This window comes from Streptomyces sp. NPDC091280 (genome assembly GCF_044768565.1).
Taxonomy (GTDB): Bacteria; Actinomycetota; Actinomycetes; order Streptomycetales; family Streptomycetaceae; genus Streptomyces.
Genome location: NZ_JBIVUZ010000009.1, coordinates 1 through 56,676 on the forward strand (window position 1 = coordinate 1; position 56,676 = coordinate 56,676).

General features: G+C 72.1%; 49 protein-coding genes (1 of these 49 only partly in view). 24 read left to right on the top strand and 25 right to left on the bottom strand.

The features are described 5' to 3' along the window. From ACIQPR_RS26160 to ptsP, 3 genes are all read left to right on the top strand, one after another. Positions 1–180: hypothetical protein (locus ACIQPR_RS26160; RefSeq protein ID WP_403652711.1), on the top strand; the 180-nt coding region annotated here is incomplete at its 5' end. Between the two features lie 247 nt (positions 181–427). Continuing rightward, positions 428–877 (top strand): PTS glucose transporter subunit IIA, encoded by a 450-nt coding sequence (locus tag ACIQPR_RS26165; protein ID WP_403652714.1) that lies wholly within the window; start codon positions 428–430, stop codon positions 875–877. A gap of 78 nt (positions 878–955) precedes the next feature. Further along, complete coding sequence (gene ptsP / locus ACIQPR_RS26170) at positions 956–2,626, top strand: phosphoenolpyruvate--protein phosphotransferase (protein ID WP_403652717.1); 1,671 nt, start codon at positions 956–958, stop codon at positions 2,624–2,626. Between the two features lie 103 nt (positions 2,627–2,729). On the opposite strand, the gene ACIQPR_RS26175 is transcribed toward ptsP, so the two are convergent. Next, positions 2,730–3,626, bottom strand: coding sequence for a hypothetical protein (locus ACIQPR_RS26175; protein ID WP_403652720.1), 897 nt, complete (start codon positions 3,624–3,626; stop codon positions 2,730–2,732). 22 nt (positions 3,627–3,648) lie between these two features. Beyond that, the gene (locus tag ACIQPR_RS26180; RefSeq protein WP_403652723.1) at positions 3,649–4,857 is read right to left on the bottom strand and encodes an MFS transporter; all 1,209 of its coding nucleotides are present in this window, start codon (positions 4,855–4,857) and stop codon (positions 3,649–3,651) included. 111 nt (positions 4,858–4,968) lie between these two features. On the opposite strand from ACIQPR_RS26180, the gene ACIQPR_RS26185 reads away from it, so the two are divergent. Further along, positions 4,969–6,294, top strand: coding sequence for an aminotransferase class I/II-fold pyridoxal phosphate-dependent enzyme (locus ACIQPR_RS26185; protein ID WP_403652726.1), 1,326 nt, complete (start codon positions 4,969–4,971; stop codon positions 6,292–6,294). Positions 6,295–6,325: 31 nt separating this feature from the next. On the opposite strand, the gene ACIQPR_RS26190 is transcribed toward ACIQPR_RS26185, so the two are convergent. After that, positions 6,326–8,293 carry an acetoacetate--CoA ligase gene (locus ACIQPR_RS26190; RefSeq protein WP_403652729.1) on the bottom strand — a complete coding sequence of 656 codons (1,968 nt, stop codon included), beginning with the start codon at positions 8,291–8,293 and terminating at the stop codon, positions 6,326–6,328. Between the two features lie 214 nt (positions 8,294–8,507). Here ACIQPR_RS26190 and ACIQPR_RS26195 point away from each other — a divergent pair, with 214 nt between their 5' ends. Then, on the top strand, positions 8,508–10,874 hold the full coding sequence (locus tag ACIQPR_RS26195) for a TIM-barrel domain-containing protein (protein ID WP_403652732.1): 2,367 nt from the start codon (positions 8,508–8,510) through the stop codon (positions 10,872–10,874). A gap of 2 nt (positions 10,875–10,876) precedes the next feature. On the opposite strand, the gene ACIQPR_RS26200 is transcribed toward ACIQPR_RS26195, so the two are convergent. Next, the gene (locus ACIQPR_RS26200; protein ID WP_403652735.1) at positions 10,877–11,413 is read right to left on the bottom strand and encodes an NUDIX domain-containing protein; all 537 of its coding nucleotides are present in this window, start codon (positions 11,411–11,413) and stop codon (positions 10,877–10,879) included. 239 nt (positions 11,414–11,652) lie between these two features. Here ACIQPR_RS26200 and ACIQPR_RS26205 point away from each other — a divergent pair, with 239 nt between their 5' ends. The 5 genes from ACIQPR_RS26205 (at position 11,653) to glpK (ending at position 17,685) form a co-directional block, all read left to right on the top strand. Continuing rightward, a complete protein-coding gene (locus ACIQPR_RS26205) occupies positions 11,653–12,078 on the top strand; it encodes a Zn-ribbon domain-containing OB-fold protein (protein WP_403652738.1) in 426 nt (141 codons plus the stop codon). Then, entirely contained in the window at positions 12,075–13,265 is a 1,191-nt protein-coding gene (locus ACIQPR_RS26210) for a lipid-transfer protein (RefSeq protein WP_403652741.1), read from the top strand. Before ACIQPR_RS26205 ends, ACIQPR_RS26210 begins: the two co-directional genes overlap by 4 nt. Before the next feature lie 99 nt (positions 13,266–13,364). After that, positions 13,365–15,017 (top strand): EAL domain-containing protein, encoded by a 1,653-nt coding sequence (locus ACIQPR_RS26215; protein ID WP_403652744.1) that lies wholly within the window; start codon positions 13,365–13,367, stop codon positions 15,015–15,017. A gap of 336 nt (positions 15,018–15,353) precedes the next feature. Beyond that, a complete protein-coding gene (locus ACIQPR_RS26220; RefSeq protein WP_403652747.1) occupies positions 15,354–16,079 on the top strand; it encodes an MIP/aquaporin family protein in 726 nt (241 codons plus the stop codon). Positions 16,080–16,173: 94 nt separating this feature from the next. After that, a complete protein-coding gene (gene glpK, locus ACIQPR_RS26225; RefSeq protein ID WP_403652750.1) occupies positions 16,174–17,685 on the top strand; it encodes a glycerol kinase GlpK in 1,512 nt (503 codons plus the stop codon). A 76-nt stretch (positions 17,686–17,761) separates the two neighbouring features. Here glpK and ACIQPR_RS26230 read toward each other — a convergent pair whose 3' ends face one another. The 4 genes from ACIQPR_RS26230 to ACIQPR_RS26245 are packed head-to-tail and all read right to left on the bottom strand — an operon-like array spanning position 17,762 to position 22,081. Then, the gene (locus ACIQPR_RS26230) at positions 17,762–18,367 is read right to left on the bottom strand and encodes a GTP-binding protein (protein ID WP_403652754.1); all 606 of its coding nucleotides are present in this window, start codon (positions 18,365–18,367) and stop codon (positions 17,762–17,764) included. A gap of 49 nt (positions 18,368–18,416) precedes the next feature. After that, the gene (locus ACIQPR_RS26235; RefSeq protein ID WP_403652757.1) at positions 18,417–18,812 is read right to left on the bottom strand and encodes a DUF742 domain-containing protein; all 396 of its coding nucleotides are present in this window, start codon (positions 18,810–18,812) and stop codon (positions 18,417–18,419) included. 9 nt (positions 18,813–18,821) lie between these two features. Further along, a complete protein-coding gene (locus ACIQPR_RS26240; protein ID WP_403652760.1) occupies positions 18,822–19,256 on the bottom strand; it encodes a roadblock/LC7 domain-containing protein in 435 nt (144 codons plus the stop codon). Then, a complete protein-coding gene (locus tag ACIQPR_RS26245; RefSeq protein ID WP_403652763.1) occupies positions 19,253–22,081 on the bottom strand; it encodes a nitrate- and nitrite sensing domain-containing protein in 2,829 nt (942 codons plus the stop codon). The genes ACIQPR_RS26240 and ACIQPR_RS26245 overlap by 4 nt, the downstream gene beginning before the upstream one ends. A gap of 418 nt (positions 22,082–22,499) precedes the next feature. Between ACIQPR_RS26245 and ACIQPR_RS26250 the strand changes: the two genes are divergently transcribed. After that, complete coding sequence (locus ACIQPR_RS26250) at positions 22,500–23,042, top strand: hypothetical protein (RefSeq protein ID WP_403652766.1); 543 nt, start codon at positions 22,500–22,502, stop codon at positions 23,040–23,042. Positions 23,043–23,105: 63 nt separating this feature from the next. Here ACIQPR_RS26250 and ACIQPR_RS26255 read toward each other — a convergent pair whose 3' ends face one another. The 4 genes from ACIQPR_RS26255 to ACIQPR_RS26270 all read right to left on the bottom strand — a co-directional run bounded on the left by ACIQPR_RS26255 (position 23,106) and on the right by ACIQPR_RS26270 (position 31,293). Beyond that, on the bottom strand, positions 23,106–27,842 hold the full coding sequence (locus ACIQPR_RS26255; protein ID WP_403652769.1) for a hypothetical protein: 4,737 nt from the start codon (positions 27,840–27,842) through the stop codon (positions 23,106–23,108). A gap of 67 nt (positions 27,843–27,909) precedes the next feature. Then, on the bottom strand, positions 27,910–28,788 hold the full coding sequence (locus ACIQPR_RS26260; protein ID WP_403652772.1) for a hypothetical protein: 879 nt from the start codon (positions 28,786–28,788) through the stop codon (positions 27,910–27,912). A gap of 137 nt (positions 28,789–28,925) precedes the next feature. Next, positions 28,926–30,452 (bottom strand): hypothetical protein, encoded by a 1,527-nt coding sequence (locus ACIQPR_RS26265; protein WP_403652775.1) that lies wholly within the window; start codon positions 30,450–30,452, stop codon positions 28,926–28,928. 133 nt (positions 30,453–30,585) lie between these two features. Next, entirely contained in the window at positions 30,586–31,293 is a 708-nt protein-coding gene (locus ACIQPR_RS26270) for a GntR family transcriptional regulator (RefSeq protein ID WP_403652778.1), read from the bottom strand. Positions 31,294–31,463: 170 nt separating this feature from the next. Here ACIQPR_RS26270 and ACIQPR_RS26275 point away from each other — a divergent pair, with 170 nt between their 5' ends. Genes ACIQPR_RS26275 through ACIQPR_RS26295 form a run of 5 tightly spaced genes read left to right on the top strand, consistent with a single transcriptional unit; the run spans position 31,464 to position 35,882 of the window. Next, positions 31,464–32,783, top strand: a complete 1,320-nt coding sequence (locus ACIQPR_RS26275; RefSeq protein WP_403652781.1) for an MFS transporter — start codon at positions 31,464–31,466, stop codon at positions 32,781–32,783. Then, positions 32,780–33,601, top strand: coding sequence for a putative hydro-lyase (locus ACIQPR_RS26280; RefSeq protein ID WP_403652783.1), 822 nt, complete (start codon positions 32,780–32,782; stop codon positions 33,599–33,601). Before ACIQPR_RS26275 ends, ACIQPR_RS26280 begins: the two co-directional genes overlap by 4 nt. Before the next feature lie 48 nt (positions 33,602–33,649). After that, a complete protein-coding gene (locus ACIQPR_RS26285) occupies positions 33,650–34,402 on the top strand; it encodes a LamB/YcsF family protein (RefSeq protein ID WP_403652785.1) in 753 nt (250 codons plus the stop codon). Further along, complete coding sequence (locus tag ACIQPR_RS26290) at positions 34,399–35,016, top strand: allophanate hydrolase subunit 1 (protein WP_403652788.1); 618 nt, start codon at positions 34,399–34,401, stop codon at positions 35,014–35,016. The genes ACIQPR_RS26285 and ACIQPR_RS26290 overlap by 4 nt, the downstream gene beginning before the upstream one ends. Continuing rightward, positions 35,013–35,882, top strand: a complete 870-nt coding sequence (locus tag ACIQPR_RS26295; RefSeq protein ID WP_403652791.1) for a biotin-dependent carboxyltransferase family protein — start codon at positions 35,013–35,015, stop codon at positions 35,880–35,882. The genes ACIQPR_RS26290 and ACIQPR_RS26295 overlap by 4 nt, the downstream gene beginning before the upstream one ends. Positions 35,883–35,896: 14 nt before the next feature. On the opposite strand, the gene ACIQPR_RS26300 is transcribed toward ACIQPR_RS26295, so the two are convergent. From ACIQPR_RS26300 to ACIQPR_RS26320, 5 genes are all read right to left on the bottom strand, one after another. Further along, positions 35,897–36,757 carry an SGNH/GDSL hydrolase family protein gene (locus tag ACIQPR_RS26300; protein WP_403652794.1) on the bottom strand — a complete coding sequence of 287 codons (861 nt, stop codon included), beginning with the start codon at positions 36,755–36,757 and terminating at the stop codon, positions 35,897–35,899. After that, positions 36,754–37,917 carry a glycosyltransferase gene (locus ACIQPR_RS26305; protein WP_403652797.1) on the bottom strand — a complete coding sequence of 388 codons (1,164 nt, stop codon included), beginning with the start codon at positions 37,915–37,917 and terminating at the stop codon, positions 36,754–36,756. The genes ACIQPR_RS26300 and ACIQPR_RS26305 overlap by 4 nt, the downstream gene beginning before the upstream one ends. Continuing rightward, a complete protein-coding gene (locus ACIQPR_RS26310) occupies positions 37,914–39,041 on the bottom strand; it encodes a glycosyltransferase family 4 protein (RefSeq protein ID WP_403652800.1) in 1,128 nt (375 codons plus the stop codon). The genes ACIQPR_RS26305 and ACIQPR_RS26310 overlap by 4 nt, the downstream gene beginning before the upstream one ends. Positions 39,042–39,180: 139 nt before the next feature. After that, positions 39,181–40,599 (bottom strand): HEAT repeat domain-containing protein, encoded by a 1,419-nt coding sequence (locus tag ACIQPR_RS26315; RefSeq protein WP_403652803.1) that lies wholly within the window; start codon positions 40,597–40,599, stop codon positions 39,181–39,183. Between the two features lie 335 nt (positions 40,600–40,934). Further along, entirely contained in the window at positions 40,935–41,327 is a 393-nt protein-coding gene (locus ACIQPR_RS26320) for an ankyrin repeat domain-containing protein (RefSeq protein WP_019066472.1), read from the bottom strand. A 256-nt stretch (positions 41,328–41,583) separates the two neighbouring features. Here ACIQPR_RS26320 and ACIQPR_RS26325 point away from each other — a divergent pair, with 256 nt between their 5' ends. Next, positions 41,584–41,778, top strand: a complete 195-nt coding sequence (locus tag ACIQPR_RS26325; protein WP_019059657.1) for a hypothetical protein — start codon at positions 41,584–41,586, stop codon at positions 41,776–41,778. Between the two features lie 34 nt (positions 41,779–41,812). After that, entirely contained in the window at positions 41,813–43,405 is a 1,593-nt protein-coding gene (locus tag ACIQPR_RS26330; RefSeq protein WP_403652806.1) for a hypothetical protein, read from the top strand. A gap of 132 nt (positions 43,406–43,537) precedes the next feature. Here ACIQPR_RS26330 and ACIQPR_RS26335 read toward each other — a convergent pair whose 3' ends face one another. Continuing rightward, positions 43,538–45,040: a PLP-dependent aminotransferase family protein gene (locus ACIQPR_RS26335; protein ID WP_403652809.1), complete on the bottom strand. Its 1,503-nt coding sequence runs from the start codon at positions 45,038–45,040 to the stop codon at positions 43,538–43,540. 64 nt (positions 45,041–45,104) lie between these two features. On the opposite strand from ACIQPR_RS26335, the gene ACIQPR_RS26340 reads away from it, so the two are divergent. From ACIQPR_RS26340 to ACIQPR_RS26355, 4 genes are all read left to right on the top strand, one after another. Further along, positions 45,105–45,794, top strand: coding sequence for a YitT family protein (locus ACIQPR_RS26340; RefSeq protein ID WP_403652812.1), 690 nt, complete (start codon positions 45,105–45,107; stop codon positions 45,792–45,794). Continuing rightward, complete coding sequence (locus ACIQPR_RS26345; RefSeq protein ID WP_403652814.1) at positions 45,791–46,558, top strand: glycerophosphodiester phosphodiesterase; 768 nt, start codon at positions 45,791–45,793, stop codon at positions 46,556–46,558. Before ACIQPR_RS26340 ends, ACIQPR_RS26345 begins: the two co-directional genes overlap by 4 nt. A 40-nt stretch (positions 46,559–46,598) precedes the next feature. Continuing rightward, positions 46,599–47,948 (top strand): MFS transporter, encoded by a 1,350-nt coding sequence (locus tag ACIQPR_RS26350; RefSeq protein WP_403652817.1) that lies wholly within the window; start codon positions 46,599–46,601, stop codon positions 47,946–47,948. 255 nt (positions 47,949–48,203) lie between these two features. Continuing rightward, positions 48,204–48,578, top strand: a complete 375-nt coding sequence (locus ACIQPR_RS26355) for an RNA polymerase-binding protein RbpA (RefSeq protein WP_003977404.1) — start codon at positions 48,204–48,206, stop codon at positions 48,576–48,578. 106 nt (positions 48,579–48,684) lie between these two features. Here the strand turns inward: ACIQPR_RS26355 and fxsA are convergent, their stop codons facing one another. The 4 genes from fxsA to ACIQPR_RS26375 all read right to left on the bottom strand — a co-directional run bounded on the left by fxsA (position 48,685) and on the right by ACIQPR_RS26375 (position 52,753). Continuing rightward, positions 48,685–49,245 carry an FxsA family membrane protein gene (gene fxsA / locus ACIQPR_RS26360; RefSeq protein WP_403652820.1) on the bottom strand — a complete coding sequence of 187 codons (561 nt, stop codon included), beginning with the start codon at positions 49,243–49,245 and terminating at the stop codon, positions 48,685–48,687. Between the two features lie 72 nt (positions 49,246–49,317). Next, entirely contained in the window at positions 49,318–50,130 is an 813-nt protein-coding gene (locus ACIQPR_RS26365) for a polyprenol monophosphomannose synthase (protein WP_403652823.1), read from the bottom strand. Between the two features lie 533 nt (positions 50,131–50,663). Next, positions 50,664–52,265 carry an amidohydrolase gene (locus tag ACIQPR_RS26370; RefSeq protein ID WP_403652826.1) on the bottom strand — a complete coding sequence of 534 codons (1,602 nt, stop codon included), beginning with the start codon at positions 52,263–52,265 and terminating at the stop codon, positions 50,664–50,666. A 47-nt stretch (positions 52,266–52,312) separates the two neighbouring features. Beyond that, positions 52,313–52,753, bottom strand: a complete 441-nt coding sequence (locus ACIQPR_RS26375) for an Lrp/AsnC family transcriptional regulator (RefSeq protein ID WP_043683290.1) — start codon at positions 52,751–52,753, stop codon at positions 52,313–52,315. A gap of 269 nt (positions 52,754–53,022) precedes the next feature. Between ACIQPR_RS26375 and ACIQPR_RS26380 the strand changes: the two genes are divergently transcribed. Then, positions 53,023–53,457: a hypothetical protein gene (locus ACIQPR_RS26380; protein ID WP_403652830.1), complete on the top strand. Its 435-nt coding sequence runs from the start codon at positions 53,023–53,025 to the stop codon at positions 53,455–53,457. A gap of 10 nt (positions 53,458–53,467) precedes the next feature. Here the strand turns inward: ACIQPR_RS26380 and ACIQPR_RS26385 are convergent, their stop codons facing one another. Next, complete coding sequence (locus ACIQPR_RS26385; protein ID WP_403652832.1) at positions 53,468–54,562, bottom strand: phosphotransferase family protein; 1,095 nt, start codon at positions 54,560–54,562, stop codon at positions 53,468–53,470. A gap of 12 nt (positions 54,563–54,574) precedes the next feature. Further along, a complete protein-coding gene (locus ACIQPR_RS26390) occupies positions 54,575–55,675 on the bottom strand; it encodes a hypothetical protein (protein WP_403652835.1) in 1,101 nt (366 codons plus the stop codon). Between the two features lie 141 nt (positions 55,676–55,816). Between ACIQPR_RS26390 and ACIQPR_RS26395 the strand changes: the two genes are divergently transcribed. Beyond that, the gene (locus ACIQPR_RS26395) at positions 55,817–56,056 is read left to right on the top strand and encodes a hypothetical protein (protein ID WP_403652838.1); all 240 of its coding nucleotides are present in this window, start codon (positions 55,817–55,819) and stop codon (positions 56,054–56,056) included. Here the strand turns inward: ACIQPR_RS26395 and ACIQPR_RS26400 are convergent. Then, positions 56,010–56,676: the 3' portion of an acyl-CoA dehydrogenase family protein gene (locus ACIQPR_RS26400; RefSeq protein ID WP_403652841.1), read on the bottom strand. The gene runs 515 nt beyond the window's last position; 667 of the gene's 1,182 nt are visible here — the last part of the coding sequence; its start codon lies off the right edge, out of view; it ends in the stop codon at positions 56,010–56,012. The two genes, ACIQPR_RS26395 and ACIQPR_RS26400, sit on opposite strands and share 47 nt — an antisense overlap.

The window sequence follows — 56,676 nt, forward strand, 5'->3', positions numbered from 1 at the left end:
TCAACATATCTGGCGTTGATTTTTGGCACGCTGTTGAGTTCTCAAGGAACGGACGCTTCCTTCGTACTCACCCTCTCGGGCTTTCCTCCGGGCTTCCCTTCGGTGTTCCAAACTCTATCAGTGTTTTTCCGGCCCCCTGACCACCGTCCTGCGGGCATGCAGAAGGTGACCCCGAGATAGGATCTGACAAGTTGGGTGCTGCCAGGCCAAGCAAAGACGCTTGGTCGCGTCGCTCAGCCTCAAGCAGGAGTACGACTGTACATGCGGCCGTAGAGCAGGTGCAAATCGATTAGAGGTGTGGTCTAGACCACTAATCCCGACCTCTCGGGCGGAACCGGTACTACATATGACATACCCTGCTGCTCAGTGTGCCGTCCGGGACAGGTAGTGACGGCCCCATCACATATCCACCCCTGGGAGGCTTCCCATGACCAGCGTGACGTCCCCGCTCGCAGGACGCGCCATCGGACTGACCGAGGTGCCCGATCCGGTCTTCTCCGGGGCGATGGTCGGCCCCGGCACCGCCATCGACCCCGTACGTGAGCCTTCCGAGGCTGTCTCTCCCGTGGACGGGGTCATCGTTTCCCTCCACCCTCACGCCTTCGTTGTCGTGGACGGAGAGGGGCACGGTGTTCTGACCCATCTCGGCATCGACACCGTGCAGCTCAACGGCGAGGGTTTCGAACTGCTCGTCAACAAGGGCGACACCGTGACCCGGGGGCAGAGCGTCGTGCGCTGGAACCCGGCCGCCGTGGAGGCCGCCGGCAAGTCGCCGGTGTGCCCGATCGTGGCCCTTGAGGCCACTGCCGAGTCGCTCTCCGAGCTTCGCGAAGAGGGCGATGTGAAGGTCGGCGAGCAGCTCTTCTCCTGGGAGTGACGTCAGAGCCGTCGTATGACGGTGTGCAGGACAACCACCGCGGCGGCGGGACCCGCCGCACTATCGGAGACGGGTGAGATGGAGACAACGCTGCGAGGCGTCGGTGTGAGCCACGGTGTGGCGATCGGCGAGGTTCGGCACATGGGGACGGCGGTTCTGGAACCGCCTGCCAAGCAGATTGCGGTGGAGGACGCGGAGCGTGAGCAGGGTCGCGCCCGCCAGGCCGTGGACGCTGTGGCGGCCGACCTGATGGCGCGCGGCAATCTGGCGGGGGGCGAAGCCCAGGCGGTGCTTGAAGCACAGGCCCTGATGGCCCAGGACCCCGAGTTGATGACGGATGTGGAGCGCCGTGTCTCGGTCGGCAGCACGGCCGAGCGGGCGGTGTACGACGCCTTCGCCGCCTACCGCGCGCTGCTCGCGGGTGCCGGTGAGTATCTGGCCGGTCGGGTGGCCGACCTCGATGACGTGCGGAATCGTATCGTCGCCCGGTTGCTCGGGGTGCCGATGCCGGGTGTTCCGGACAGCGACGAGCCGTACGTCCTGATCGCCCGTGATCTCGCGCCGGCCGATACGGCGCTCTTGGACCCGGCGCTCGTGCTCGGTTTCGTCACCGAGGAGGGCGGGCCGACCAGTCACAGCGCGATCCTTGCGCGGGCGCTGGGTGTGCCCGCCGTGGTGGCGCTGCCGGGGGCCGGTGAGCTGGCGGAGGGGACGGTTGTCGCCGTGGACGGCAGCACCGGTGAGATCTTCGTGAACCCGAGTGATGAGAAGAAGGCCGAGTTGGAGGCCGCGGCTGCCGCGCGCAAGGCCGCTCTCTCCTCTTCCACGGGTCCGGGTGCCACCTCCGACGGTCACAAGGTGCCGTTGCTCGCCAACGTCGGGGGTCCCGCTGATGTGCCGGCCGCGCTGGAGGCGGGGGCCGAGGGTGTGGGGCTCTTCCGTACCGAGTTCCTTTTCCTGGACGACAGCAAGAACGCGCCGTCCGAGGAGAAGCAGGTCGAGGCCTACCGGCAGGTGCTTGAGGCGTTCCCCGAGGGGCGTGTGGTCGTGCGGGTGCTGGACGCCGGCGCGGACAAGCCGCTGGACTTCCTGACGCCCGCCGACGAGCCGAACCCGGCCCTGGGCGTGCGTGGGCTGCGTTCGCTGCTTGACCATCCCGACGTGCTGCGGACGCAGCTGACCGCGCTCGCGAAGGCCGCCGAGGGGCTGCCTGTCTACCTTGAGGTCATGGCCCCGATGGTCGCGGACCGTACGGACGCCAAGGCGTTCGCGGACGCGTGCCGCGAGGCGGGTCTGCGGGCGAAGTTCGGCGCGATGGTGGAGATTCCGTCGGCCGCGCTGCGGGCGCGCTCGATTCTGCAGGAGGTCGAGTTCCTGTCACTGGGGACCAACGATCTCGCGCAGTACACGTTCGCCGCGGACCGTCAGGTGGGTGCGGTGTCCCGTCTGCAGGATCCGTGGCAGCCCGCGCTGCTCGACCTGGTGGCGATGTCCGCCGAGGGGGCGAAGGCCGAGGGCAAGAGCTGTGGTGTCTGCGGCGAGGCGGCGTCCGACCCGCTGCTGGCTTGTGTGTTGACGGGTCTGGGGGTCACCTCCCTCTCCATGGGTGCGGCTTCGATTCCCTATGTGCGGTCGACGCTCGCGAAGTACACGCTGGCCCAGTGCGAGCGGGCCGCGTTGGCGGCGCGGGCCGCGGACAGTGCCGAGGAGGCGCGTCAGGCGGCTCAGGCGGTGCTGTCCGGCGAGTAGTCGGGCGGGCGAAGCCGTCCGTCGACCCTCATCGGCTCATGTCGGCACTTGTCGGCTCTCGTTCAGGGGCGCCTCACCACCGGGTGGGGCGCCCCTGGTGTGTTCAGTGGGGGTGGCCTCCCGGGGGCTGGTCCAGGTCGCCGAGGTCGGGCGGCACGCAGTAGTCGACGCCTGATTCCGGCGAGATGAGATCCCCGGACTCGGCGTCGGTGCAGTAGGCGTCGAATACCTCGCCCGCGGTCAGGGGTTCCAGACCGTCGCCGCGCAGGCGCCAGCCGTAGACGCAGTCGGTGCTGCCGGGGCTGGTGGTGCGCATGACGAGGCCGCCGGGGTTTCGGGTGGCGATGCCAAGGGCGAGGACGCTGGTGAATTCGAGGGCTTCGACGTCGTCCAGGTGCGTGGCTCCGTCCTCGTCCTGGTCGGCGTGGAGGACGGAGACGATGGTCTCCGGGGTTCCCGAGACGCTGCAGACCAGGTGTCGGTTGCCGGGGCGGGCCGTGTCGAGGATGCGGACGAGGAGGCCGGAGGCCCGGGTGAAGGCCGCGCGGCCGATGTCCTCGCCGCAGGTGGCGCAGGTGCCGAGGCGGGCCAGGAGTGTGGTCACGTACTCCCAGGTCGCCTGGCGGACGGCCTCGTCGACGAGGGCCGGAAGGAGGTCGGCGAGGGCTTGGCCCTCGTAGGGCAGGGTGGGGCCGGTGGTGGCGAGTTCGGCGGTGAAGCGGGCGCGGCTCGACGGGTGGTCGGGGTCCAGGCCGCTGTCGTCACAGAACTCGGCGTATTCCTGGGGGTCGAAGAGGGCCACGCTGGTGTGGCTGCCTTGGGCGGCTCGGCTCCTGAGGAGCGCTTCGACCTGTTGGAGGTAGGTGGTGTGGTCGTCGAAGGTGAAGCTGCGGTAGCGCCGCATGGCGCGGAAGTCCTGCTCGTCGGTCAACAGGCCGATGGTGCCCGCGATTTCGCGGCGCAGAACGCGTCGCATGGTCTGGTGGTCGGTGTGCGCCATGTTTCCCCCTGTGCGCGATGGATCAATGCTCACTCACAGTAACCGGCGGCACTGACAACGACGTCCGAGCGAGCGGTCGGCGGACCAGTCGGTGCTGAATCATGCAGGTCAGAGCGATGGCGGTGCCGAAGGCGGTCCAGCCGAGGGGGCCGGTGGCGATGGCCGCGGTGACCGCCAGTGGGCCGATGCTGCGCTGGGTCGACTGGGCGAGTCCGTGGACGCCGAGGTAGGCGCCTTGCGCGGTGCCGGGTGCCAGGGCGACGGAGAGTTCCCAGGAGACGGTGGCGTGCAGCATTTCCGCCACGGTGAAGGCGACGGCCGAGACGGTGAGGAGTGCCGTCGCGGTGACGGCTCCGCCGCCGGCCGAGAGGGCCAGGGTGGTCCCGCCGAGGGCGAAGGCGGCAGACAGCGGTACCAGCAGTCTGCGGGCTGCCGCCGTCGTGGTGCCGAAGCGGGCCAGGGGGACCTGGAGGGCCACGACCATCACGTTGTTGAGGACCATGAGCAGCGGTGCCAGGCCGTGCGGCGCCTGGCCGGCGTGGGCGATCCAGAGCGGCAGGCCGACCTTGAAGACGGCGTCGTCGAGGAACAGGACGGTTTCGGTCGCGACGTAGGCGAGGTAGGTGCGGTCGCGCCAGGGGTTCGGGGGCTTGGTCGCGGGTGGTGTGTCCTTCGAGGTCGCGATGACGCGCTGGGGCGACGGGGGTTCGCCGCAGCGCAGGGTGAGTGTCGCGACGGCGACGAAGGAGAGGGCGTCCCCGAGGAGGAGCCAGTGGTAGGCGGCGGTCGTGCCGAGGGCGAGCGCGCCCGCCGCGGCGAGTCCTCCCAGGGCCCAGCCCGCGTTGGCGACGGTACGGCTGATGGCCTGGTAGCGGATGCGGTCTGGTCCGGCCACGCGGGTGGCGTAGAGCTTGGTGAGCACGTTGGCGGCGCGGTCGCCGAAGCCGCCTGCGGCCGAGAAGGCGATCAGGAGGACGTAGTTGTCCGTGGTGAGGAGGGCGAAGGAGGCGAGGGCGCGCAGGAGTTGGAGGGCGGTGAGGACCCTGGTGAGCGGGAAGCGGTCGGCGAGGCGACCGCCCAGGGGTGCGCCGGCGATGCCGATGGCTCCCGCGACGGCGGCGAGGGTGCCGACCTGGGCGACGGAGAGGTGCGAGACGTAGGTGAAGTACAGGACGGACACGGAGGCCCACAGGCCGCTGCCGGTGCGGTCGACGAGGGCGATCGCGAGCATTCTGCGGCCGTCGCGTCCTCCGGGTATGCGTTTCGGCCGTGCGGCTGTGCTGCGGGTCGTCTTCACTGCTCCCCCTTGCGTCGCATTATGTATTGATACATAGTTGATGACGTGGCAATACAATATGGGATCAGTGGTACGACGGCCAAGGGGATTGCGGCGTCCGTCGAACGGTCCGTGGCCGAGGGCGTGTTGGGGCCCGATGCCGCGCTGCCTCCGGTACGGCGGCTCGCGGACGAGCTCGGGGTGAGTCCGGGCACGGTCGCCACCGCGTACAAGGAGTTGCGGCGCCGGGGCATCGTCGTCACGCGCGGACGAGGCGGGACCGTGGTGGCGCAGGCTCCCTCAGTGGCGTCCCGACGGCCGCCCCGGGTCCCGGAGGGGCTGCGGGATCTGGCCGGCGGCCACCCCGACCCGCTCTTCCTGCCCGCCCTGGTGCCGCCGTCGAGGCTGTCCCCGGGTGCCCGGTCGCACCGGTCGACGCCTCGGCTGGGACGGCTGGAGGAGGTCGTACGCGACTGGCTTCGGCCTGATGGTGTGCCCGTCGACCAGGTGACCTTCGCGCACGGTGCGCTGGATCTGATCGGGCGGTCGCTGTCGGTGGAGTTGCGCCCCGGGGACGCAGTGGCCATGGAGGACCCCGGGTATCACCATCTGCTGGATCTGGTCACGGCGTTGGGGCTGCGGAGCGTTCCGGTCGCCGTGGACGACGAGGGGCTGCGTCCCGACGCGTTGCGGGTGGCGCTGCGGGCGGGTGTGCGTGCCGTGGTGTGCAGTCCTCGGGCGCAGAACCCGTACGGCGGCAGCTTCTCCGCCGCGCGCCGTGACGCCCTTGTCGAGGTGCTCCGGGACGGGCCCGAGGTGCTTGTCGTGGAGAACGACCACGCGTCCGCCGTGGCGGGCGTTCCCCTGTGGTCGCTGGCTTCCGGCGGGTTGCCGCGGTGGGTGCATGTGCGGACGGTGAGCAAGTTCCTCGGCACCGATCTGCGATGGGCGGCTGCGGCCTGCGATCGGACCACGCTGGCGCGGCACGACGGGCGGTTGCTGCTGACGTCCGGTTGGGTGAGTCATCTCCTCCAGGAGACCGCCCATGGGCTGATGACGGACGACGGCACGCGCGCGTTGGTCACGCGTGCCCAAGAGACGTACGGACTGCGGCGTCGGGCCCTCCGAGACGAGCTGAGTCGGCGGGGGATCACGTCGCACGGGGTGAGCGGGATGAATCTCTGGGTGCCGGTGCGGGACGAGTCCGCCGTGGTCAACGGGCTGCGGTCGTACGGCTGGTGGGTCGCCGCGGGGGCGCGGTTCCGGCTGTCGTCCGAGCCGGGGGTGCGGATCTCCGTCGCCGAACTCGAACCGGCCGACGCGGTCAGGCTGGCCTCGGACTTCGCCGCCGTGCTGGGCGAAGGCGAGTCCGAGGCCACCTATGGAGGGTGATCGGTCGTGATCGGTCTCTACGGGAGGCCGATCAGGCGCGCTTGCGGGCGAGTTCCTCGTAGAAGCTGAGCAGGCCGAGGTTGTCGATGGAGCCCGGGTTGACCGCCTTCTCCAACGGGGTGCCCTGGAGGAGGCGTTTGACGGGTACCTCAATGCGTTTTCCGGTGAGGGTGTGCGGGACTCCGGGGACCTCGATGACCTCGTCGGGGACGTGGCGCGGGGAGAGTTGTTCGCGGATCGTCTGCTTGATGCGGCCCAGGAGGGCGTCGTCCAGGACGGCTCCGGGGGCGAGATGCACGAACAGGGGCATCCAGTAGCCGCCGTCCGGCTGTTCGATGCCGATGACGAGGGACTCCTTGATCTCCGGGAGCCGTTCGACCGCTTCGTAGATGTCGGCCGAACCCATGCGCACGCCTTGGCGGTTGAGCGTGGAGTCGGAGCGGCCGTGGATGACGACGGAGCCCCGGGAGGTGACGGTGATCCAGTCGCCGTGGCGCCACACTCCGGGGTAGGTGTCGAAGTAGCTGTCGTGGTAGCGGGTGCCGTCGGGGTCGTTCCAGAAGTAGATCGGCATGGACGGCATGGGGTTGGTGACGACGAGTTCGCCGACCTCGTCGACCAGGGGGGCGCCGTTCGGGTCCCAGGACTGGAGGTCGGTGCCGAGCCCGGGCGCCTGGAGTTCGCCTATGTGCACCGGGAGGGTCGGTACGGCTCCGGCGAAGCAGGAGCAGACGTCGGTGCCGCCGCTGACCGAGGCGATCCAGAGGTCGTCGCGGACCTCGTCGTGCAGCCAGCGGAACCCGTCCGGGGGCAGCGGTGATCCGGTGGTGGCGACGCAGCCCACCTTGGAGAGGTCGAAGTCCCGGGAGGGATGCACACCGGCCTTGCGGCAGGCCATGACGTACGCGGCCGAAGTCCCGTACAGAGTCGCTCCGGTGCGTTCGGCGATACGCCACTGGGCGGCCGTGTCGGGGTACCCGGGGCTGCCGTCGTAGAGGACGATCGTGGTACCGGTCAGGAGGCCGGAGACGAGGAAGTTCCACATCATCCAGCCGGTGGACGTGTACCAGAAGAAGCGGTCCTCGGGGCCCAGGTCGCAATGCAGGCCGAGCTGTTTGAGGTGTTCTACGAGGATGCCGCCCTGGGACTGGACGATGGCCTTGGGGAGGCCGGTCGTGCCCGAGGAGTAGAGCACCCACAAGGGGTGCTCGAAAGGGACCTCTTCGAAGACGGGTTCCACGTCGGCGGAGGTCAGGGACGACCAGTCCAGGGCGCCTTCGGGGGCGTCGGTGCCCAGGAGGGGGATGTGGACGACCGCGCGCAGGGTGGGCAGTTCGCGGCGGAGTTCGGCGACGGTGTCGCGGCGGTCGTGCTCCTTGCCGCCGTAGCGGTAGCCGTCGACGGTGAACAGGACGACCGGTTCGACCTGTTGGAAGCGGTCCAGGACGCTGCGGGCGCCGAAGTCGGGGGCGCAGGAGGTCCAGACGGCTCCTACGGCGGCTGTGGCGAGGAGGGCGACGACGGCCTGCGGGATGTTCGGGAGGTAGCCGCTGACGCGGTCTCCGGGGCGTACGCCGAGGGTGCGCAGTTCGGCGGCCAGGGAGCCGACCTGGCGGCGCAGTTCGGCCCAGGTGACCGGGCGCGGCTCGTGGGTCTCGTCGACGTACAGGAGGGCCGGTTCGTGCGCACGGGTCGCCGCCGCGCGCAGGGCGTGCTCGGCGTAGTTGACGGTCGCTCCGGGGAACCAGTGGGCGCCGGGCATCGAGCGGTCGCCGAGCACGCGCGCGTAGGGGGTCGAGAAGCGGACGTCGAACCACTCGGTGACGGCCTGCCAGAACGTGTCCAGTTCGTCGACGGACCATCGGTGCAGTGCCGCGTAGCCGCCGTCGGCGGGGGCTCCGTGGTGTTCGGCCGCCCAGGACTGGAACCTGGTGACCTGTGCCTGGGCGATGCGTTCCGGATCTGGCCGCCACAGCGGCAGGGGGTTCGCGGTCGACATGGGGCGGCTCCCGGGGCTGTACGCGTCGTGTGCGTCGGTCGCGCACGAGCGGGGGTGTGCGCATGACGCGGCTGACACGGACGATGCCATGTGATCGACTTCTGCACCAGGGCACGTTCCACATGGTCGGTGCCGTGAAGAAGTGGTCCCACCACGGGTGAACGGAAGTTGAACGAAGCGGTTATCCGGGGCCCGTAATGGCAGGGTGAGCAGCATGGACGGTCGTGACCTGGTGCGTTCGGTGAAGGTGGTCGGTTCGACGGGGGCGGCGCAGGGGTGGCGTACCGTACGGGCGGCGTGGCGCAGGAGGCGTGCCGACGCCACCGGGCTGCCCGCGCGCGGGACCGAGCGGGCGCGGGTGCCCGGGCCGGTGCGGGACGCGCAGCCGGGGCCCGGTGGCGGGGTCGTCCGGTTCAGCCGGTCCGAGCTGCGCATCACCGTCGCCGTGAACGGGGCGGTCTTCTGGGGCTGGGACGGGGCCGCTCCGGAGCCCTCGTACGCGCTCGGCGGGCGGTGCCCCGAGCCGGACCCCCGGGCCGTCCTGGAGCCGGACAAGGACGGCGGCTGGCGGGTCGTGGCGGAGCGGGTGACGGTCGCCGTGTCGCGGCACGGCGCGGTGGAGGTGCGTACGCCCGGTGGTGTGACGCTGCGCCGGGATCTGCCGCCGCGCTGGTGGGAGCCGGTGGACGGGGGCACGGCGCGCTGGATGCAGCGGTCGGAGGTGGCCGCGGACGCCCGGTTCTTCGGGCTCGGCGGGCGCGCGTCGGGTCCCCGGCTGCGCGACGGGACGTACCGGCTGTGGAACACCGACCCGGGGCGTGCGTTCGGGCCGGGCGACGATCCGCTGTACATCACGATGCCGGTGCAGCTGGTGGTGGCCGACGCGGCCACGCATCTGGTGTTCCACGACACCTCCTGGGACGGCACGGTGATGCTGCGGGAGGGCGAGGAGGGCGCCGGTTCCGGGCACGACCGGGCCGGGGCGTCCGAGCTGCGGGTGGACGGTGGTCCGCTGCGCTGCTGGGTGATCGTGGGCACCCCCGCGCGCGTGCTGCACACCTGGGTGTCGCTGACCGGTGCTCCCGCGCTGCCGCCGGCCTGGGCGCTGGGGCATCACCACGCGCGGTGGGGCTTCGGCGGCGAGCAGGAGGTGCGGCGGATCGTGGCCGGCTACCAGGAGCGCGGTCTGCCGCTGGACGCCGTCCACTTGGACATCGACCACTACGACGAGCACCAGGTGTTCACCGTCGACCACGAGCGGTTCCCGAAACTGCCGTTCCTCGCCGAGGAGTTGAGACGGGACGGGATCCGCCTGGTGTCGATCGTGGACCCGGCGGTGAAGGCCGAGCCCGGGAACGCGGTCTACGACAGCGGGACGGCCGAGGACGCCTTCGTGCGGGACGCCTCGGGGCGGCTGGTGCGGGGTGTCGTGTGGCCCGGGGAGGCGGTTTTCCCGGACTTCACGCACGCGCGTGTGCGGGAGTGGTGGGGCGGGCTCTACGGGGAGCGGCTCGGGCAGGGGTTCGCGGGTTTCTGGCACGACATGAACGAACCCACGTCGTTCGCCGCCTTCGGTGAGTCGACGCTGCCGCGTTCGGCCCGGCACGACCTGGAGGGGCGCGGCGGGGACCATCGCGAGGCGCACAACGTGTACGCGCTGTGCATGGCCAGGGCGGCCTACGAGGCGTTGCGCGAACTGGCCCCCCAGGAGCGGCCGTTCCTCTTCTCGCGCTCCGGGTGGGCCGGGATGCAGGTCTACGGGGGCACCTGGTCCGGCGATGTGGCCACCGGGTGGCCCGGGCTGCGGGCCTCGCTGTCGCTGGTGATGGGGCTGGGGCTGTGCGGGGTGCCCTACTCGGGTCCTGATGTGGGCGGTTTCGACGGGAGTCCGTCGCCGGAGCTGTATCTGCGGTGGTTCCAACTGGGCGCGTATCTGCCGCTGTTCCGTACCCACGCGAGTCTGCGGGCGGGGCGTCGCGAGCCCTGGGAGTTCGGCGACGACGTGCTGGAGCACGCGCGCGTGGCGCTCGTCGAGAGACAGAGGCTGCTGCCGTACTTCATGACGCTGGCACATCTGGCGCGGCGAACGGGAGCGCCCTACGTGCGGCCCCTGTGGTGGGGTGCGCCGGAGGATCGTGCGCTACGGGACTGCGAGGACGCCTTCCTGCTGGGCGACTGCCTCCTGGTGGCGCCGGTGCTCACCCCGGGGTCGGACCGGCGTGCGGTGCAGTTGCCGAGGGGACGCTGGTACGACACGGAGACGGAGCGGGCGTACGAGGGGCCGGCCCAGGTTCTGGTCGACGCCCCGTTGTCGCGGATTCCGGTGTTCGCGCGCGCGGGTGCCGTGCTGCCGGTGCGCGGTGCGGACGGCGGACTTGAGCTGGAGGTGTGGGCGCCCGCCCGGGGACGGACCGGGGGCGGGCTGGTGGTGCCGGACGCGGGCGACGGCTGGGACGAACCGGAGATCGAGCGCTACGTCGCCCGCTGGAAGGGCCGGCGGGTGGTCGTGGAGCGGGAGTCGGAGGACGGCCTGAGCACGCCGTCCTGGCCGGTGCGGGTGCGCGGGCTGGGCCAGGGCTGACCTCAGATGTAGCGGCCCTCGAACCAGGCCCTGACGGCCACGGAGTGGAGCGGGAAGGCGAGTTCCTCCGGCCTGCGCAGCAGGTGCCAGCCCTCCGTCTCGTCGGTGGCGGTGGACGCGGGGAGGGTTTCGACCGGGCGTTCCGGGAGGACTCCGAAGAGCAGGAGATGGCCGTCGGGCGAGCTGATGGCGTCGACGAGTCGTACGTCGCGGCTCGCGGCCTCGATGCCGGTCTCCTCCCTGAGTTCGCGGACGAGGGCCTGCCGCCAGTCCTCGCGGTGGTCGACGTAGCCGCCCGGCAGGGCGACGCCTCCGCGCGCGGGGGCGACGGTTCGGGTGATGACGACCAGGGCGGTGCCCTTCGTGTCGTACACGGGCTGGAGTGCGACGGCGACGGGCAGCGGGTTGCGGTAGGCGACCGTGCCGCAGGCCGGGCAGGTGCGGGGCCAGCCGGAGACGCCCTCTCCGTAGGGCGATCCGCAGCTCGAACAGTGGGAGTCCGGCGCGGAGTTGGGGACGGAGCCTTGAGTTTCGGACACCCGGCGGACTGTATCCGATCAAGCGGAGGACATCTTTCCGGGGGCCGCGCGCGTGATGCCGGGAGGGACGGCCGGAACCACCCCCGTGGGCCCCGGCCGTCCCTCCCGGTATCACGACGCCGTAGGGGGCTCGTTGGTTCGCCGAAACGCCCTGCTCATTTTCGGTTGCCCGTGGCACACTTCTGACGTTCCGTCAGATCCAGTGTTGTGGAGGGACGTTGTCGCGGACACGCACACCTGTGGTCACCGATTGGTTCACCGGGGACGGGGACGACTTCCGGCTGCTCGGCACGCGTTGTGCCGCGTGTGCCTCGGTCTTCTTCCCCCGTGAGGACGGTCATTGCCGCAATCCGGGCTGTCCCGGCGGCGACCTGGAGGAGGTCCCGCTGTCGCGGCGCGGCCGGGTCTGGTCCTACACGGACAGCCGGTACCGGCCGCCGTCACCCTATGTGAGCGATCCGGAACTTCCGTGGGAACCGTACGCGTTGATCGCTGTGGAGCTGGAGTCCGAGCGGATCGTGGTGCTGGGGCAGGCGGTTCCCGGCATCACCGTCGCCGATCTGGCGGTGGGCATGGAGATGGAGGTCGTCCCCGGTGTGCTCGACGAGGACACGGACACGACCTGGACGACCTGGCACTGGCGGCCCGCGGGGGTGACGGCATGACGGAGGACGTGGCGGTGCTCGGCGCGGGCATGCACCCCTGGGGCAAGTGGGGGCGGAGCTTCGTCGAGTACGGGACGGCAGCGGCCCGGGCGGCGCTGTCCGACGCCGGGCTGGAGTGGCGGGACGTCGGCTCGATCGTCGGCGCCGACACGGTGCGCGGCGGGTACCCGGGGTACGTGGCGGGCGCGACCTTCGCCAAGGCGCTGGGCTGGCAGGGTGCCCGGGTGGCGAGCGTGTACGCGGCGTGCGCGTCCGGGGCACAGGCCGTCAACACCGCGCGGGCGCAGATCCTTTCGGGCCTCGCGGACGTGGTGCTGGTCGTGGGCGCGGACGCCGCGCCCAAGGGGTTCTTCCGGCCGGCCGGCGGGGACCGGCACGACGATCCGGACTGGCTCCGCTTCCGGGTCCTGGGAGCGACGAACCCGACGTACTTCGGGCTGTACGCGCGCCGCCGGATGGCCCTCTACGGGGACACCCCGGAGGACTTCGCCCAGGTGAAGGCGAAGAACTCCGCCCTGGGGGCGCTGAATCCGTACGCGCGCTACCGCAAGCGGGTCTCCGTCGAGGAGGTCGCCGCGTCGGCGGTGGTCGCCGATCCGCTGCGGCTGCTCGACATCTGCGCCACCTCGGACGGCGGGGCCGCCCTGGTGCTGTCGAGCCTGGAGTTCGCGCGTGGGCACGGGGCGGCCGACCCGGTGCGCATCCGCGCGGTGTCCACGGTGACACCGCGCTACCCGAACACGGTGCTCGACCTCCCGGACATCGCCACCGACTCCGCGGCGGGCGCACCGCCGCCGGAGGAGACCTTCCGGGCGTCGATAGCCCGCGCGGCCTACGAGGAGGCCGGCATCGGCCCCGAGGACCTCTCCCTGGCCGAGGTCTACGACCTGTCCACCGCCCTGGAGTTGCAGTGGTACGAGGACCTGGGGCTGTGCGCCGAGGGCGGGGGCGCCAAGCTGCTCCGGGAGGGCTCGACGGCCCTGGGCGGGCGCATACCGGTGAACGCGAGCGGAGGGCTGGCCTCCTTCGGGGAGGCGGTTCCGGCGCAGGCCATCGCCCAGGTCTGCGAGTTGACCTGGCAGTTGAGAGGCGACGCGGGCGACCGGCAGGTGGCCGGGGCGCGGGTGGGGATCACCGCCAACCAGGGGCTGTTCGGGCACGGATCGGCGGTGCTGGCGGTGCGGTGAGCGGCGGAGTGCCGCCCCTCAGGTTCGAGCGGCCGGCAAGGTGCGTGAACGTCTTATGAACTGGGCCTGGGTGTACGCCGGTGGCGTCATCATGCTGCCGTGCGCTCCAGGACGGACACTCTCCGCTTCGCCTTCCAGCCGGTGGTCAATCTGACCACCGGTGGAATCGCGGGCCTGGAGGTGCTCGTCCGCCCGGAGACCGGCGACATCCTGGCCGAGGCCCGCCGCGATCCCGAACTCGACGGCAAGCTGGCCGTGTTGGCGGTGCGCGCGGCTGCCCGCAAGGAGACGCTGCTGCCGCTGCACATCAATGTGTTCGCCGGCACCCTCGCCGACCTCGGCGGGCTTCCCGCGCTGCACAGCGCCGTCCGTGAGGCGGGACGGCTGCCCTGGGAGGTGACGGTCGACATCGTGCCGCCGTTCACCCACGTGCCGCGACGGGCGCTCCTAGAGGCGGTGAGCGCGCTGCGCGGGCTGGGATTCCGGATCAGTGCCGACGGCGTCGGCGACGGCGACGTACCCCTGACGCTGCTCACGGACCTCGCGCCCGACCTGGTGAAGCTCGACGCGTCGCTGCTGGAGCGGCCGGCCGCGGTGCGCGCGATGCGGACCCTGTGCGAGGAGTTGGGGGCGCTGCTGTCCGTGGAGGGCGTGGAGACCGAGGCGCAGTGCGCCCAGGCCCGGGCGGCCGGGGCCCAGTTGGCGCAGGGCGAGTTGTTCGCGCCGCCGACGCGGATCCCGGCGGCGGACGTATACGTTCCGCCGCGCGCCCCCGGTCTCGCCATGACTCCGCCCTCGGGGCCGTGGGTGCGGGAGTTCGTACGGCCCGCCGCGCTGCTGCCCGACACCGCGTCCGCCGGTCAGGTGCGGGCGCTGCTGACCGGCTCGCCCGATGTCTCCGGAGTGGTGCTCGTGGACCGGGACGGGGTGCCGGTGCGGTCGGTGCACCGGTCCCGCTTCCTGCTGTCGATGTCGGGGCGCTACGGGCACGCCCTGTACGCCGACCGGCCCGCGGCCAGACTCGGCGACGTGCCGCGGACGGTCGGCGTGGACGCGACCGCCTGGGAGGTCCTGGACGTCGTCGCGGTCGGCGACGCGGACCGCACCTCGGACGACGTCGCGGTCGTCGACCGGTACGGGCGGTGCGTGGGCGTCGTACGACTGGCGGATCTGGTGCGGGCGTTGGCGGAGACGCGGGTGGAGGAGGCGGCGGGGCTCAATCCGCTGACCAGGCTGCCCGGTTCGGACGCGATCACCGGTGAGGTGGACCGGCGGATCGCGGACGGGCGGACGTTCGCGCTGAGCTGGCTGGACGTCGACCACTTCAAACAGGTCAACGACGGGGCCGGTTTCGCGGCGGGCGACGAGTTGATCCGCGCGGTCGGGCGGGCGCTGCAACTGTCGGCGGCCGGGCACACGCGCGTGGGGCACATCGGCGGGGACGACTTCCTGGTGCTCACCGATCCGGAGGGGCTCGAACCGCTGGCCGCCGCCGTGCTGGAGGTGCCCTGGACGGCCGGCGGCAGGGCCGTGACGCTGTCCCTGGCGACCGTGCTGTGCGTGCCGGGCAGTGTGACCGACCACCGGCAGGCGGCGGCGTCGCTGGCGCCGCTGAAGAAGGCGGCGAAGGCGCTGGACGGGACGAGTTGGGTGTTGGGCCGGGCGGGGCTGGGCGGGTACGAGATCCTGCGTGGCGCCCCCACCGCGCCCGTAGAGGCCTCCCGCACGGGCGCGGGTCCGCACGGGCACTGAGCGGGATCCGGCGGCCTCCTGAGGGGCTCCAGGGGCCGTCAGGACGGGTGTCACCGTTGCCGTCCGCGACCTTGACGCTCCTTCGGCGCCGGTGAACACTTCCCGGTGTCGGTCGACATCGCCGTACATTCTCGGCGTACCAGGCACTCCGCCGCGCGGGCTGCCCCGCGCTCAGGCCCACTCCCCCACGGGCGATCTCGGCTGCGACGGCACGCTCGTCACGGACGCCGGGCGGGGCTCGGGACCCTCCCTGCCTTCGGCTGAAGTCGCCAAGGGAACCGCACCCTGAAAGCAGGACCGGGACCGACCGTCCCGGGCCCGGGCCCAGGAGCCGCCATGAGCAATGGAGACATATTCGTCGGTGAGGTCATCGGCACCGCGATCCTGATCCTCTTCGGCGCCGGCGTGGTCGCCGCCGTCGTCCTGAACTACTCCAAGGCACAGAACTCCGGCTGGATCGTCATCGCCTTCGGATGGGGCTTCGGCGTGATGGCCGGGGCGTACACGGCCGCCCCGCTGTCCGGTGGGCAGCTCAATCCGGCGGTCACGATCGGCATCGCCATCGACACCGGGAAGTGGGACAAGGTCCCGCTCTACATCGCCGGCCAGATGGTCGGCGCCATGCTCGGCGCGGTGCTGTGCTGGCTGGTCTACTTCGCGCAGTTCCAGGCCAACGCCGAGGAGGAGATGGCCCAGCCCACGCTCGGGATCTTCTCCACCTCGCCCACGATCCGCAATGTCGTGGCGAACCTGATGACGGAGATCATCGCGACGATCGCGCTGGTCCTGCCGATCCTGGCCTTCGGGCTCACCAAGGGACTGGGCGAGTCCGGCACGGCGGTGCTGGTCGTCTCCTTCCTGGTGGTCGGCATCGGTCTGTCGCTCGGCGGGCCCACCGGGTACGCCATCAACCCGGCCCGCGACCTCGGCCCCCGCATCGTCCACTCACTGCTGCCGATCCCCAACAAGGGGACCTCGGACTGGAGTTACGCGTGGATCCCGGTGGTGGGGCCGCTGATCGGCGGGGCACTCGCCGGAGTCATCTTCAACGCGGCCTTCTGACAACAGTCTTCGAGCAGTCTTCCCGAGAGCAGCCCTCTGAAGGATCCGAAGGAAGAGATCCGAGGGATCCGAAGGACACGACAAAGGGGTCGTCATGACGGACAGGTTCGTCGCCGCAATCGACCAGGGCACCACCTCCAGCCGCTGCATCGTCTTCAACCAGGACGGCGCGATCGTCGCCGTGGACCAGCGTGAGCACCGCCAGATCTTCCCCAAGCCGGGCTGGGTGGAGCACGACGCCACCGAGATCTGGTCCAAGGTGCAGGCGGTGGTCGCCGGAGCGATCGCCAAGGCCGGACTCCGCGCCGACCAGCTCAACGCGCTCGGCATCACCAACCAGCGCGAGACAACGGTCCTTTGGGACCGCGCCACCGGCAAACCCGTGCACAACGCCATCGTGTGGCAGGACACCCGCACCGCGGCCCTGTGCAAGCAGCTGGGCGGCACGGACGGGCCCGACCGGTTCCGCGAGCAGACCGGGCTGCCGCTCGCCAGCTACTTCTCCGGGCCCAAGGCGGCCTGGCTGCTCGACAACGTGCCCGGCCTCAGGGACCGCGCCGAACGCGGCGAGATCGCCTTCGGGACGATCGACTCCTGGCTGATCTGGAACCTCACCGGCGGTACCGACGGCGGCCGGCACGTCACCGATGTGACGAACGCCGGGCGCACCATGCTGATGAACCTGGAGACCCTCCAGTGGGACCCGTCCATCCTCGCCGCGATGAACGTGCCCGAGGCGATCCTCCCCGAGATCAGGTCCTCGGCCGAGGTCTACGGCACCGCCGTGGGCCAACTCGCGGGCGTGCCCGTGGCGTCGGCCCTGGGCGACCAGCAGGCCGCCGTGTTCGGGCAGGCCTGCTACGACGTCGGCACGGCGAAGAACACCTACGGCACGGGCAGCTTCCTGCTGCTCAACACCGGGAACCGGCCGGTGCCTTCGAAGAACGGCCTCCTCACCACGATGGGCTACAAGATCGGCGACGAGGCACCGGTCTACTGCCTGGAGGGATCGATAGCCATAACGGGCGCGCTCGTTCAGTGGTTCCGGGACCAGCTCGGCATCATCCGCAGCGCGGACGAGATCGAGAGCCTCGCGGAGAGCGTGGACGACAACGGCGGCGCGTACATCGTGCCCGCGTTCTCCGGCCTGTTCGCCCCCTACTGGCGCGCGGACGCGCGCGGTGTCGTCACCGGGCTGACGCGGTACGTCACGAAGGCGCACCTCGCGCGGGCGGTGCTGGAGGCGACGAGCTGGCAGACGCGTGAGGTCGTGGACGCCATGTTCCAGGACTCCGGGGTGCAGATCACCACCCTGAAGGTGGACGGCGGCATGACCAAGAACAACCTGCTGATGCAGCACCAGGCGGACGTGCTCGACGTTCCGGTGATCCGCCCGAAGGTCTCCGAGACGACGTGTCTGGGCGCCGCCTACGCGGCCGGGCTCGCCACCGGTGTGTGGAACGGCCTGGACGAGCTGAAGTCGCACTGGCAGAAGGACGTCGAGTGGACGCCCTCCATGGAGTCGTCGGTGCGGGACCGCGAGTACCACAACTGGCGCAAGGCCGTGGAGAAGAGCTTCGGTTGGCTGGAGGACGGCGACAACTAGGCACGCGCGCGCGTGCGTGCTTCGACGAGCTGCGGCCCGTACCCCGGTCGGCGGCGGTACGGGCCGCTCCCGCGGCTCAGCTGGTGACGCTCTGGCGGCGCTTCGCGCCGTAGGCCATCGCGTGCTGGACGACCTCTATGAGGACCTCCTTGACCGACGACCGGTCGCGCGCGTCGCACAGCATGAGCGGTACGTCCTGGTCGAGGTCCAGGGCCCGCCGTACCGTCTCCACCGGGTAACGGGCGGCGCCCTCGAAGCAGTTGACGCCGACGACGAAGGGTATGGAGCGCCGCTCGAAGTAGTCGAGGGCGGCGAAACAGTCCTCCAGGCGGCGCGTGTCGGCGAGGACGACGGCACCGAGCGAGCCCTCGGAGAGCTCGTCCCACATGAACCAGAACCGCTCCTGCCCCGGGGTGCCGAACAGGTAGAGCACCAGGTCCTCGCGCAGGGTGATGCGCCCGAAGTCCATGGCCACGGTGGTGGTGTGCTTGCCCTCCACACCGCTGGTGTCGTCGACCGGACGCCCCGCCTCGGTGAGCAGTTCCTCGGTGCGCAGCGGCCTGATCTCGCTGACCGCGCCGACGAGGGTGGTCTTGCCCACGCCGAAGCCGCCGGCCACCAGGATCTTGAGCGTGACGGGCTCGACCGGAGGCTTGCCTCGCTCAGAACGCCCGAAGATCATCGATCTCTACTCCTGCTTGATGGGTGGTGCGGGTCGGATCCCGCGCCGCTCACAGGGCCCGGAGGCCGCTGATGACGTCGCGGAGAATACTCTCGTCGACCAGTTCGGCAGGGGGTACGGGCCGTGAGACATGGACCAGTTCCTCGTCCACGAGGTCTCCGATGAGGACCCGTATCACGCCGATGGGCAGGTCGAGTTCGGCGGCGAGTTCGGCGACCGACTGCGGGGCGTCACGGCACAGCCCGATGATGTCCACGTGCTCCGGGGACAGCGCCTGGTCCGCCTCGAAGTCGTCCGCGCGGGACTCCGCGACCACCACCGCGATCAGGTCGAGACGGTGCTGTCCCGCACTGGTGGTACGGCCGCGCGTCATGGCGTACGGACGGACGACCGGTCCGGCCTCGTCGTCGAACCAGTGGCCTCTTCCCTGACCGTCTCTGCTCATGTCACTTCACTACCCGCCGGAGGACAGATCGGTGCGCGGAGCGGCACCGAGATGCGCGCCGACCCGCTTCACGAGCAGTGTCATCTCGTAGGCGACCTGTCCGACGTCCGAGTCCGCGTCGGCGAGGACGGCGAGGCAGCTGCCGTCACCGGCGGCCGTCACGAACAGGAAGGCCTCGTCGAGTTCTACGACGGTCTGCCGGACGCTGCCCGCCTCGAAGTGGCGGCCGACGCCCTTGGCGAGGCTGTGGAAGCCGGAGGCGACGGCGGCCAGGTGTTCGCTGTCCTCACGGGTCAGGTCCTGGGACACGCCGGTGGGCAGGCCGTCGCCGGAGAGGACGATCGCCTTGCGGATGCTGGCGACGCGCTCGACGAGGTCGTCGAGGAGCCAGTTCAGCCCGCGCTGGTCGGTCGTCCCGTGGCCGGTCGCCTCTGGTGCGGTCATCGACCGTCCCCCTTAGTTCCTTGTGCTGTGCCGCCTCGGACGTCGTCGCCCTCGGCGTTCTCCTCGCGGCCACGCTGCCAGCCGCGCTGGAGCGATGCCATGCGGCTGCGTACCTCGTCGGCGTCGCGCTCCACGACCTCCGCCGGGCTGGTGGTGCGCCGTTCGGGGTCCTTCTTCAACTGCGGGGCCAGATTGGCCTGGCGCACCCGTCTGGGCAACGCCTCCAGGTCGGGCCCGGCCTCGCCGGAGGAGGTGCCGGAGTCCGGAATGCTGGACGCGATCTCGGCCCGCCGGGTGCGCCGGGGCAGCGCGGGGGTCTCGGGCGGCTCGCCCGATCCACGCCCCGGGGAGGCCGAAGAAGTCGCGGGTACGTCGGTACGACGCCGTAGCGGCGTGTCTCCGCGCCGCCGGGCCGGCAGCGGGGCCGGGCCCTCCGGGTCGGTTCCGCTCGGGCCCGCGGTGAGGCCGTCGTAGCCGCCGTCCCCGGGATCCCCCGGTTCCCGTCGCGAGCGCTGTTCGACGACCGGGCGTCCGTGCGAGCTGACCAGCTTGGGCGTCCGGCGCCGGGGCAGCGGAAGCGGATCGTTCCGGCGGATGTCGGCATCCCCGCGCGGTCCGTCATCGGCCTCGGAGAGCTGCTGTCGCGGTTCTACGGGGCGTACGGGGGCGAGGTCGTCCCGCAGGCCCGGACGGCGGGGACGGAACATCTCGCCGCGTTCGCCGTCCTCGTCGTCGAGGGCGTCCGGGAAGCCGGTGAGGGTGTCCAGGTCGACCGGGGCCTCCAGCTCGACCGGCCCGTCCAGGAGAGCGGGCGAGAGGCCGGGCATCTTCGTGGGCACCTGGGAGAGCGCGGAGCGGTGGCTCTCCTCGAACTCGGCCTCCTTGGTCGGCCGGGGGCGGTCGAGGCGGAAGCCGATGCCGTTGGTGTCCGGGATCTCGTCACTCAGGAGGGCGTCGGGGATGAACACGACAGCGGTGGTGCCGCCGTAGGGGGAGGGCTGGAGGGAGACGCGGACGTTCTGCCGCTGGGCGAGCCGGCTGACCACGAACAGGCCGAGCCGGTCGGTGTCGGAGAGTTCGAACTCTGGTGTCTCGGCGAGCCGGAGGTTGGCGTCCAGGAGCGCGTCGGCCGCCATGCCGAGGCCTCGGTCGTGGATCTCCAGGGTGAAGCCGTTGGCGACCCGCTCCCCCACGACCTGGACGGCGGTGTGCGGCGGGGAGAACACCGTGGCGTTCTCCAAGAGTTCGGCGACCAGGTGGGTGAGGTCCGCGACGGCGGGGCCGGTGACGGCGATCCTCGGCAGCCGGCGGACCTCGATGCGCTCGTAGTCCTCGACCTCGGCGACGGCCGCGCGGACGATGTCCATGAGCTGGACCGGCTTGCGCCACTGCCGGGAGGGGGCCGCACCCGAGAGGATCACCAGGCCCTCGGCGTGCCGGCGCATACGGGTCGTCAGGTGGTCGAGGCGGAACAGGTCGGCGAGTTCGTCGGTGTCCTCGGTCCTGCGCTCCATGGTGTCCAGCAGGGTGAGCTGCTTGTGCAGGAGGACCTGGCTGCGCCGGGCGAGGTTGACGAAGACCTCGGAGACGCCGGAGCGCAACTCGGCCTGTTTGACGGCGGCTTCGACGGCGGCGCGTTGCAGGGTGTTGAGTGCCTGGCCGACCTCGCCGATCTCGTTCCGGTCGTACTCCAGCCGCGGGACCTCGGTCTCGACGTCGACCACCTCGCCGACCGACAGACGGCGCATCACGCTGGGCAGCCGGACGCCGGACGCCTCGTGGGCGTCCAGGCGGAGCTGGCGCAGGTCCCGGATGAGGCCGCGGCCGATGCGCACCGACAGGAACAGCGAGAGGAGCAGGGCGATCAGGCCGAGGACGCCGGCGACGGCCGCCTTCAGGATGACGTTTATCGCGACGGGGCGGACGCGGTCCTGATAACGGTCGTTGGCCTGGTCGTCGAGGGTGCCGAGCCGGTCCAGCGCGGCACCGGCCGCCGTGTTCCAGGTCTGCGCGGTGACATCGCGGGGCGAGCCGGACTCCGAGGAGGCGGCGGCCTGTTCGGCCACGCGCAACGGGGCGCTGGCCGCGTTCTTCCAGAAGCGATCGAAGTGGCCGCGCTCGGAGGCGGGCAGCAGCGGCAGGTTGACGTCGTACAGCAGGGTCCGCTCGGCCACGAGGTCGGAGACTGCACGGGTCTCCGCGCGGGTGAGTTCGCCGACGATCAGCGAGGAGCCGAGCAACGCGTCCTCGCGGGAGAGGAGTTCGCGGGCGCGGGCGAGGTTGACGAGGGCGCGGTACTGCTTGTCCATCTCGACGTTGTCGACGACGTGGAGGTTGGTCAGCAGCACGTAGCAGGGGTCGACCAGGCGGTTGTAGAGGTCGAGGGCCTGGGCGCGGCTCACGGTGCCGTCCTCGACGCCGCGCCGCAGGGATCCCAGGCCGTCGAAGGCGTCGAGCACGGCGGCGACACGGCTGTCGGTGGCCTGGCCCATCGCGTCCCGGACGTCGGGATTCCGGGCGTTCTTGCGGATCTTGGCGACGGCCTCGTCGGTCGCGGTGCGGCTGCGCTTGAGGTCGGCGAGGCCGTCGGCGGCGCGCGGGTCGGCGAGGTAGACGAGCGACTGGCGCCGTTCCTGCTGGATGACGCGGACGGTGTCCTCGGTGGGGTAGCCGATCTTCTCGACGACCGACGACACGTTGAACAGGTCTCCGGCCGCACGGCCGGTGAGGACCGTGGCGAACGCCCAGATCGCGGTCAGGGACACGAGGGGCACGAGAAGGAGCGCCACGATCTTCCGGCGGATGGACTTCCCGCGAAAGCGCATGGTCTCCCCCAGCTGGACCCCCGCCGGCCGGGGGTACACATGTGCGTCAACAAACGGCGCGAGCCTACTACTGACACACAGGTAACTCGAAGAGCTGTCCGGAGCGTGAACTTCCGCACCAGGGACCGGACATGGGGAGGTGTCAGGGCATTACGGGAGATTGCCGTCACGATTCCACGAGGTTCGCCGGACCTGACCTGATCGACCCGCACGGCCAGTTGGCCGGAATTTTTCCTTCGGTGGGAATCTTCGCGGGATGTTGTTCGTCTTTCTCTACGGGACATGGGTGCGGAACCGGCCACACGAGCCGCATCCGCCCCCGGGCGGCGTAAAACAGGGCAGGCCGGGCACCCACTGGGGAGCCGGATTCTTCGGAGTCCGGGACGAGTGGTGCAGCGGCGGTGGGGAGGACACGTTGATGGGCACGGCGGAGCGGCAAGAGGCGCTTGAGGACGGCGTGACGGCGCGGTCGACGGGGGAAGGCGAGGCTCCGGCGCGCTCAAGCGCACCGAAGGCGGCGGGGTTCGAGGGGCCGCGCGCGGCCCGCGCGACGGCCGAACAGCGGGAGTACGCAAGGCCGTTGTGGATCGAGGAGCCCGCGCGTCGTCGGCGGCTGCCCGATCCGGTGCGTACGGCGGCGGTGCGGGCGGTGCTCATCATCGCCGTGACGCTGATCCAGGGCACGGTGGCCTTCCTGTGCACGATGGCCGGGTCCTGGCTGGCCTTCCCGATGGTGATCAGCAGCGTGGTCAGCACGGTGGTGGCCACCTGGGGCGTCCTCGACGTATGGGTGACCCGCCAGATGTGGAACCAGCGCAACGGCGTCGTCTCGGAGCCCAGCAGCACGGCACGGGCGCTGCGCCGTGAGCGGCGGCGGGCCCAGCGTCAGGCGAAGGCCACCCGGCGGGCGCAGGAGCGCATAGCCCGCAAGAGCGGCACCGGGCAGCTGTCGCACTCCTGAGTCCCGCCCACCGCTGACGTCCGTCCTCCCGCGACGGACCTCTCCCACAGGGCGGCCGGCTTCCTACGGGGCGGTCGGCGCCGGTCGTTTGAACATGCGGGTCGCCGTGATCTCGCTGTGCACCGACTCCCCCTCTCCGGCGGGGGCCTGCTGCGGCAGTCCCGGCCGGAGGTGCTCCTCCACGCTGATGTACTTCAGGCCGGCCCTGAGGTCGGCGTCGTTGCGCAGCCGGATGACCAGCGGGAACTCGGCGAGTGCGGTGGTGTCGAACAGGCCGGTGGTGTACAGGAGTTGGACACCGAGCGCGTCGGACACGGCGCGCTGGAGTTCCAGCAGATAGGTGGCGTTGGCCCGTCCGATGGGGTTGTCGAGGAAGAGCGTGCCGGCGTGCCGGTGCTTGTCCCGGCCCCGGTCGTTCGAGCGCAGCGCGGCCATCGTGCAGTACAGGGCGATGGCCGCGGTGAGCAGCTGGCCGCCGGAGAAGACGTCGCCCATCTGTCCGACAGGGACGCGCTCGGCCCGCAGCACGGCGTCCGGCTTGAGGATCTCGACGGCGACGCCCTTGGGCTCAAGGGCCGCCCCGACTCCCCGCAGCAGCAAGGACATTCCGTCGCGGCGCATGTCGGAGTTCTTCTTCACGGCGGCCCGGGTGGCCTCGTCGACGACCTCGCCGAGCCGCTCGGTCAGCGTGGCCTGGTCGGGCTCGTCGAAGCGGATGCGCACGAACTCCTGCCCGGACCACTCGCCGAGCCCCTCCGGCAGCTGGGACAGCCGCTGCGCGGACCGCAGGGTGGCGAGTGCCGACTCGACGAGCCCGCGGAGGCGGTCCACGATCGAGTCGCGGTTGCGTTCCAATTGCGCCAACTCGTCGGTGAGGACCCGGAGTCGGGGCGCGAAGGCGTCGGCCCACTTCTGCGCGTGCTCGGGCAGGGAGGACGCCGGCAGCTCACGGATCTGCTGCCGCGCGGGCGTCCGCACCTGCTCGTACCGCGTCGCGTTGGCGTGCCGCACCAGCACATCACTCGCCTCCCGTACGGCGCCCTCGGCGGCGGACAGGTCGGCGGCGCAGCCGCGCAGCGAGCGACGGGCCTCGGCGGCGGAGTGCCGGGCCTCCTCCAGGCCGCCCGGGTAGGGCTCGGGCTCCTCCTGGTCCTCGTCGGAGGCGTGTTCGCGCAGCAGGTCCCGCAGCAGCGCGGCGGTCTCGTCGAAGCCGCCGGCCCCGTCCTCGGCGGCGCGGTGGGCGTCGAGGAGTTCGGCGTGCGCCTCGCGGGACTGGGCCAACGCCTCGGTGCGGGAGGCGAGTTCGGCCGTGGCGGTGCGCAGCAGGGCCTGGGCGTGCTCTGCGTCGCGCGGGATCAGCTCCTCGGCCAGCTCGGTGTGTGCCTCGCCGTCCTCGGGCGCGTGCCGTTCGGCCTCGCCGCGCAGCCGCCCGAGTTGCTCGCTCGCGTTCGACACCCGGGTCTCCAGCAGCTGCACCAGTTCCTCGGCACGCGCCGCGGCGGCCTGCCGGGACGGCCCGTCGGAGCCGTCGGGCGACTCCAGCAACTGCGCCGCGCGGGTGCGGACCTTGTTGCTGAGCCGGTCCAACTCGGCGCTGGCCGCGCTTTCGTCGCTCTCCGCCCGCGCCTGCTCGGCCCGCAGGTCGGCGCCGACACCGACCTTCTCGTAGAGCTGCGACGCGGCGCGATAGGCCTCGCGCAGGGCGGGCAGCGAGGGCTTGGGCGCGTCGGGGCCGTCCGCCGGTACGTCGTCGGGGGCGCCCGCGATCTCGGAGCGCTCGGCGCGCAGCGCCCGGGCCGTACGGCGGGCGTCGTCGGCGGCGCGCTGGGCGGCGCGGCGGTCCTCGTCGGCGGCGCGGGCCCGCTCCAGGCAGGACTGGGCGCGGGCCTCCGACTCGGTCGCCTCGTCGGCGAGTTCGCGGAGTTTGACCTGCCAGCCGGCGCGTTCCCGCAGCCGGAAGGCGAGTCCGGCGAGGGCGTCGGCGGCGCGCCGGGCCTTCTGCGCGGTCTCCTGCCGTTCGTCGCGGACCTGGGCGGCCTCGGCGGCGGCTTCGTCGGCCTCGGCCCGCAGGGTCCGCGCCTCGGCGAGCTCGGCCTCGGCCTCCTCGGCGAACGCTCGGGTGTCCTGCGCGGACCGGGCCAGTTCGACCAGCCGCCCGCTCGGACAGCCGGTGCGCCAGGAGGCGAGCCGTGCCGCCAGTTCACGGTCCTTGCCGAGCCGGGCGGCGAGCGTGCGGATCTCCTCGTCCCGCTCGGTGGCCCGCGCGCGCAGCGCCTGCCGCTCCTCGTCGGCGGCGTGCTCGTCGTGCATGGCCGGGTTCGGCGGGACGAGGAACACATCGGAGGCGGCGCCGTCGCGCGCGTCGGCCGCCGGGGTCGGGGCGAGCAGAGCGGCGGCCGTACCTACGGCCACGGCGGAGCGGGGCAGCAGGGCCGCGTCGCTGAGCGCCTCGCGGGCACGCGCGTGCGTGTCCGGGTCGGTGATGATCACGCCGTCGACCAGCTCGGGCCGGGCGGCCAGCACGCGCGCGTGGTCGACGGGGTCGACGGCCTGCGCGAGGTAGCGCCAGCCGGGCAGGGCGGGGATGCCGTGCTCGCCGAGGTACTCGACGGTGGCCAGCACGTCCGGGCCGGGCGGCAGCAGTCCACCGTCACCGAGCGCGCCGAGGATCCGGGAGTCGTCGGCCGCGGCGGTACGCAGGTCGAAGAGCTGTCGCTCGCTTGAGGCGACGCCGTCGTCGAGCAGTTCGCGCAACTCGTCGGCGAAGCGGTCGAGTTCCTCGGAAGTGAGCGGGCCCTCGACGAGGGGGCGGGAGGACTTGGAGTTGCCGGAGGGGGTGAGGGAGACGGGGTCGGCGGCGGAACCGCCGTTCGCCGCACCCTCGTTGGCACCGCGCGGCACCGGCACGCCACCGGCACCACTCGCACCCGCACCCGCACCCGCACCCGCACCCGCACCCGGCAGGCTCAGCAGTTCGGCGAGCCGCTCCTCCTCCGCCAGCCCTTCCGCGAGGCGCCGTTCCGCGTCGTAGGTGCGCTCGGCGGCGGTCGCCGCGTCGGACGCGCGGGCCGCCGTCAACTCCGCGCGGGACTCGGCGGAAGCCGCTTCGCGGGCGTGCTCGGACGCGCGGCGCGAGGCCTCGCGCGCGGTGTCCCAGGCGGCGACGGCCGTCTTCTCGGCGTCGCTCGCGGCGAGGGCCGCGCGGGCGGGGTCCGCGTCGGGGGCGGTGTCGTCGAGCCAGCCCGCGCGTACCGCCTCGGCGGTCTCCTGCTCGACCTCGGACAGGCGCTGGCGCAGATGTCCGATCTCGCTGCGGGCGCGCTGTGCCTCGGTGGCGGCGGAGGTCGCGTCCCGGTGGGAGGTCTCGCCGACCTCCTGGAGCGCGGCGGAACGCTCCTCGCCCTCGTTGGCGAGGTTCTCGGCGCTCTCCGCCGCGTCGTGCAGGGCCCGTACGAGATCGACGGCGGCCTTGGCGCGGGCGGCGAGCGCGGGGGCGGCGTCCCGCTCGGCCTCGCGGATGGCGACGGCCACGCGCGCGGAGCGGTCTGCGGCGGCACGGTGGCGCAGCACGGCCTCGGCGGCCTGCCAGGCGGAGTGCAGGGTGCGCGCGTCGGCGAGTTCGCGCTTCTGCGCGGCGGCGGACTTCTCCGTGGTGGCGAGCGCCAACGAGGCGTGCCGGTAGGCGAGTTCGGCGGCGATCAGCGCGCTGCGCTCCCGGGCCGCCTCGGAGTGCGTGACGGCGTACGCGGCGGCGGTGACCCGCTGGGCGAGATCGGCGGCCCGCACTCGCTCCCGCGCGCCCCGCGCGGACAGCCGGCGCGCCAGGGTGCGGGTACGGCGCTCGGCGCCGGCGTGGATGTCACGCGCGCGTGCCCGTGCTTCGGCGGCCTCGACGATCCGGCCGAGCAGGTCCACGGACCCGGCCGTGAAGTCCCGCTCCGCGATCAGCTCGGCCCGGCGCCCCAGCTTGTTGCCGAAGCCGCCGACCAGGTCGGCGAGCCCGTCGGTGTCCCGGGTGTCGGTGACCGCGCGCAGCAGCAGGTCGGTGAAGTCGGAGTCCTTCTTGACGGCGAAGAGGCCGGCGGCCTCGCCCTCGTCGGCGTTCATCTCCCGCTGGTAGCGGAAGAGTTCGGGGTCGAGTCCGAGGTCTCCGAGGTGCTCGATCCAGCGGTCGTGGATCTCCTCCCAGTGGACTTCGAGGTGCGGATACGCCTTGCCCGCCTCGGTGATGGCGTCCCGGAACCCCTTCATGGTGCGGCGTCGGCCCTGCGCGCCGGAGGCACCCTCGACGGGCGGCCGTACGGAGGTCGCCTCGGCGACGGGGAGGTTGTCGAGGCTCAGCCCCGGACCGGGCCGGAACGAGTACCAGGCCTCGGCGAACTTCCGCGGGTCGTTGGAGACCTGGCGCCCGCGCCACTCGCTGACCTTGCCGACGACCACGCACTCACCGGTCAGTGTGTGCTGCCACTCCAGGGCGACATGCCCGCAGTCGTCCGCGAGGAGGAACTTGCGCAGCACACCGGAGCTGGCGCCGCCCAGCGTGTTGCGGTGGCCCGGCAGCATCACCGAGAAGATCAGCTTCAGCAGGACGGACTTGCCGCCGCCGTTCTCCAGGAAGAGCACACCGGCGGGCGCGGGGCGGCGCGGCGGTCCGACGGGCTCGTCCTCGAAGAACTCCGCCTGGGTGGGGGCGGGGTCGGGCACGGGCTTGCCCACGCCTCGCAGGTCAAGCACGGTGTCGGCGTAGCGCGCACCGGCGGGCCCGATGGAGTAGAGGCGGACCCGGGACAGCTCGTACATGGCGGACTCTCGTCGTAAGTCTTCGGCAGGTGTGGGGGGTTCGTGGGTCTTGCTGGCGGGGCTGGGGTCAGGAGTGGAACGGCAGTCCGGCGTCGGCCACCAGCTCCAGGTCCTCGGTGTCCTCGGCGGGCAGCAGGCTCGCGGTGCCGTCGGTGACCGGGACGACGCCCAGCTCCAGCAGTTCGGCCATGGCGGCGCTGCCGGCCATGTCACGCACCTGGAGCTGGTAGCGGGCGGTCGTGCGGTACGTCCCGCCGTTGTCGTCGCCCGTGCGCTGGAGGAAGCCGGAGTCGGTGAGGAACGCGGCGGCCTTGCCGACGATGCCGGTGGTCGAACCGGCCAGTCTGCGGGCGTCCTTGGTGGCTCCGGTCGCGCTGCGTCTGACCCAGATCCGCCAGGCGGCCTCCAGGCCGGGGGCGTCGGTGGCCGGGTCGGTGTTCATGCCCTGCTCGTCGGCCCGCTCCTCCAGCCGGCGGCAGGCCTGGCGCACGAAGGCGTCGACGCCATTGACCGTGACGCGCCCGATGTAGCCGTCGTCGGCGAGGTCCTCGGGGCGTGGGAACGCCATCGCGGCGACGGACAGATGCGCGAGCCCGTGCAGGAAGCGGTCCCCGGAGTCGGCGGCGGTACGGCGCGCGTAGTCGCCCATGCGGACGGCGAACACCGAGTCCTCGGCGGCGGTCACGGCCATCCCCGCGCGCGGGGACACCTCCAGGACGACCAGTCCGAGCCCGGCGGCCACGGCGTCGGCGAGCCGCGCGAACGGCGGGTCCTCCCGGTACCGGCGCAGCAGCTCCGTGTATTCCTGGTCCCGCGCGGGCTGCAACTTGGGCTGTAGTCCGAAGGCGACGAGCCGGGCCGCGTCGGCGGCGTCGGCGGGCGTGATGACGGCGGTGACCGGCACGGCGGCGGCCTCCGGCTCACTCCATTCGACGTGCTCGCTCACGGTCGGGGCTCCTTGCCGAGGTGTTTCGTACGACGGTCGTTCGCACAACGGTGGGTCAGGCAGCGGTCGTTCTCACGACGGAGGTTCACGCAGCCGTCGCTCTCACAACGGTGGTTCACGCGGCGGTCGTTCATCCCTTACGCCGCCTCCGTCCGGCCCGCCGCCATTCCCGCCGCGTCCAACAGGGCCGTTCCCACGATGAGATCGGCCCCGCCGAACTCGGGATCGTCCAGCTCGACCCCGTCGTCCACGGCGAACAACAGCTTCGGCTCGCCCTGCCGGTACGCGGTGCCGACCGGCGGACTGGCCGCGTGCACGGCCAACAGGGCGACCAGGTAGGGCAGTTCGGGATCCTGGCGTCGCGCGTCCGCCAGCAGCCCGGACAACCGCCGGGGCGCGTCGGCGGGCAGGTCGAGCAACTCCATCGCCGCCGCGAGCTGTTCCTCGCTGAAGCGGCTGTCGTCCGGCGTGGCGATGAGATCCGGCTCCGGCATCTCCGCGCCGAGGTGCTCCCGCTCCTGGGGCGGCGTCAGCAGTATGTCGACGAGGTCGCCGACCCGGACGGACATCGGTGTGCGCAGCCCCGTCCCGCGCGCGAAGAACGCGTCCGTGACCCGGATCGCCTGCTCCAGGGGCAGCGGCAGCACGGGCGAGACGAGATGGCCGTAGAGGTCTATCCCGGACGTCGTCATGGGGGTGGCGAAGGCCTGCCGGTCCTGTTCCGCGCGGAACAGCGGTCCGGCCTCCAACAGGCGCGACTGGAGTTGGGTGTGGCGTCGGATGCAGTCCTTGACGATGTCGACCAACTCGGCGGCGCGGCGCTTCTGTTCGGGGTCCTCGGACTCGTCGCGGGCCTTGCGGATGTTGGTGAGGATCGCGTTCTCGTGGCGGTAGCGGTCGGCGACGTGGTCGAGGGCCTCGGCGATCATGTCGGGCACGGCGTTGAGCCAGTCCACCGCGCGGACGTTGCGCCGGGTGGCGTCCAGGGCGCGGCGGAGGGTCTCCGAGTACTGCACGGTGCGGTAGCGGGCCTGCTCGGCGGCGAGCTGGGCGTCGGCGAGCCGACCGCGGCTGATCAGCACCTCAAGCTTGACCTCGGCGGCGATCTGCGCGCTGGTGACGTCGGTGTCGAGGGCGCCCACGAGGACGTTGACGGCCTCGTCGGTCGTCCGGAGGTAGACGCTGCCGCCGTAGCCCGGGACCTCCTCGATCAGCTTGAAGTCGTAGTCGCGGCGCACGTAGGTGCCGTCCTGGGCGAACGTGCCGTAGACGGTGCGGAAGCCGCGGTCGACGCTGCCGACGTTGATCAGGTTCTCCAGGACCCAGCGGGCGACGCGCTCGTGTTCGGCGACGAGGCGCTGCGGGGCCTGGGCGGCGATGCGCGGGATGAGCCTGGCCACTATCTGGTCGTGGTCGGCGCCGGTGTCGAAGTCCATGTTGAGGGTGACCAGGTCGATGGCGGCGAGGGCCACCTCCGCCATGCCGTAGACCGAGTACTCGCCCGCCAGGTTCGCCTTGCGCGCGTCGAGGTCGTGCAGCGGCGCGGTGCAGGCGAGCGCGCGCAGTCGCCGCGCCAGTCCCTCGTCGGCGGCCGGGCCCGGGGCGGGGCGCGGCCCCGCGCTGAACTGGGGCGGAACGCTGTCCGTCGATGCAGGCGAAGTCACGCTGCACAGACTAGGTCCTCGGTCTGACAACGACCCAAACGACGCAGAAGCCACTACCGCCACCACCGCGACCACCGCCCCGGCCGTGCGCGGAGGTCGACCGGGTGCCGCGCCGTGCGGTGCCGTGCCGCGCTCAGCCGAGGACCGTACCGTCCTCGCCGACCCGCTGCCGGTACGCGTCGACGACCCGTCGCAGCGAGTCGTCGAGGTAGACCGCGAGCAGCCGCTCGGCCTCCGCGGCGGCCCCCGCCTGGAGGGCCTGGAGGATCAGGCGGTTGCGCTGGAGGTAGGGCTCGTGGAGCGCCTTCGGGTCGTCCACGAGGTGGAAGGCGAGCCGGAGTTCGGCGAAGACGCTGCGCATCAGCTCGTCGGTGCGGGCGCTGCCGGCGAGGTCGACGAGTTCCCGGTGGAAGTGGATGTTGGCCGTACCCACTCCTTTCCAGTCATCCTCGACGGACGCCAACTGCCCCTCGGTCACGGCCGCGGCGAGTCGTTCGAGGGCGTAGGGCGGTTCGCCCAGGCCGCGCACGACGGCGCACTCGACGAGGCGGCGGGTGCGGTAGATGTCCTCGACGTCCTCGACGGTCAGGACCCGGACGAAGACGCCCCTGTTCAACTCGTGGACGAGCAGCCGCTCATGGGTGAGCAGCCGGAACGCCTCGCGGAGTGTGTTGCGCGACACACCGAGCGCTCCGCCGATGCTGTCCTCCGAGAGCCGGGTCCCCGGCGGGAAGTAGCCCTCGGCGATACGGCTCCTGAGGATGTCCGAGACGCGTTCGGCGGTGCTCGTACGGCCCAGGAGGGCGCGGTCGTCTGCCAGTCCCGCCAGCTGATCTGCCATGCCCGGAATTCAACCGCAGATACAAGAACGAAACAACATGCCTCTTGAAGGATCGTTCAACGATCCTCTACTTTACTTTTCATGGCGCCACCCGCTCTCCCCGGCGCCCACGGCTTCCGCACGGCCCGGCTCAGTCCCAGCACCCTCCGTCCTCCCTCTGCGAGGTGCACATGAGCACGACCCCTCCACCTCAGGCCCTGAACACCGGAACCCAGCCCGCCACGGACGAACCGACCGCCGACGACGGCACGTTGGCCTGGCTGCGGGCACTCGGACCCAACGGCCGCCGGGCCTTCGCGGGCGCGTTCGGCGGCTACGCGCTGGACTCCTACGACTACTTCACGCTGCCGCTGAGCATGGTCGCGCTGGCCGCGTACTTCGGCCTGGACAGCGGTCAGACGGGCCTGTTCACCACGGTCACCCTGGTCGTCTCGGCGGTCGGGGGCGCCCTGGCGGGCGTCTTCGCCGACCGGGTGGGCCGCGTCAAGGCCCTGATGATCACGGTGATCACCTACGCCGTCTTCACGGTGGCCTGCGGCTTCGCGCCCAACTACGAGACCCTGTTGGTGTTCCGCGCCCTCCAGGGCCTCGGTTTCGGCGGCGAGTGGGCGGTCGGCGCGATCCTGGTCGCCGAGTACGCGAGCGCCAGGCACCGCGGCCGTACGCTCGGCGCGGTGCAGAGCTCCTGGGCGGTCGGCTGGGCGCTGGCCGCGGTCGTCTACACGCTGGTCTTCTCGTTCCTCGGCGACGACCTGGCCTGGCGGGTGATGTTCTGGACCGGCGCGCTCCCCGCTCTGCTGGTGCTCTGGATGCGGCGCCGGGTGCACGACGCTCCCGAAGCGACGGCCGTGCGCGAACAGAACGCCCAGAAGGGCTCGTTCGTGGCGATCTTCAGGCCGGGCACGGCCGAGGCGCCGGGCCTGCTGCGCACGACGGTTTTCGCGGGCCTGCTCTCCACCGGCGTCCAGGGCGGCTACTACACCCTGGCCACCTGGGTGCCGACCTACCTCAAGACGGAGCGCGGCCTGTCCGTCGTCGGCACCGGCGGCTATCTGACCTTCCTGATCTCCGGCGCCTTCCTGGGCTACCTGACCGGCGGCTACCTCACCGACGTACTCGGCCGCAAGCGCAACATCTGGCTCTTCGCCCTGCTCTCGGCGATCTGCATCCTGGTGTACACACACATCCCCAACGGCGCCAACACCCTTCTCCTGGTACTCGGTTTCCCGCTCGGGTTCTGTATGTCGGCGATCTTCAGCGGCTTCGGCTCGTACCTGAGCGAGCTCTACCCGACCGCGCTGCGCGGCACGGGACAGGGCTTCACCTACAACACGGGCCGCGCGGTCGGCGCCGTCTTCCCGACCCTGGTGGGCTTCCTGGCCGACAGTTGGGGTGTGGGCGGAGCGCTGGTCTTCGGGGCCATCGGTTACGGCATCGCGGCGCTGGCGCTCCTGGGGCTGCCGGAGACGCGTGGAAAGGAACTGGCGTGAACCGCACGGAGGACCGTCCCCCGACCCTCGTCGACCAGCACGCGCACGCGTGGAGCCCACGCACGGCCAGGGCCCGCTTCCGGGCCGGTCTGACGGGTCCCACGGCCGGGATCGCGGCGGGCCACACCCAGGCCAACCTGATCTCGGTGCCCGCCGACTGGGCGTACGACATGCTGCTGTTCTGCCAGCGCAACCCGAAGCCGTGTCCGGTGCTCGACGTCACGGACGCCGGCTCCTGGCGGACGGTGCTGGCCCCCGGCGCGGACCTGCGCACCGATCTGCCGCGCTACCGGGTGTGGCGGGACGGCGAGTTGGCGGACGAGCCGACGGACGTACGGGCGTACTGGCGCGAGGACCTGGTGTCGTTCCTGATCGGGTGCAGCTTCACCTTCGAGTGGTCGCTGAGCGAGGCTGGTGTCCCGATCCGGCACATCGAGCAGGGCCGCAATGTCCCGATGTACGTCACGGGCCGCCCCTGCCGCCCGGCGGGGCGGTTGCACGGCCCGATGGTGGTGTCGATGCGCCCGGTGCCCCCGGAGCACCTGTCGACGGCGATCCGGGTGACCGCGCTGCTCCCGGCGGTGCACGGCAGCCCCGTGCACTGCGGCGATCCCGCGGGGCTCGGCATCACCGACCTCGGCCGTCCGGACTTCGGTGATCCGGTGGCCGCCGCGCCGGACGACATCCCGGTGTTCTGGGCCTGCGGAGTGACCCCGCAGGCCGCGGTGATGGCGTCCCGTCCGCCGTTCGCCATCACCCACGCGCCGGGCCAGATGTTCGTCACCGACGCCCGCGACGAGCAGTACCGCGTCGTCTGACCCGCCGCCCGACCAGTTTCCGGCCCAGTCGCCGGACCAGGAGAGATGATGATCGATCTGAACGCCGACCTCGGCGAGGGCTTCGGCCGCTGGCATCTCACCGACGACGAACAGCTGCTGTCCGTCGTCACCAGTGCCAACGTGGCCTGCGGCTTCCACGCCGGGGACCCGGTCACCATGCGACGGGTGTGCGAACTGGCGGCCGGGCTCGGGGTGAGGGTCGGCGCGCAGGTGTCCTACCGGGACCTGGCGGGCTTCGGACGGCGCGCCATGGAGGTGCCGTCCGCCGAGCTGGCGGCCGAAGTGGCGTACCAGATCGGCGCCTTGGAGGTGTTCGCCCGCGCGGCGGGCACCCGCGTGTCCTACGTCAAACCGCACGGCGCGCTCTACAACCGGGTCGTGCACGACCCCGAGCAGGCCGCCGCGGTGGTCGAGGGAGTGCTCCTGGCCGGCGGCTCGCTGCCGGTGCTCGGGCTGCCCGGTTCGGTCGTGCTCGACCTGGCGGCCAAGGCGGGGCTGCCGGCCGTCACGGAGGCGTTCGCGGACCGCGCCTACACCGACGAGGGCACGCTCGTGCCGCGCGGCCGGGACGGCGCCGTGGTCACCGACCCCGAGGCCGTCGTGGAGCGCTCGCTGGGCCTGGCCCGCTCCGGCACGGTCGACGCGCTCTCCGGGGCCCGTATCGAGGTGCGGGCCCGCTCCCTGTGCCTGCACGGGGACACGCCCGGCGCGGTCGACCTGGCCCGCAGGGTCCGGCGGCGGCTCCTGGAGTCGGGCGTCCGGGTGGAGGCCTTCGCGTGAGGGCACTGCCCGTGGGGGAGGACGCGCTGCTCGTCGAGGTCGCTTCCGGGGAGGAGGCCGAGGCCGTCCACGCGGAGCTGCTGCGCCGCCGCGCGGAGGGCCTGCTCACCGTCCGCGAGATCGTCCCGGCCGCCCGCACCGTCCTCCTGGACGGCCTCGCCGACCCGGCCCGCCTGGCCTCCGAACTGACCGCCTCCGAACTGCCTCCCGCTCCCCCACGCGCGCGCGGGGTCGTCGAACTCCCGGTGCGCTACGACGGCCCGGACCTCGCCGACGTCGCCGCCCTGTGGGGCGTCCCCGAGCGGGAGGTGGGCCGCATCCACGCGGCCACCGAGTTCCGTGTCGCCTTCTGCGGCTTCGCCCCCGGCTTCGGGTACCTCACCGGCCTCCCGGCCCGCTACGACGTCCCGCGCCGGGCCACCCCGCGCACGGCCGTCCACGCCGGCGCCGTGGGCCTGGCGGGGCCGTACACCGGCGTGTATCCCCGTGCCTCGCCCGGGGGTTGGCAGCTGATCGGCACGACGGACGCCGTCCTGTGGGACCACACGCGCGTGCCCGCCGCGCTGCTGTCGCCCGGCACGCGGGTGCGCTTCGTCCCGGTGGCGGACGTATGACCGACCGCGCACTGGCCGTCGTCCGGGCCGGGGCCCTGACCACCGTGCAGGACCTGGGGCGGCCCGGACACGCGCACCTGGGGGTGCCGCGTTCCGGGGCGCTCGACGGGCCCGCGGCGGCGCTCGTCAACCGGCTGGTCGGCAACCCGCCCGAGGCGGCCGTCCTGGAGACGACCCTCAACGGGTGTGCCGTACGGCCTCGTTCAACGATCCTCGTGGCGGTCGGCGGCGCGCCCTGCCCGGTCACGGTGGACGGACGGCCCGTCGCCTGGGGCGCGCCCGCGCACGTGCCCGCCGGGACGCTCCTGGACATCGGACCGGCCTTCTCCGGAGTGCGCTCCTACGTCGCGTTCGCCGGCGGTGTCGCCGTGGAGCCGGTGCTCGGCAGCCGTTCCACGGACCTGCTGTCCGGGCTCGGTCCGGCGCCGCTCACGAACGGCGCCATACTGCCGCTGGGGTCCCCGAGCGGCCTGCACGCGCGCGTGGACTTCGCCCCGCAGCCGCGCCCCCCGGTCGAACTCGTCCTCCGGGTGACGCTCGGACCTCGCGACGACTGGTTCACACCGGAGGCGGTACGGGCGTTCACGTCACGCGTCTACCAGGTGTCGTCGGCGAGCAACCGCATCGGGCTGCGCACCGAGGGCCCGGCCCTGGAGCGGGCGTCGACCGGTGAACTCCCCAGCGAGGGCATGGTCCTGGGCGCCGTCCAGGTGCCCCCGGACGGCCGCCCCGTGGTCTTCCTCGCCGACCATCCGACCACGGGCGGCTACCCGGTGATCGCGGTCGTCCGCCCGGCGGACCTCCCGGCCGCCGCGCAGGCGGTGCCCGGAACCCCGGTCCGTTTCGTGGCCGTACGGCGCCGCTGAGGCCCCGTGGGGCCCTACGCGGCGTCCGGCCGCTGCTCCCCCACCGTGAGGGCGGCCAGCGCCGCCGACACCGCGTGGGACGCGCTCAGGTCGAGCCGGGCGCTGGTGCCCCGCGCGCGGTGGCGCATCTCGTCGGCGGCCAGCCTCAGGAGCTGCGGCAGCAGGTCGGTGCAGCGGCGGGCCACCCAGCCGGTGCCCGCTGTCGCCAGCCACCACAGGCTGGCCGACTTGGTGGGCACCGGGAACTCGGGCTCGGGCGAGGGTGCGGCCCCCGTGGCCACGCCCTCCTCGGCGAGCAACGCGTGGAACCGCAGCGCCAGTTGACGGTGGCCGCGCTCTCCGGGGTGCAGCCGGTCCGCGCTCCAGATCGCGCGGTCCATGATCCACTCGCCCTCGGCGGCATGCAGATGCACGGCGCCGTAGCGTTCGGAGAGCGCGTGCACCACCGTGTTCACGGCGCGCTGCCGCCTGGCCAGCGGGCGGGCCAGCGCGCCCGGGAGGCCGAGCATCGCTCCCGGGTCGGGCAGACAGGCCGTCAGCAGGACCGCGCCCTGTGCCGTGAAGGCGGCGTAGACCTTGTCGAGCCGGGCGGCCAGGGCCTGGATGTCGAAGGTGCAGCGCAGGGTGTCGTTGACGCCTATGACTACGGACACGACGTCCGGGCGCAGGGCGAGCCCGGCCGGGGTCTGCCGTTCCAGGACGTCCCGCGACTGTGCCCCGCTGACCGCCAGGTTCGTGAACTCCACGGTGTCTTGGGGCTGTTGGACCAGCCCGTCGGCGAGCAGCGCGGCCCAGCCGCGCCAGGCCCCGTCGACGGGATCGCCCACGCCCTCGGTGAGCGAGTCACCGAGGGCGACGAAACGGACCGTGCTCATGCCACGCCTCCGGGCACGAAGCGCCGTACCGGGACGTCCGCGTCGTGCGCGGCGAGGAAGGCGTCGACCGCCGTGTCCCAGCCGAAACACTCGGCACGCGCGCGTGCGATCTCCCGCCGCTCCGGCTCGGAGCGCTCCAGCAGCATGTCCACGGCGTCCGCGAAGGCCCGCCCGTTGTCCGCGGCCGTGGCGCCCGCGGAGCCGATGACCTCGGGCAGCGCGGACGAGGCGCTGGCCACCACGGGCGTGCCGCAGGCCATCGCCTCCAGGGCGGCGAGCCCGAAGGTCTCGGCGGGCCCGGGTGCCAGGCACACGTCGGCGGAGGCCTGGAGCGCGCCGAGCAGCCGCCGGTCGGAGACGTGCCCCAGGAAGGTGACCGGCAGCCCGCGCTCCCGCGCCCGCTGTTCGAGCCGGGCCCGCAGCGGCCCGTCGCCCGCGACCACGAGGACCGCCCGCCGCCCGCGCCGTACCAGCGACTCCAGGGCGTCGAGCGCGGTACCGGGCCGCTTCTCCACGGAGAGCCGGGTGCAGGTCACCAGCAGAACCTGGTCCACGCGCGCGTACTCCGCGCGCACCACCGGGTCCCGCAGCGCCGGGGTGCGCCCCACCAGGTCGACGCCCAGCGGAGCCCGTACGACATTGCGGGCGCCGATGCGGACGAACTCCCGCTCGGCGAACTCGGTGGTGCACACCACGCGCGCGTAGGTGTGCGCCGTACGGACGTTGAGGGCGTCGGCAGTGCGCCGGGACATGTTCTCGGACAGGCCCCAGGTGCGCAGGACGCCGTCGGCGGTCTCGTGGGAGACCATCACGGCGGGGACCCGGGCCCGCCTGGCCCATTTGCCGGTCCAGCGCAGGGTCGTACGGTCGGACACCTCCAGGCGGTCGGGGGCGAGCTGTTCCAGGAGGTGGGCCACCCGCCGCTTGTCGGCGAGGACGCGGTAGCCGCCGGTGCCGGGGAGCAGCGGACCGGGCAGCGTGATGACCCGGCCCTGTTCGGTCTCGCGGTCGCTGTGGCGCTCGCCGGGCACGATGAGGACCGGGTGGTGCCCGGCCTCCTTGAAGCCCTTGCCCAGCTCGCGCAGGGCGGTGCGCAGCCCCCCGGAGGCGGGGGCCACGAAGTTGGCGAGCCGCACGATCCGCAGCGCAGCGGTGTTCACGCCGCCACCACCACCTTGCGGGCGGCGAGGACGTCCCCGTAGTGCGCGATCAGCTGGTCGCCGACGGCCGCCCAGGTGCGGCCCTCGACCATGGCCCGCGCGGCGGTGCCGTACTCGGCGCGCAGCGCGGGATCGGCGGCCAGGGTCCGTACGGCGTCCGTCACCGCGTTCTCGTCGCGGGGCGGGACGAGGAACCCGGTGCGCCCGTGGGCGACCAGGTCGAGCGGTCCGCCGGCGGCGGGCGCGACGACGGGAACGCCGCTGGCCATGGCTTCCTGGACGGTCTGACAGAAGGTCTCAAAAGGTCCGGTGTGCACGAATATGTCCAACGAGGCGAAGATACGGGCGAGCTCGTCGCCGGTACGCCGGCCGAGGAAGACCGCGCCCGGCAGCGCCTCGGCGAGGTGCGGCTGGCTGGGCCCGTCGCCGACCACGACGACCCGGACGCCCTCGATGCCACAGGCTCCGGCGAGGAGTTCGATCTGCTTCTCGGGGGCGAGCCGGCCGACATAGCCGACGATCAGTTCGCCGTTGGGGGCGAGTTCGCGGCGCAGGGTCTCGTCGCGGTACTCGGGGCGGAAGCGCTCGGTGTCCACGCCGCGCGCCCAGAGCCTGACCCGGGGCACGCCGTGCGCCTCCAGGTCGCCCAGGGCCGCGCTGGAGGGCGCCAGGGTGCGGTCTGCGGCGGCGTGGACGGACCGTATGCGCCGCCAGGCGGTGGCTTCGCCGGCGCCGACGTACGTACGGGCGTATCCGGCCAGGTCGGTCTGGTAGACGGCCACGGCGGGGATGCCGAGCCGGGCGGCGGCGGCCATGCCGCGGACGCCGAGGATGAAGGGGCTGGCCAGGTGCACGATGTCGGCGCGGTGTTCGGTGATGGCCGCGGCGACGCGTCGGCTGGGGAGGGCGACGCGGACCTGGGGGTAGCCCGGGAGCGGTAGGGAGGGGATGCGGATGACAGGGCACGGCGACTGGGCGTCGGGCCCGCTACCGGCCGCGGTGGCCGGCGCGACGACGAGCGGATGATGACCGCGATCCACGAGGTGCCGGGCGGTCTGGAGCGCGCAGTGGGCCACGCCGTTCACATCGGGGGGAAAGGATTCGGTCACGATGACGACACGCATACCGGTGTTGTCGCCGTGCTGGACGTGCCCGCGTCAACGTGGATCTATGCGAACGGTGAACGTCCCATGAGCGTTGCGCTGCGCGCCCGAGCAGGTCAGACGGCGTCCATGCCCGTCTGACCCGCGGGTCATCCCGTGTTCACACTGCGGGGGCGTCGGGCCCGATCCGGCTCCGGACGGCTGTCTGGACCTCCGCTTCCTCGGCCGGGTCGGCGGCGAGCCTGCGGAGCTGTTCCACGACCCGGGCGTCACCGGTCTCGGCGTGCCGGGCGGCGATCTCTCGGGTGGTCTCCTCGCAGTCCCAGAGGCATTCGACGGCGAAGCCGGTGGGGAAGGAGGGGTCGGTGGCGGCCAGGGCGCGGGCGGCCCGGCCGCGCAGATGGGACGAGGCGGTCTCGCGGTACACATGGCGCAGAACGGGTGCCGCGCAGGCGATGCCGAGGCGTCCGGCGCCGTCGACGAGGGTCCACAGGGTGGGGGCGTCGGGCCCTTCGCCCATGACGGCCTCCCTGAGGGCGCCGAGGACGAGGTCGCTGTCCTGGGCCCCGCCCCGGCAGGCGAGCATCCGTCCGGCGGCGGCGCCGAGCGGATCGGGCCGTCGGGCCCAGCCGCGGGCCCGGTCGACGGCGGCGACGGAACGCATCCGTTCGAAGGCGTCCACCGCCGCGTCGACCACGGACGCGGAGCCGGTGGCGACCGCTTGTTCGATCAGCTGGAGGGCTTCGGAGTCATTGCTGTCGGCGAGGTACCGCAGGGCGGTGCAGCGGGCTCCCTCGCTGCCGTCCTTGGCCGCCTCGACGATCTCCGGCCGGTCCTCGGGGCCGGCCACCGCGCCGAGGCAGCGGGCGGCGGGGACGTGCAGCGCGGCTCCGCGTTCGACGCCCTGTTGGGCCCATTCGAACACCGCTTGCACACTCCACCCCGGACGGGGCCCGGTAGGTCGCAGCTGCCGTTGCCAGCGGTCGAAGCAGCCGGTTTCCTGGGCGGCACGCACGCGCGTGGCGATCGATTCCCGTGAGTCCTCGGCCCACAGCCGCCAGGGCCGGGGCTCGAAGGCGTCCCGCACGGCGGTGGCCAGTTCGGCCTCGCCCTCGGGATCGGCCGGGAAACGCGCCAGCACGGGGGCGGCGAGGGCCCGCAGGCCCGCGTCGTCGTCCCTGAGCGCCAGTTCGTCCAGCGCCCAGGCCCAGTTGGTCCCGGTGGCCGCGTACCGGCGCAGCAGCGCGAGCGCGTCCCGCCTGCCGTAGGAGGCGAGGTGCCCGAGGACGGCGAGGGCGAGCCCGGTGCGGGACTCCTCGGTGTCGAGGACGTCCTCGGCGTCGAAGAGGTGGGCCTCCACGGCGCTCAGGTCACCGTTGAGATCGAGGTACAGACGGGCGTAGTACAGGGAGCGGTTCTCCACCTGCCAGTCGTGGCGGGGGTCGCGCAGCACGCAGTGGTTCAGCGCAGCCAGTGCCTCGGCACGGGGGGCGGTGAGCGCGTGCAGTGTGCCGTCGCCGCGGCCCCGCTGAAGCAGGCCGAGCAGCGTACCGCTGGGCGCTATGACCGGATCGAACATGGGAAACAGCCTCACATCAAGCGTCGACGCAACCGGGGGACGTGCACTACCTGGCAGCGTGACAACACGTCGGGGCGCCCGCCGTTTCCTGCTTGCTGTAGACCATTTTCCTCTGCCTCTCGTCGGTGGCCCAAGCGGACCCTCACGGTCCGCGCGGTGCGGCAACACCTGCCCGGCCATCGCGTCCGTGAATCACGACGTCATGATGACCCGGCAGTTCTCGCTGCCGCGACCGAAATTTCGGGCGGCCCCGTGCTGCCTTCCCCCGTTTTCCCCCGTTTTCCTTGTCGTACCTGGTCACAAGGCCCGTCCTGGTGGCTGACGGACCTCACACCTCAGTGCGCGCCGAACAGCTCCAGCAGCTCGGCCTTGCCGAACATGCGGGCCGTGTCGAGTGCCGACGGAGTGCCCGCGGCCGGATCGGCACCGGCTTCCAGCAGGACTTCGATCACCTCTTGCTCGCCCTTGAAGACGGCTCCGGCGAGCGGCGTCTGCCCCCGGTCGTTGATCCGGTCGGCCTCGGCCCCCCGCGCCAGCAGGGCCCGTACGGCGTCGGCGTGCCCGTGGTACGCGGCGAGCATCACCAGGGAGTCGCCGCGGTCATTGGTGAGGTTGGCCGGAACGCCCGCGTCCACATACGCCACGAGCGCCTCGGTCCCGCCCTGGCGGGCCAGATCGAAGATCTTGGTCGCGAGCTCCACGACCTCGGGGTCGGGGGCTTCACTCATCGGCCTGACCGCCTCTCACTAGTACGGGTGAATCGCCAGCGTACTGGCTCCGCCGACACATGACCGGCCCCCTCCGAGGCAAAGATCACCACAGGGCCCGACACAGGTGAAACCCCTGCTCAGAGGGCCCGAATGCGCTCCGCCATCAGAGGGAAATCCGCCGAAATTCACCCAGTTGCACCTTTTATCGTATGGATACATCCTGTGATCCTGGAAGAACTCATGGTGACTGTCCCCACGAACCAGGAGAGCTCAAATGATCCTGTCCATGTCAGGCGTCGTCCTTCTCGGCATCATCGTCTTCCTCTTCTTCAAGAAGGACGGCCTCAAGGCCTCGCACGCCCTGGTGGCCGCACTCTTCGGCTTCTACATGGCCAGCACGGCCATCGCGCCGAGCATCAAGGCCGGCGGGGAGAGCCTGGCGAGTCTCCTCGGCGGCATCAAGTTCTGACGCAACCACCCGTACGCACCACCAGGAGACAGCAGTGGCCCGGCGCCCCCTCCCCCGCATCCTGAGCAACGGCAGCGCACAGATCGCCCGGAGCCGGGAGCTGGCCCGGACGGCGGCCGACAGCGCCACCGACGTCCTCCATCCGCTGATCACGATCACTCGCGGTCTGCGCCGGCTGGCATCCGCCGGGCGGCGCAGATGGGCCGACACCCCCAAGGACAAGCGCGGGCCACTGTTGTTCCTGGTGGCCTCCGTGGTCCTGGTGGTGGCACTGGTGCCGTACGGCCCGCTGCTCGCCGTCATCGTCCTGATGGCGGCGGCAGCATGGCACGGCCGCGACCGCACCCCACCGGCGCCCGAAGGACCCGACGAGTCCCAGACCAAGCGCCTGCAATCCCTCTACGAGGCCCTGGTGCCCTACTTCTCGGCCGCCGAGGACCCGGCACCCCTGTTCGCCCACGGCGGCGACTGGGAGAAGGCCTTCCCCGCCCACGAGTTCGACGGCGCCGGCCGGATCACCCACCTGGTCGTCCGCTACCCGGCCTACTTCACCGACGGCGAGCCGGACTCCCGCGCGCGGATCGAGCAGCTGCTCACCGCGAAGTCGGGCCGCGGCCGGGAGTACCGCTTCGACTGGGACGAGGAGGGCAACCAGCTCACGGTCGGCGTCCTCGCCCCGCTCCCCACCGACATCGCCGCCCAGCGCTTCGTGACCGCGCCCGGCGAGACCGTCCTCGGCTTCACCGACGCAACCCACGTCCACCGCACGCTCCCGCTGAGCCACGGCACCGAGCAGCGCGACGTCCCCCCGGTCGTCTGGCGCACCGGCATCCGCTCCACCGAACCGAACCTCCTGGTCATGGGCCAGCCCGGCAGCGGCACCTCCACCCTGCTGCGCTCCATCGCCCTCCAGGCCCTCCAGTACGGCGACGTCCTGATCGTCGAGGGCGGCGGCACCGGCGAGTACGCGTGTCTCACCGGCCGGGACGGCGTCCTCGCCGTCGAGTGCGGGCTGACCGGCACGCTGGCCAGCCTGGAGTGGGCCGCGCAGGAGACGGAACGCCGGCTGATCGCGGCGAACCACGCCCGCCAGTCGGGCCACCCGGCACCGGACGACACCAGGCGCCCCCTGTGGATCATCCTGGACCGCCCGAGCGCCTTCGCCCATCTGGCCGCCGCCGACGGCCGCCAGGACCCCCAGTCACTGCTCCAGGTACCCCTGCGGCACGGCCGCGCGGCCCAGGTGACGGTGGTGGTGGCCGACCAGTTCGACAGCGCGGACACCCTGAGCGACGCCGTACGACAGCACACCCGCGCGCGGGTCGTCCTCGGCCCCGCCACCGCCGACCAGCTGGAGGCGGTCCTCGGCGCTCCCCCGCACACCACCCCGATCGCCCAGGTGCCGCCCGGCCGCGGCTACGCCCGCCTCGGCAACGGCCCGGTGCACCGCCTCCAGGTACCGGCGACCCCGGACCCCTACGACGACGCCACGAGCGACGCGGACCGCCAGGCGGTGCTGGCCCTGCTCCCGCCGCGCACGACTCCGGCGGACGCGGCGGAGACGGTGGCGACGGAGACCGTGCCGACGGAAGCGGTCGTGGAGGCCGTGGTGGCGGAGACTTCGTAGCGGCCGGCTTCGGTGCGGTCCGCCTTGGGGCAGTCCGCTTCGGGCGGTGCGGGGCGGGCGGTCAGAAATCGCCCGCCCCGCACCCGCACCCGCACCACCCACGCACCCGCCCCGGACGCGTCCCGTCGCCGACTACGCCACGAACGTCCGCGGCGACTCGGCGCCACCCCCGCCGACCCCGTTCTCCACCAGCCGGGCCGCCGCGGCCAGCCGGGCCGCCGCCTCCTCGGCCACCGCGCCGCCCACGGTGAACGGCAGCCGCACATACCCCTCGAAGGCCCCGTCCACGCCGAAGCGCGGCCCGGACGGGACCCGTACGCCCACCCGCTCCCCCATCTCGGCGAGCCGGGAACCCGACAGCCCGCCCGTGCGCACCCACAGCGTGAGTCCACCCCTGGGCACCTCGAACTCCCAGTCGGGCAGCTCCCGCCGTACCGCCGCGACCAGCGCGTCCCGGTTCTCCCGGGCCTGGGTCCGCCGGATGTCGACGGCCTGTTCCCAACCGCCCGTGCTGAACAGCCAGTTGACGGCGAGCTGTTCCAGCACCGGGGTGCCGAGGTCGGCGTAGGCGCGGGCGGCGACCAGGCTGCGGATCACGTCCGGAGCCGCGCGCACCCAGCCGATGCGCATGCCGGCCCAGAAGGCCTTGCTGGCGGAGCCGACGGTGATGACGGTCGAACCGGCCGGGTCGAAGCCGCAGACGGGCCTCGGCATCTCGACGCCCTCGTCCAGCCACAGTTCGGTCATCGTCTCGTCGGCGACGAGCACGGTGCCGGCCGAGCGGGCCGCGTCGACGAGCTGGCGCCGCTGGTCGTCGTCGGCCAGGGCCCCGGTCGGGTTGTGGAAGTCGGCGACCACGTAGGCGAGCCGGGGCGCCGCGTCCCGCAGCACCTGCCGCCAGCGGTCCAGGTCCCAGCCGGTGAGGCCCTCGGCCATCGCCACGGGCACCAGCCGCGCGCCCGCCTCCCGCATCAGCTGGAGGATGTTGGCGTACGAGGGCGACTCGACGGCGACCCGCTCACCGCGTCCGGCGAAGAGATGGCAGATGGCGTCGATGGCGCCCATCGCACCGGTCGTCACCATGATCTGCTCGGGCATGGTCGGGATCCCGCGCAGGGTGTAGCGCTCGGCGATCATCGCCCGCAGCGCGGGCAGCCCGGCCGGATAGTCGCCATGTGTGTGGGCGTACGGCGGCAGTTCCTCCAGGGCGCCCTGGACGGCCCGGGTGAGCCACGGCTCGGGCGCCTGCAGGGCGGCGCAGCCCAGGTCGATCACCGAACCGAGGGCCTCCGGGGGCAACGGCTCCAGCCCGCGCGCGGGGAGCGGGTTTCCGGCCGGGACGGAGGTCCAGCTGCCGGCCCCGCGCCGGGACTCCAGGAAGCCCTCGGCGCGCAGCGACTCGTAGGCGGCGGCGACCGTGGTGCGGCTGACGGACAGCGCGAGCGCCAACTCCCGCTCGGCGGGCAGCCGGGCGGCCACTGGGACACGCCCCTCCAGCACCAGGAGACGGATGCCGTCCGCGAGGGCCCGGTAGGCGGGCGGGCGGCGGGTGCCGGGTCCGGCCGGGCGGTCCTGCTGGGAGTTGAGCAGCCGTGCCAGCTGTGCGGCGCCCATCGCCGAGGTCCACTGAGCCATGGAAACCAGTCCACCTTCCCCGAATTGGCCATGGATGGCATTCGTTCTCAAGCCACAGAGTGTCATGCGTCAGGCCACTACCACCACCAGGGGGCACCTCTTGTCCACGCGGAACCGTCTCGGCCGACGGTTGGTCCAGCTCTACGCGGGACTCGCGCTGTACGGCGCGAGCTCGGCGCTCCTCGTGGTCTCCGGCCTGGGCCTGGAGCCCTGGAACGTGCTGCACCAGGGCCTCGCCGAACTCACCGGCCTGACGATCGGCGTCGTGTCGATCGTCGTGGGCGCCGCCGTGCTGCTCCTGTGGATCCCGCTGCGCCAGCGCCCCGGCCTCGGCACCGTCTCGAACGTGTTCGTGGTCGGCCTGGCCATGGACGGCACCCTCGCCCTGCTCCCGGACGCGCACGGCCTGGCCGTACGGATTCCGCTGCTGCTGGCCGGCGTCCTGCTCAACGGGGTCGCCACCGGGCTCTACATCTCCGCCAGCTTCGGACCGGGCCCGCGCGACGGACTGATGACCGGGCTGCACCGGCTCACCGGCCGGTCCATCCGGCTGATCCGGACGGGGATCGAGGTCGCCGTCGTGGCCACCGGCTTCGCGCTCGGCGGCACGGTGGGCGTCGGCACCCTGCTCTACGCCCTGGCGATCGGCCCGCTCGCCCAGTTCTTCCTTCGCGTCTTCGCCGCCCCCTCGGCATCCCGTGGCAGCACGGTCGTAGCCACCGGGTCACCGGAACGGGTGATACTGCCCAGGTGACCACGCCCATACGTCATCCCTATCTCGACCATCCCGGCCCCATCCCCTTCGCCCACCGGGGCGGCGCGGCGGACGGCCTGGAGAACACCGTGTTCCAGTTCCGGCGCGCGGTCGAGCTGGGCTACCGGTACATCGAGACCGACGTCCACGCCACGGCGGACGGGAAGCTCGTCGCCTTCCACGACGACACCCTGGACCGGGTGACCGACGGCGCGGGCCGGATCGCGGACCTCTTCTGGTCGGACGTGAGCCACGCGCGCGTGGCGGGCAAGGAGCCGGTGCCCCTCTTCGAGGAGCTGCTGGAGACCTTCCCCGAGGTGCGCTGGAACGTCGACATCAAGGCGGAGCCGGCGCTGCACCCCCTGTTGGACCTCCTGGAGCGGACCGGCTCCTGGAACCGTGTCTGTGTCGGCTCGTTCTCCGAGAAGCGCGTGGTCCGCGCCCAGCATCTGGCCGGGCCGCGCCTGGCCACGTCGTTCGGCACGCGCGGGGTGCTGAACCTGCGGCTGCGCTCCTGGGGAGCGCCTCTTCCGGTGCGGCGCTCGGCGGTGGCCGCACAGGTGCCCGAGGAGCAGTCGGGCATCCCCGTGGTTGACCGCCGCTTCGTGAGTGCCGCACACGCGCGTGGCGTACAGGTCCACGTGTGGACCATCAACGAGGCCGATCGTATGCACCGGCTCCTGGACCTGGGAGTGGATGGCATCATGACCGATCACATCGACACACTGCGCGAGGTCATGGTGGAGCGGGGCGTCTGGGCCTGAGCCCCGGGGCCGGCGCGTCCACGGGGAAGCGAGGGCACGGGTGGGTACCGACACCCTGCGGTCACCGGAGGCCGACGAGGCAGCCGAGCGGCGGCGCGAACAGCGCGGCTGGTACTTCTACGACTGGGCCTGCTCCGTCTACTCGACGAGCGTGCTCACCGTGTTCCTGGGCCCCTATCTGACCTCGGTCGCGAAGTCGGCGGCCGACCCGGACGGTTTCGTGCATCCCCTGGGGATACCGGTCCGCGCGGGCTCCTTCTTCGCCTACACCGTCTCCGCGTCCGTGATCGTGTCGATCCTCGTCATGCCGCTGGCGGGCGCGGCGGCCGACCGCACGGGCCGCAAGAAGCCCCTCCTGGCGCTCGCCGCCTATGTGGGCGCGACGGCCACCACGGGCCTGTTCTTCCTGGACGGCGACCGCTATCTCCTGGGCGGCTTCCTGCTGATCGTCGCCAACTCCTCGGTGGCCGTCTCGATGGTCCTGTACAACTCCTACCTCCCGCAGATCGCCCCGCCCGAGGAGCGCGACGCGGTCTCCTCGCGCGGCTGGGCCTTCGGCTACGCGGCCGGCTCCCTGGTCCTGGTCGCGAACCTGGTCCTGTTCACCGCCCACGACTCCTTCGGCCTGTCCGAGTCGATGGCCGTCCGCATCTGTCTCGCCTCGGCGGGCATCTGGTGGGGCGCCTTCACCCTCGTACCGCTGAAGAGGCTGCGCGACCGGGGCCGTACGACGTCCGAGGCGCCCGTGGCGCAGGGCTGGCGGCAGTTGGCGGCGACCGTGCGGGACATGCGCGGCAAACCGCTGACCCTGTCCTTCCTGTTCGCCTACCTGATCTACAACGACGGCATCCAGACGGTGATCTCCCAGGCGTCCGTGTACGGCTCCGAGGAGCTGGGGCTGAGTCAGTCGACGCTCATCACGGCCGTGCTGATGGTCCAGGTGCTGGCGGTGGCGGGCGCGCTCGGGATGGGGCGACTCGCCCGGACCTACGGGGCCAAGCGGACGATTCTCGGCTCGCTGGTGGCGTGGACGGTGACGCTGGCCGCCGGGTACTTCCTGCCCGCCGGCGCGCCCGTCTGGTTCTTCGTGCTGGCCGCCGGGATCGGCCTGGTCCTGGGCGGCAGCCAGGCGCTGTCCCGGTCCCTGTTCTCGCATCTGGTGCCACCGGGCAAGGAAGCCGAGTACTTCTCGGCGTACGAGATGAGCGATCGGGGCATGAGCTGGCTGGGCCCACTTCTGTTCGGGGTGACGTACCAGCTGACCGGAAGTTATCGGGACGCGATCATCTCCCTGGTGGCCTTCTTCATCGTGGGATTCGTGCTGCTCGCACGGGTTCCGGTGGCACGGGCGATCGGCGACGCGGGGAATCCTCTTCCCGAGAGGATTTAGCGCTGGGAGCGAAAGGGCGGTAGTGTACGCGTTTGGCCTGCCTGGCGTACCGTTACTGCGCGTCAAAGATGACGAATCGCTAGGTGACATCTGCTAGTAGATGTGACAAACCGGGCGCTGGTGGGTACAACAAGGGGCGGCTACGACGGCGACGCATGACCCCGTACGGGAATCTTTACCGCCGACCGGACGTTGACCGGATGACGACGACAGCGACACCTGTCCTGTGGGCGACAAGCCCGGGAGGCACGATTCATGAGTGAGCGAGCTCTTCGCGGCACGCGCCTCGTGGTGACCAGCTACGAGACGGACCGCGGTATCGACCTGGCACCCCGCCAGGCCGTGGAGTACGCATGCGAGAAGGGACATCGCTTTGAGATGCCCTTCTCGGTCGAGGCGGAGATTCCGCCGGAGTGGGAGTGCAAGGTCTGCGGGGCCCAGGCACTCCTGGTCGACGGCGACGGCCCTGAGGAAAAGAAGGCCAAGCCCGCGCGTACCCACTGGGACATGCTGATGGAGCGGCGCACCCGCGAGGAACTCGAAGAGGTCCTTGAGGAGCGTCTTGCCGTTCTCCGTTCCGGCGCGATGAACATCGCGGTTCACCCGAGGGACAGCCGCAAGTCGGCCTAGCCCCGAGGGTGCGGAGCGGTTCTACCGCACACGCAAGTGGCACAAGCAAGTAAGCGCGGGCGCCGTACGAATCTGTACGGCGCCCGCGCTTTGCGCTGCCCGGATGTCAGCCGGTGAGCGGCGGGCGCGGGCCCTGCGGGGCGTCGGCGCCGGGCTCGTCCCGGACGATGACCTCGCCCTGGACCACCTTGCCGTCCGGGCGGTGCATACGGGCCTGCTGGAAGGCGTCCCCGAGGGTGCCCGGGGCGGCCCTGCGCAGCTTCCGCTCGACCGTGCGCTCCGCGAACCGCGCCAGGGCCTTCTGGACCGGCGGCACGAGCAGGAGCAGCCCCGCCGCGTCCGAGATCAGCCCGGGGATCATCAGCAGCAGACCGCCCAGCATCATCAGGCCGCTGCCACCGCCACTGGCCGGGGCTGTGCCCTGCTGCACGGCCTGGCTCAGGTTCTGGAAGGCCCGCCGGCCGGCCCGCTTGATCACCACAGCGCCGAGCACGAACCCGGCGAGCAGCAGCAGGAAGACCGTGAGACCGCTCGACGCGCCCGCCACCACGGTCAGCAGCCAGATCTCCAGCACCAGCCACGCCGCGATGCCCAGCGGCAGGAACGTACGCAGCCGGGAACGCGGCGGTCGGGCGGCTGAGGAAGGGGTGGATGCGCCAGTCGTCATACGTCCAGTGTGCCTGGGCCCGGCTCAGTGCGGGATAAGGGGACGATCAACGAGGCCTGTGCGGTCCCGGGGCTACGGCTGTGAGGGCTTCCGCCCGGGGTTCGCCCGGCCGCGGAGCTTGCCGACCCGCTCCCCCACACCCCACGTGGTGACCCGCCACAGGGCCTCGACGAGGATGTCCCGGCTCATCTTGGAGTCGCCGTGCTCGCGCTCCACGAAGGTGATGGGGACCTCGACGACGTGGTAGCCGGCCTTGACCGCGCGGCGGGCCAGGTCGACCTGGAAGCAGTAGCCCTGGGAGGCCACGTCGTCCAGGCCGAGGCCTTCGAGGGTCTCGCGACGGAAGGCGCGATAGCCGCCCGTGATGTCGCGCAGCGGCAGGTCGAGGGCCACGCGCGAGTAGAGGCTGCCGCCCCGGGAGATGAACTCGCGGGACTTCGGCCAGTTCACCACCCGCCCGCCGGGCACCCAGCGGGAGCCGAGCACCAGATCCGCGCCCTTGAGGGCGGTGAGCAGCCGGGGCAGTTCCTCGGGCCGGTGGGAGCCGTCGGCGTCCATCTCGACCAGGACCCCGTAGCCGTTGTCGATGCCCCAGCGGAAGCCCGCGAGGTAGGCGGCGCCGAGGCCTTCCTTGCCCTTGCGGTGCAGGACCTGGACCTGTTCGTCCTCGGCCGCCAGCTCGTCGGCCAGCTTGCCCGTGCCGTCGGGGCTGTTGTCGTCGGCCACGAGGACGTGAGCCTCGGGGACCGACTTCCGCACCCGCCCGACGATGGACTTGATGTTCTCCGCCTCGTTGTAGGTCGGGATGATCACCAAGGCCGTGCCGAGCGGGCCGAACTTCCGCCCCTGGGCCTGTGCCGCGAGGGCTCCGTCGCCGTCGTTCACTGCTGCCCCTTCATGTCCGTACGCAGGCGTCCACCATAGTGGCCGCCGCCTGGGATGACGTGCCACGTCGTTCGTACGGTGGTGTCGATTCGACAAGAACGGGGTAAGACTGTGCTTTTTGGGTACTGGTGTGCTGCGGATGGGGGCCCGGCGCCCTTCGGGCCGACCTGGGACCCGCCGGCTGCGGGTCGACCAAAGCCGTTGTCTACTGGACGTCCGGGCCCCACCCGGGTCACACCAGCCGACCGGCCGGAACGTTCCCTCGCCGTGGCGCGAGCGCTGAGCCTGGCTCCCAGTGGCGGTGCCCGGTGCGGCACACCGTCCCTGACCCAGCGGCGCTTCGGCGATTGTTCGGAGGTTCCCCGGTCGGGCGTCCGGTGGTGGACTCGGACGAACCTACCGGCCCCCTGCGCCCGCCTGTCAACAGCCGTCTGATCTGCGCTTTCTCCCCCAAATGGCTGGTCAGGGCGGAGGATGCGCAGGTCGCGCGACGGGGCGGCGGGCGTGGAACGGGGGCGCGCCACCCCGGGAGATCACTCGCCCGGCCGTACGAACACCGTCCGTCCGCCCACGACGGTCCGCAGGCAGACAGGGAGGTCCCCGCCCGGCGTCAGGTCGGGCAGTCCGGGTGTGCCGGAGCGCGGGTCGGTCGACCAGCGCGCGACCCGGTCGTCGGGCGCCTGCACCACCAAGGCGTCGGTCCGCCAGACGGCGTAGTCGGCGGGCGCGCCCGGCACCAGGACACCCGCGTCGTCCCGTCCTACGGCCCGCCAGCCGCCGCGCGTGTGCGCGGTGAACGCGGCGCGGACGGAGATCCGGTGTTCATCCGTCCGGTGGAACGCGGCGGCGCGGACCGTGCCCCAGGGGTCGATCGGCGTGACGGGGCTGTCGGAGCCGAAGGCGAGCGGGACCCCGGCCCGCAGCAGGGCCGCGAAGGGATTCAGGGAGCGGGCCCGCTCCACGCCCAGGCGCCGGGCGTACATGCCCTCCGCACCGCCCCACAGCGCGTCGAAGGCGGGCTGCACGGAGGCGGTCAGGCCCAGTTCGGCGAAGGCGGCGACGGCCTCCGGGGTGAGCATCTCGGCGTGTTCGACGCGGTGCCGGGCGGCGCGGACGCGGGCCGGGCCGACCTTCTCGGCGGCTGCGCGGATCCCCTCGACCACGGCGGTCACGGCGGCGTCCCCGATGGCGTGGAAGCCCGCCTGGAGTCCCGCCTCGGTGCAGGCCACGACATGGGCGGCGACGGCGTCCGCGTCCAGGTAGGCGACACCGGTGTGCCCGGCGTCGGCGTACGGCTGGTGCAGACACGCGGTGTGCGAGCCGAGCGCCCCGTCCACGAAGAGGTCCCCGGCCGCTCCTACGGCGCCCAGGTCCCGCGCCTTCTCGACGTCCTGTTCGGCCCAGTAGCCGACGACCCGCGGCCCCGGTTCCTCGGCGGCGAGCCGCAGCAGGTCCGTGAAGTCGTCCTCGGAGGAGATGTCGGGCCCGGCGCACTCATGGACCGAGCCGACGCCCAGGGAGGCCGCGTGGGCGAGGGCGGCGCGCTGGGCCTCGACGCGCTGGCGCGGGGTGACGGCGGCGAGCGCGGTGGCGCGGACGGTGTGGTGGGCGTCGGCGGTGAGGGGGCCGTCCGGGGCGTCGAAGCCGGGGACGAGGTCGAGCAGGGCGGTGCTGACGACCGCGGAGTGGACGTCGATGCGGGAGAGGTAGAGCGGGCGTCCGCCGGTGGCCGTGTCGAGTTCGGCGCGGGTGGGCGGGCGGCCTCCGGGCCAGCGGGCGGCGTCCCAGCCGTGGCCGAGCAGGACGCGGTCGGCCGGACGGGCGGCGGCGAAGTCCCGGACGAGGGCGAGGGCCGACTCCAGGGAGGGCGCGTCGGACAGGTCGAGGCCGGTGAGCGCGAGCCCGGTGGCGGTGGTGTGCACGTGTGCGTCGGTGAACGCGGGGGTGACCAGCGCGCCGTCCAGGTCGACGACCTCGTCGACCCCGTCCGCGAACGCGTCGGCGGCGCCCTCGGAGCCGACCCAGGCGACCTGGCCGCGCTCCACGACCATCGCGGTCGCGAACGGATCGGCGGGGCTGTGGACTTCGCCTCGGCGGAGCAGGACGGTGGCCGGTTCGGGGGTGCGCTCACTCATGGGGAACAGTCTCGCGCCTCGCCCGCGCACTCCCGCACGCAGGTCGGTCAGATGCGCGGCGGGCGGGCCTCGTACGGTGTCGAGAGCACCACCGTGGTCCGGGTGGAGACCCCGGCGAGGCCGCGCAGCCGGGCGAGCAACTCCTCCAGTTCGTGCGGGGTGGAGACCCGGACCTTGAGGATGTAGTTCTCGTCGCCGGCGACGCTGTGGCAGGCCTCGATCTCGGGGACGCCGGAGAGCCGGTCCGCGATGTCGTCGGGGGCGCTGGGGTCGAACGGTTTCACCGAGATGAAGGCGGTCATGGGCAGCCCCACCGCCTCCGGGTCGACCACCGCGGCATACCCGCGGATGACGCCACGCTGTTCCAGCCGGCGCACCCGCTGGTGCACGGCCGACGTGGACAGGCCGGTGGCCTTGCCCAGGTCTGTGTAGCTCATCCGCCCGTCCTTGACGAGCAGCTGCACGATTTGTCGGTCCAGCTCCTCCATGGCGCAAGAACTTACATGGCGGCTGATCTCCTCCGATACCTCGGCGGCGCAGGCCATACCCGGTTCGTGATGTGGCGGCGCGCAGTCTGTGAGTCAGCTGGGGACAAACCCGCCACCGAGAGCATCTGCGGGCGGCATGTGACGAACGCCACAGGCCCCGGAGGGTCTCCGTGATGTTCTCGTGATTACCGCGGATACGGGACGGGAAGTGCTTGCTGTGGTCGAGGCCGCAGCGCCTTCACGGCCCAGCCCAGTAGGGGGAGAAACCCATGCAGAGTCTTAAGCGCCCTGGTCGTACCGCGCCCAAGCGCCCCCAGCTCGTCGTCGATTCCGAGCCGGAGGGCGTCGAACCCGACGGTTTCGAGGCCGATGAGCTCGACGAGTACGACACGTTCGAGATGTACCGGGTGATCTGCCCGGACTGCGTGCAGCCCATCGCGCTCCTCGCGGACGAGGAGGTCCTGCCGGAGCACGCGCTGTGCGCCTCTCCGTGGAACCCGTTCGGGCTGACGGTCTGCGCCGGTACGGGCCGTGAGGCGGCCGACGCCCGGTCCGCCGACGAGTCCGCGGAGCTTCAGGAGCAGGACACCGCGCTGCTGTTGACGCTCCCTCAGGGCCTCGACTGGCGGACGCAGCCCTTCTCGCACGTCGGTGGCCCCAGCTCGCGCCCGATGCGGGTGCCCGACATGCGCCGCGCCGCCTGAGCGCTCCCGCTCAATCCCAGTAGCCGCCCCGCACCATAGCCCGCAGGCTGGCGTGGTGCAGGATCAGTGTGTCCGGGTCCGCCGGGACGGCCGTCTCCCCGAAGTGCACCTGTCGGTAGGCGATGCGCAGCATCACGATCGCGTGCCGCAGGGCGGCGTACAGGGTGTAGAAGTCCATGTCGCGCGGGGTGTGGCCGGTGAGTTCGGCGTACCGGGCCTCCACCCGGTCCCGGCGGAAGAACTCCGGCAGGCCCGGCTGTCCGAAGGCGACCGTGAGGTCCTGGAAGAAGCGGTGCAGATAGACCGTCCAGCCGAGGTCCACCTCGCGCGGGGCCGGGGCCGCCATCTCCCAGTCGAGGACGGCGACGGGGTCGAACCCGTCGTAGACGACGTTCCCGATGCGCGCGTCGCCCCAGTTGAGGACCGTCCCGCCGGGGTCGGCGGGCCAGAGTTCGGTGAGCCGGTCGAAGGCGCTCTCGATGAGCGGTGAGCGGGCGAGTCCGTCAACCACCCATTCGTAGTAGGCGCGTTGGGACGCGACGTGCCGGCTCAGGGCGTCGCCCTCGCCGGGGAGTGCGAGGAACTCCGCCTCGGACGGCGGGACCTGGTCGTGCAGTCGGGCGATCAGTCCGACCGAGGCGGCCTCCAGGTGTTCCCGTTCCGCGTCGGTCGCCGCGTGCAGCCAATTACCCTCGTACGTATAGGGCATGACGTCCGGCGGTACGCGTCCCGCCACGCGTTCCATGACGAAGAACGGGGCACCGAGCGGTCCCGGATCCTCCTCCAGCCAGTGGACTCGCGGTACCGGCAGGTCCGTGCGGTCGGCGACCAGGCGCAGGGTGCGGAACTGGCGCGGCAGGTCGTAGACCGGGAAGACGGTGTACGCCGCCGGGTCGGCCGCGAGTCTCAACGCGCAGGCGCGCAGCGGTGGTTCGGGGTGTTCGAGGTCGAAGAGCAGGGTCTCGCTGGACATGCCGTTCGACGCGGGGACCGTGACGTCGACGGCCTTGGCGCCGGGCAGCCGACTGTCGAGCCAGGCGGTGAGACGCTGGGCGAGTTCCTCGGGATCACGGGTACTGGTACGGGGGCGCGGTGCTGTGGCCATGTGTCAACTCCTCTACGGCGCGACCGAGTCGAAGCCGGTGAAGCCGCTGGGGTCGTGGCGGCCGAAGGAGCCGTGCTCGAAGATGCCGTGGCCCACCCGGCCGTCGAGGCGGAAGCGGGCCGCGTGGTCGGTGACGCCGTAGGCGGCGAGCGGGGCGGGGCGGGTGAGGTCGTAGGTGCGGGTGTCGGTCCACCCGCGGCCCTGCCAGGTGCCGTGCTGCCAGTCGTCGGCGGGCGGGTAGCCGGCGCCGATCGCGAGCGGGGAGGAGGTCAGGATCTCCACGTCGAGTTCCTGCGGTTTGCGGGCGTCCCCGAGGTGGATCAGGGCGCGCTCGGGGTGGCGGGTGCCGGAGCGGTAGGTGATCTCGGTCTGGGGCCAGCCGAGTTGGCGGTCGCGGTGGCCGGGGCGGACGACGGTGGCCTCGTTCAGGGTGCGGTGGCCGTCGGCGTCCTCCTGGACGATGACCATGAGGAACCGGTCCTCGAAGCGGACCGGGCACCAGATCCAGTGGAAGCCCTCGGTCGGGTGGTCCGCGGCGAGCCGGCCGCCCTCCTCGCCGGGGATGGGCCGTACGCCCCAACTGCGGTCGCGGGTACCGGTCCAGCCCTCGGCGGTGACCCGGAACTCCTCGTCCCCTGCCCGGATCACGCCCGCCACAGCGCCCGCCTGCACGAAGCGGCGCCCTTCGAGGGTGAGCCGGTCGCCGCGGTACTGGACGTGGTGGGGTTCCCACAGCGCGGGGAACTCCGCGGTCCAAGTGAGGTCGTAGGACAGGGAATTGTCCTCGCAGCGCAGGCGCAGGCGGTGGAGCGGTTCCTCGACCTCGATGCGCAGCGGGCCGACCGCGAGGTGCATGCGGTCGTCGCCGAGGGCGTCCGAGGCGCGGACGGCGCGCAGGGTGTCGCCGGTACGGAGGGTGGCGTAGGCGTCGATCACGCCGACGTTGGGGTAGACGCCGAGGCCGAGGATGAGCAGGGCGCGGCCCTCGTGGTCGAGGACGTGGAAGATGCAGCGGTCGTAGGCGTTCCGGTCACCGGTCGCGACATGCTTCATCGACAGCGGGACCTGGTGCACGGGGTACTCGTCGAGGGGCACGGGACGGTCGTCTGCCACGGCTAACCTCCCCTGGGGACAGTGGAGGTGACGGTACGTCAGCTCGCGTGCGGTAGCCAGACCCGGGCGCCGTACGCCGGTGAACTCACGCTCGATTAACCGCGCCGGTGACCTGTCAACGCGCCTTTACGTTGCCCGGGTATGACCGCCACCTATGCGTCGGCCGAGCGCCGGCGCCGTATCTTCGTCCCCGCACCCGTCCAGCCGGCGTCGCCGCAGCCGCAGGATCCGCCCATCTACCGTGATCTCATGCGGACTTGGGCCGACCGGGGCCGCACCCTGCCGGGGCGGGACGACCCCGAGTGGGTGCGGCTGGCGAAGGCGCCGGTCGGGCTCAGCCAGTTCGGCGGGCTTCGGGACCCGCTAGGTGGCGGGCGATGACCATGCGCTGGATCTGGTTGGTGCCCTCGACGATCTGGAGGACCTTGGCCTCGCGCAGGTAGCGCTCGACCGGGAAGTCCGCGGTGCAGCCGTAGCCGCCGAGCACCTGGACGGCGTCGACGGTGACCTTCATGGCAGTGTCGGTGCAGTGCAGCTTGGCCATGGCGGCCTGTTTGGCGAAGGGCCGGCCCGTGTCGCGCAGCCGGGCCGCCGCGAGGTAGAGCGCCCGGCCCGCCTCGATCTGGGTGGCCATGTCGGCGAGCATGAAGCGTAGCCCCTGGAAGTCGGAGATCGGCCGCCCGAACTGCTGCCGTCCGGTGGCGTACGCCAGCGCCTCGTCGAGCGCGGCCTGGGCCAGGCCGATCGCGCAGGCGGCGATGCCGAGCCGTCCGGAGTCCAGCGCGGACAGGGCGATGGCGAAGCCCTGGCCCTCCTCGCCGAGCCGCCGCCCGTCGGGGACCCGGACGCCGTCGAAGTGGACCTGGGCGGTGGGCGAGCCCTTCATGCCCATCTTCCTCTCCGGCGCCGCGCCGCTGAGGCCGGGCGCGTCACCGGGCACCAGGAAGGCGCTGATCCCGCGCGGGCCGTCCTCGCCGGTGCGGGCCATGACCGTGTAGAAG

Excerpts from the sequence above, each read along its gene's own strand:
- ACIQPR_RS26310 (WP_403652800.1), bottom strand. The coding sequence starts at position 39,041 with ATGCGTGTCGTCATCGTGACCGAATCCTTTCCCCCCGATGTGAACGGC.
- ACIQPR_RS26335 (WP_403652809.1), bottom strand. The coding sequence starts at position 45,040 with ATGGCTCAGTGGACCTCGGCGATGGGCGCCGCACAGCTGGCACGGCTG.
- ACIQPR_RS26175 (WP_403652720.1), bottom strand. The coding sequence starts at position 3,626 with ATGGCGCACACCGACCACCAGACCATGCGACGCGTTCTGCGCCGCGAA.
- ACIQPR_RS26240 (WP_403652760.1), bottom strand. The coding sequence starts at position 19,256 with ATGACCGCACCAGAGGCGACCGGCCACGGGACGACCGACCAGCGCGGG.
- ACIQPR_RS26380 (WP_403652830.1), top strand. The coding sequence starts at position 53,023 with ATGCAGAGTCTTAAGCGCCCTGGTCGTACCGCGCCCAAGCGCCCCCAG.
- ACIQPR_RS26340 (WP_403652812.1), top strand. The coding sequence starts at position 45,105 with ATGCGTCAGGCCACTACCACCACCAGGGGGCACCTCTTGTCCACGCGG.
- ACIQPR_RS26275 (WP_403652781.1), top strand. The coding sequence starts at position 31,464 with ATGAGCACGACCCCTCCACCTCAGGCCCTGAACACCGGAACCCAGCCC.
- ACIQPR_RS26235 (WP_403652757.1), bottom strand. The coding sequence starts at position 18,812 with ATGAGCAGAGACGGTCAGGGAAGAGGCCACTGGTTCGACGACGAGGCC.
- fxsA (WP_403652820.1), bottom strand. The coding sequence starts at position 49,245 with ATGACGACTGGCGCATCCACCCCTTCCTCAGCCGCCCGACCGCCGCGT.
- ACIQPR_RS26165 (WP_403652714.1), top strand. The coding sequence starts at position 428 with ATGACCAGCGTGACGTCCCCGCTCGCAGGACGCGCCATCGGACTGACC.
- ACIQPR_RS26385 (WP_403652832.1), bottom strand. The coding sequence starts at position 54,562 with ATGGCCACAGCACCGCGCCCCCGTACCAGTACCCGTGATCCCGAGGAA.
- ACIQPR_RS26180 (WP_403652723.1), bottom strand. The coding sequence starts at position 4,857 with ATGCTCGCGATCGCCCTCGTCGACCGCACCGGCAGCGGCCTGTGGGCC.
- ACIQPR_RS26325 (WP_019059657.1), top strand. The coding sequence starts at position 41,584 with ATGATCCTGTCCATGTCAGGCGTCGTCCTTCTCGGCATCATCGTCTTC.
- ACIQPR_RS26270 (WP_403652778.1), bottom strand. The coding sequence starts at position 31,293 with ATGGCAGATCAGCTGGCGGGACTGGCAGACGACCGCGCCCTCCTGGGC.
- ACIQPR_RS26395 (WP_403652838.1), top strand. The coding sequence starts at position 55,817 with ATGACCGCCACCTATGCGTCGGCCGAGCGCCGGCGCCGTATCTTCGTC.
- ACIQPR_RS26245 (WP_403652763.1), bottom strand. The coding sequence starts at position 22,081 with ATGCGCTTTCGCGGGAAGTCCATCCGCCGGAAGATCGTGGCGCTCCTT.
- ACIQPR_RS26320 (WP_019066472.1), bottom strand. The coding sequence starts at position 41,327 with ATGAGTGAAGCCCCCGACCCCGAGGTCGTGGAGCTCGCGACCAAGATC.
- ACIQPR_RS26195 (WP_403652732.1), top strand. The coding sequence starts at position 8,508 with ATGGACGGTCGTGACCTGGTGCGTTCGGTGAAGGTGGTCGGTTCGACG.
- ACIQPR_RS26220 (WP_403652747.1), top strand. The coding sequence starts at position 15,354 with ATGAGCAATGGAGACATATTCGTCGGTGAGGTCATCGGCACCGCGATC.
- ACIQPR_RS26190 (WP_403652729.1), bottom strand. The coding sequence starts at position 8,293 with ATGTCGACCGCGAACCCCCTGCCGCTGTGGCGGCCAGATCCGGAACGC.
- ACIQPR_RS26255 (WP_403652769.1), bottom strand. The coding sequence starts at position 27,842 with ATGTACGAGCTGTCCCGGGTCCGCCTCTACTCCATCGGGCCCGCCGGT.
- glpK (WP_403652750.1), top strand. The coding sequence starts at position 16,174 with ATGACGGACAGGTTCGTCGCCGCAATCGACCAGGGCACCACCTCCAGC.
- ACIQPR_RS26375 (WP_043683290.1), bottom strand. The coding sequence starts at position 52,753 with ATGGAGGAGCTGGACCGACAAATCGTGCAGCTGCTCGTCAAGGACGGG.
- ACIQPR_RS26230 (WP_403652754.1), bottom strand. The coding sequence starts at position 18,367 with ATGATCTTCGGGCGTTCTGAGCGAGGCAAGCCTCCGGTCGAGCCCGTC.
- ACIQPR_RS26210 (WP_403652741.1), top strand. The coding sequence starts at position 12,075 with ATGACGGAGGACGTGGCGGTGCTCGGCGCGGGCATGCACCCCTGGGGC.
- ACIQPR_RS26285 (WP_403652785.1), top strand. The coding sequence starts at position 33,650 with ATGATCGATCTGAACGCCGACCTCGGCGAGGGCTTCGGCCGCTGGCAT.
- ACIQPR_RS26250 (WP_403652766.1), top strand. The coding sequence starts at position 22,500 with ATGGGCACGGCGGAGCGGCAAGAGGCGCTTGAGGACGGCGTGACGGCG.
- ACIQPR_RS26370 (WP_403652826.1), bottom strand. The coding sequence starts at position 52,265 with ATGAGTGAGCGCACCCCCGAACCGGCCACCGTCCTGCTCCGCCGAGGC.
- ACIQPR_RS26300 (WP_403652794.1), bottom strand. The coding sequence starts at position 36,757 with ATGAGCACGGTCCGTTTCGTCGCCCTCGGTGACTCGCTCACCGAGGGC.
- ACIQPR_RS26315 (WP_403652803.1), bottom strand. The coding sequence starts at position 40,599 with ATGTTCGATCCGGTCATAGCGCCCAGCGGTACGCTGCTCGGCCTGCTT.
- ptsP (WP_403652717.1), top strand. The coding sequence starts at position 956 with ATGGAGACAACGCTGCGAGGCGTCGGTGTGAGCCACGGTGTGGCGATC.
- ACIQPR_RS26295 (WP_403652791.1), top strand. The coding sequence starts at position 35,013 with ATGACCGACCGCGCACTGGCCGTCGTCCGGGCCGGGGCCCTGACCACC.
- ACIQPR_RS26355 (WP_003977404.1), top strand. The coding sequence starts at position 48,204 with ATGAGTGAGCGAGCTCTTCGCGGCACGCGCCTCGTGGTGACCAGCTAC.